The 57,381-nt window shown below is 63.9% G+C and carries 54 protein-coding genes (1 of these 54 only partly in view); 30 read left to right on the forward strand and 24 right to left on the reverse strand.

All coding sequences use genetic code 11. The features are described from left to right. The first annotated feature begins 59 nt into the window (after positions 1–59). On the forward strand, positions 60–1,208 hold the full coding sequence (locus DPM33_RS07375; protein WP_112096772.1) for an acyl-CoA dehydrogenase family protein: 1,149 nt from the start codon (positions 60–62) through the stop codon (positions 1,206–1,208). Positions 1,209–1,249: 41 nt separating this feature from the next. Beyond that, positions 1,250–1,645 carry a RidA family protein gene (locus DPM33_RS07380; RefSeq protein ID WP_112096773.1) on the forward strand — a complete coding sequence of 132 codons (396 nt, stop codon included), beginning with the start codon at positions 1,250–1,252 and terminating at the stop codon, positions 1,643–1,645. Here DPM33_RS07380 and DPM33_RS07385 read toward each other — a convergent pair whose 3' ends face one another. Then, a complete protein-coding gene (locus DPM33_RS07385) occupies positions 1,646–2,737 on the reverse strand; it encodes an LLM class flavin-dependent oxidoreductase (protein ID WP_112096774.1) in 1,092 nt (363 codons plus the stop codon). Between the two features lie 124 nt (positions 2,738–2,861). Here DPM33_RS07385 and DPM33_RS07390 point away from each other — a divergent pair, with 124 nt between their 5' ends. The 5 genes from DPM33_RS07390 (at position 2,862) to DPM33_RS07410 (ending at position 8,105) form a co-directional block, all read left to right on the forward strand. Beyond that, entirely contained in the window at positions 2,862–3,623 is a 762-nt protein-coding gene (locus tag DPM33_RS07390; RefSeq protein ID WP_112097256.1) for an HpcH/HpaI aldolase family protein, read from the forward strand. A gap of 182 nt (positions 3,624–3,805) precedes the next feature. Continuing rightward, positions 3,806–4,996, forward strand: a complete 1,191-nt coding sequence (locus tag DPM33_RS07395) for a pyridoxal phosphate-dependent aminotransferase (protein WP_425373480.1) — start codon at positions 3,806–3,808, stop codon at positions 4,994–4,996. Between the two features lie 75 nt (positions 4,997–5,071). Beyond that, positions 5,072–5,869, forward strand: coding sequence for an ABC transporter substrate-binding protein (locus tag DPM33_RS07400; protein ID WP_112096776.1), 798 nt, complete (start codon positions 5,072–5,074; stop codon positions 5,867–5,869). Positions 5,870–6,091: 222 nt separating this feature from the next. Next, complete coding sequence (locus DPM33_RS07405) at positions 6,092–6,766, forward strand: amino acid ABC transporter permease (RefSeq protein WP_112096777.1); 675 nt, start codon at positions 6,092–6,094, stop codon at positions 6,764–6,766. 49 nt (positions 6,767–6,815) lie between these two features. Beyond that, on the forward strand, positions 6,816–8,105 hold the full coding sequence (locus tag DPM33_RS07410; protein WP_112096778.1) for a cysteine desulfurase-like protein: 1,290 nt from the start codon (positions 6,816–6,818) through the stop codon (positions 8,103–8,105). 88 nt (positions 8,106–8,193) lie between these two features. On the opposite strand, the gene DPM33_RS07415 is transcribed toward DPM33_RS07410, so the two are convergent. After that, the gene (locus DPM33_RS07415) at positions 8,194–9,156 is read right to left on the reverse strand and encodes an AraC family transcriptional regulator (RefSeq protein ID WP_112096779.1); all 963 of its coding nucleotides are present in this window, start codon (positions 9,154–9,156) and stop codon (positions 8,194–8,196) included. 216 nt (positions 9,157–9,372) lie between these two features. Between DPM33_RS07415 and DPM33_RS07420 the strand changes: the two genes are divergently transcribed. Then, a complete protein-coding gene (locus DPM33_RS07420) occupies positions 9,373–10,143 on the forward strand; it encodes an alpha/beta hydrolase (protein ID WP_112096780.1) in 771 nt (256 codons plus the stop codon). Between the two features lie 144 nt (positions 10,144–10,287). After that, the gene (locus DPM33_RS07425) at positions 10,288–11,148 is read left to right on the forward strand and encodes an alpha/beta fold hydrolase (RefSeq protein ID WP_112096781.1); all 861 of its coding nucleotides are present in this window, start codon (positions 10,288–10,290) and stop codon (positions 11,146–11,148) included. Between the two features lie 87 nt (positions 11,149–11,235). Here the strand turns inward: DPM33_RS07425 and DPM33_RS07430 are convergent, their stop codons facing one another. From DPM33_RS07430 to DPM33_RS36850, 6 genes are all read right to left on the reverse strand, one after another. Beyond that, positions 11,236–12,060, reverse strand: a complete 825-nt coding sequence (locus DPM33_RS07430; RefSeq protein WP_112096782.1) for a dipeptide ABC transporter ATP-binding protein — start codon at positions 12,058–12,060, stop codon at positions 11,236–11,238. After that, positions 12,057–12,908, reverse strand: coding sequence for an ABC transporter ATP-binding protein (locus DPM33_RS07435; RefSeq protein WP_112096783.1), 852 nt, complete (start codon positions 12,906–12,908; stop codon positions 12,057–12,059). The genes DPM33_RS07430 and DPM33_RS07435 overlap by 4 nt, the downstream gene beginning before the upstream one ends. Beyond that, positions 12,908–13,816, reverse strand: coding sequence for an ABC transporter permease subunit (locus tag DPM33_RS07440; protein WP_112096784.1), 909 nt, complete (start codon positions 13,814–13,816; stop codon positions 12,908–12,910). Before DPM33_RS07440 ends, DPM33_RS07435 begins: the two co-directional genes overlap by 1 nt. Continuing rightward, a complete protein-coding gene (locus tag DPM33_RS07445; protein WP_112096785.1) occupies positions 13,817–14,824 on the reverse strand; it encodes an ABC transporter permease subunit in 1,008 nt (335 codons plus the stop codon). Between the two features lie 50 nt (positions 14,825–14,874). After that, positions 14,875–16,473 carry an ABC transporter substrate-binding protein gene (locus tag DPM33_RS07450; protein ID WP_112096786.1) on the reverse strand — a complete coding sequence of 533 codons (1,599 nt, stop codon included), beginning with the start codon at positions 16,471–16,473 and terminating at the stop codon, positions 14,875–14,877. A gap of 245 nt (positions 16,474–16,718) precedes the next feature. Then, positions 16,719–17,111, reverse strand: a complete 393-nt coding sequence (locus tag DPM33_RS36850) for a hypothetical protein (protein WP_245442038.1) — start codon at positions 17,109–17,111, stop codon at positions 16,719–16,721. Between DPM33_RS36850 and DPM33_RS07455 the strand changes: the two genes are divergently transcribed. The 4 genes from DPM33_RS07455 to DPM33_RS07470 all read left to right on the forward strand — a co-directional run bounded on the left by DPM33_RS07455 (position 17,095) and on the right by DPM33_RS07470 (position 20,881). Further along, entirely contained in the window at positions 17,095–18,915 is a 1,821-nt protein-coding gene (locus tag DPM33_RS07455) for a long-chain fatty acid--CoA ligase (protein ID WP_425373476.1), read from the forward strand. The genes DPM33_RS36850 and DPM33_RS07455 overlap by 17 nt on opposite strands. Beyond that, positions 18,912–19,616, forward strand: coding sequence for a class I SAM-dependent methyltransferase (locus tag DPM33_RS07460; protein ID WP_425373477.1), 705 nt, complete (start codon positions 18,912–18,914; stop codon positions 19,614–19,616). Before DPM33_RS07455 ends, DPM33_RS07460 begins: the two co-directional genes overlap by 4 nt. A gap of 261 nt (positions 19,617–19,877) precedes the next feature. Beyond that, positions 19,878–20,672, forward strand: coding sequence for a hypothetical protein (locus tag DPM33_RS07465; RefSeq protein ID WP_167448985.1), 795 nt, complete (start codon positions 19,878–19,880; stop codon positions 20,670–20,672). Then, positions 20,669–20,881 carry a hypothetical protein gene (locus DPM33_RS07470; protein ID WP_112096788.1) on the forward strand — a complete coding sequence of 71 codons (213 nt, stop codon included), beginning with the start codon at positions 20,669–20,671 and terminating at the stop codon, positions 20,879–20,881. Before DPM33_RS07465 ends, DPM33_RS07470 begins: the two co-directional genes overlap by 4 nt. 30 nt (positions 20,882–20,911) lie before the next feature. On the opposite strand, the gene DPM33_RS07475 is transcribed toward DPM33_RS07470, so the two are convergent. Further along, positions 20,912–21,634: an HAD family hydrolase gene (locus DPM33_RS07475; protein ID WP_112096789.1), complete on the reverse strand. Its 723-nt coding sequence runs from the start codon at positions 21,632–21,634 to the stop codon at positions 20,912–20,914. A gap of 5 nt (positions 21,635–21,639) precedes the next feature. Continuing rightward, a complete protein-coding gene (gene pgi, locus DPM33_RS07480) occupies positions 21,640–23,283 on the reverse strand; it encodes a glucose-6-phosphate isomerase (protein WP_112096790.1) in 1,644 nt (547 codons plus the stop codon). 491 nt (positions 23,284–23,774) lie between these two features. Between pgi and pdxR the strand changes: the two genes are divergently transcribed. Both pdxR and DPM33_RS07490 read left to right on the forward strand, forming a co-directional pair. Then, a complete protein-coding gene (gene pdxR / locus DPM33_RS07485; protein ID WP_040986066.1) occupies positions 23,775–25,268 on the forward strand; it encodes a MocR-like pyridoxine biosynthesis transcription factor PdxR in 1,494 nt (497 codons plus the stop codon). 212 nt (positions 25,269–25,480) lie between these two features. Continuing rightward, positions 25,481–27,070, forward strand: a complete 1,590-nt coding sequence (locus DPM33_RS07490; protein ID WP_112096791.1) for a trimethylamine methyltransferase family protein — start codon at positions 25,481–25,483, stop codon at positions 27,068–27,070. A 15-nt stretch (positions 27,071–27,085) separates the two neighbouring features. Here the strand turns inward: DPM33_RS07490 and DPM33_RS07495 are convergent, their stop codons facing one another. Continuing rightward, positions 27,086–27,484 (reverse strand): hypothetical protein, encoded by a 399-nt coding sequence (locus DPM33_RS07495; protein WP_112097259.1) that lies wholly within the window; start codon positions 27,482–27,484, stop codon positions 27,086–27,088. 131 nt (positions 27,485–27,615) lie between these two features. After that, positions 27,616–29,421: an IlvD/Edd family dehydratase gene (locus DPM33_RS07500; RefSeq protein WP_112096792.1), complete on the reverse strand. Its 1,806-nt coding sequence runs from the start codon at positions 29,419–29,421 to the stop codon at positions 27,616–27,618. Positions 29,422–29,570: 149 nt separating this feature from the next. On the opposite strand from DPM33_RS07500, the gene DPM33_RS07505 reads away from it, so the two are divergent. Next, entirely contained in the window at positions 29,571–30,020 is a 450-nt protein-coding gene (locus DPM33_RS07505; protein ID WP_112096793.1) for an SRPBCC family protein, read from the forward strand. Between the two features lie 16 nt (positions 30,021–30,036). Here the strand turns inward: DPM33_RS07505 and DPM33_RS07510 are convergent, their stop codons facing one another. Further along, positions 30,037–31,212, reverse strand: coding sequence for an Mrp/NBP35 family ATP-binding protein (locus DPM33_RS07510; RefSeq protein WP_281004792.1), 1,176 nt, complete (start codon positions 31,210–31,212; stop codon positions 30,037–30,039). Between the two features lie 195 nt (positions 31,213–31,407). On the opposite strand from DPM33_RS07510, the gene DPM33_RS07515 reads away from it, so the two are divergent. The 11 genes from DPM33_RS07515 to DPM33_RS07565 all read left to right on the forward strand — a co-directional run bounded on the left by DPM33_RS07515 (position 31,408) and on the right by DPM33_RS07565 (position 42,091). After that, positions 31,408–31,785, forward strand: coding sequence for a VOC family protein (locus tag DPM33_RS07515; RefSeq protein ID WP_112096795.1), 378 nt, complete (start codon positions 31,408–31,410; stop codon positions 31,783–31,785). Between the two features lie 80 nt (positions 31,786–31,865). Next, positions 31,866–32,765: a LysR family transcriptional regulator gene (locus DPM33_RS07520; protein ID WP_112096796.1), complete on the forward strand. Its 900-nt coding sequence runs from the start codon at positions 31,866–31,868 to the stop codon at positions 32,763–32,765. Between the two features lie 193 nt (positions 32,766–32,958). After that, on the forward strand, positions 32,959–33,438 hold the full coding sequence (locus tag DPM33_RS07525; RefSeq protein WP_112096797.1) for a formate dehydrogenase subunit gamma: 480 nt from the start codon (positions 32,959–32,961) through the stop codon (positions 33,436–33,438). Continuing rightward, positions 33,435–34,991: a formate dehydrogenase beta subunit gene (locus tag DPM33_RS07530; RefSeq protein ID WP_112096798.1), complete on the forward strand. Its 1,557-nt coding sequence runs from the start codon at positions 33,435–33,437 to the stop codon at positions 34,989–34,991. The genes DPM33_RS07525 and DPM33_RS07530 overlap by 4 nt, the downstream gene beginning before the upstream one ends. A gap of 10 nt (positions 34,992–35,001) precedes the next feature. Then, complete coding sequence (gene fdhF / locus DPM33_RS07535) at positions 35,002–37,914, forward strand: formate dehydrogenase subunit alpha (protein WP_112096799.1); 2,913 nt, start codon at positions 35,002–35,004, stop codon at positions 37,912–37,914. 2 nt (positions 37,915–37,916) lie between these two features. Next, on the forward strand, positions 37,917–38,747 hold the full coding sequence (gene fdhD, locus DPM33_RS07540) for a formate dehydrogenase accessory sulfurtransferase FdhD (protein ID WP_112096800.1): 831 nt from the start codon (positions 37,917–37,919) through the stop codon (positions 38,745–38,747). After that, positions 38,737–39,024 carry a formate dehydrogenase subunit delta gene (locus DPM33_RS07545; RefSeq protein WP_112096801.1) on the forward strand — a complete coding sequence of 96 codons (288 nt, stop codon included), beginning with the start codon at positions 38,737–38,739 and terminating at the stop codon, positions 39,022–39,024. Before fdhD ends, DPM33_RS07545 begins: the two co-directional genes overlap by 11 nt. 132 nt (positions 39,025–39,156) lie before the next feature. Beyond that, the gene (locus DPM33_RS07550) at positions 39,157–40,710 is read left to right on the forward strand and encodes an alpha/beta fold hydrolase (RefSeq protein ID WP_112096802.1); all 1,554 of its coding nucleotides are present in this window, start codon (positions 39,157–39,159) and stop codon (positions 40,708–40,710) included. Between the two features lie 108 nt (positions 40,711–40,818). Next, a complete protein-coding gene (locus tag DPM33_RS07555; protein ID WP_112096803.1) occupies positions 40,819–41,292 on the forward strand; it encodes a carboxymuconolactone decarboxylase family protein in 474 nt (157 codons plus the stop codon). Positions 41,293–41,374: 82 nt separating this feature from the next. Beyond that, positions 41,375–41,737, forward strand: a complete 363-nt coding sequence (locus tag DPM33_RS07560) for a nuclear transport factor 2 family protein (RefSeq protein WP_112097260.1) — start codon at positions 41,375–41,377, stop codon at positions 41,735–41,737. 39 nt (positions 41,738–41,776) lie between these two features. Then, entirely contained in the window at positions 41,777–42,091 is a 315-nt protein-coding gene (locus DPM33_RS07565) for a hypothetical protein (protein ID WP_112096804.1), read from the forward strand. 28 nt (positions 42,092–42,119) lie between these two features. On the opposite strand, the gene DPM33_RS07570 is transcribed toward DPM33_RS07565, so the two are convergent. Together DPM33_RS07570 and DPM33_RS07575 are read right to left on the reverse strand one after the other, a co-directional pair. Next, complete coding sequence (locus DPM33_RS07570; protein WP_112096805.1) at positions 42,120–42,788, reverse strand: hypothetical protein; 669 nt, start codon at positions 42,786–42,788, stop codon at positions 42,120–42,122. A 224-nt stretch (positions 42,789–43,012) separates the two neighbouring features. Then, positions 43,013–44,251 carry a rhamnan synthesis F family protein gene (locus tag DPM33_RS07575; RefSeq protein WP_112096806.1) on the reverse strand — a complete coding sequence of 413 codons (1,239 nt, stop codon included), beginning with the start codon at positions 44,249–44,251 and terminating at the stop codon, positions 43,013–43,015. Between the two features lie 85 nt (positions 44,252–44,336). On the opposite strand from DPM33_RS07575, the gene DPM33_RS07580 reads away from it, so the two are divergent. Continuing rightward, a complete protein-coding gene (locus tag DPM33_RS07580) occupies positions 44,337–45,941 on the forward strand; it encodes a class I SAM-dependent methyltransferase (protein ID WP_112096807.1) in 1,605 nt (534 codons plus the stop codon). 37 nt (positions 45,942–45,978) lie between these two features. On the opposite strand, the gene DPM33_RS07585 is transcribed toward DPM33_RS07580, so the two are convergent. The 9 genes from DPM33_RS07585 to DPM33_RS07625 all read right to left on the reverse strand — a co-directional run bounded on the left by DPM33_RS07585 (position 45,979) and on the right by DPM33_RS07625 (position 55,390). Next, on the reverse strand, positions 45,979–46,953 hold the full coding sequence (locus tag DPM33_RS07585) for a class I SAM-dependent methyltransferase (protein WP_112096808.1): 975 nt from the start codon (positions 46,951–46,953) through the stop codon (positions 45,979–45,981). A gap of 73 nt (positions 46,954–47,026) precedes the next feature. Next, on the reverse strand, positions 47,027–48,454 hold the full coding sequence (locus tag DPM33_RS07590; RefSeq protein ID WP_112097261.1) for a gamma-aminobutyraldehyde dehydrogenase: 1,428 nt from the start codon (positions 48,452–48,454) through the stop codon (positions 47,027–47,029). A 25-nt stretch (positions 48,455–48,479) separates the two neighbouring features. Beyond that, positions 48,480–49,295: an ABC transporter permease gene (locus DPM33_RS07595; protein WP_040986084.1), complete on the reverse strand. Its 816-nt coding sequence runs from the start codon at positions 49,293–49,295 to the stop codon at positions 48,480–48,482. After that, a complete protein-coding gene (locus DPM33_RS07600; RefSeq protein ID WP_208648377.1) occupies positions 49,285–50,190 on the reverse strand; it encodes an ABC transporter permease in 906 nt (301 codons plus the stop codon). The genes DPM33_RS07595 and DPM33_RS07600 overlap by 11 nt, the downstream gene beginning before the upstream one ends. Positions 50,191–50,249: 59 nt before the next feature. Further along, entirely contained in the window at positions 50,250–51,248 is a 999-nt protein-coding gene (locus tag DPM33_RS07605; protein ID WP_112096810.1) for an ABC transporter ATP-binding protein, read from the reverse strand. Between the two features lie 176 nt (positions 51,249–51,424). After that, positions 51,425–52,579 (reverse strand): ABC transporter substrate-binding protein, encoded by a 1,155-nt coding sequence (locus DPM33_RS07610; RefSeq protein ID WP_112096811.1) that lies wholly within the window; start codon positions 52,577–52,579, stop codon positions 51,425–51,427. 137 nt (positions 52,580–52,716) lie between these two features. Further along, positions 52,717–53,562, reverse strand: coding sequence for a class I SAM-dependent methyltransferase (locus tag DPM33_RS07615; RefSeq protein WP_112096812.1), 846 nt, complete (start codon positions 53,560–53,562; stop codon positions 52,717–52,719). A gap of 89 nt (positions 53,563–53,651) precedes the next feature. Next, positions 53,652–54,557: a LysR family transcriptional regulator gene (locus DPM33_RS07620; RefSeq protein WP_112096813.1), complete on the reverse strand. Its 906-nt coding sequence runs from the start codon at positions 54,555–54,557 to the stop codon at positions 53,652–53,654. Positions 54,558–54,625: 68 nt separating this feature from the next. Beyond that, the gene (locus tag DPM33_RS07625; protein WP_112096814.1) at positions 54,626–55,390 is read right to left on the reverse strand and encodes a DeoR/GlpR family DNA-binding transcription regulator; all 765 of its coding nucleotides are present in this window, start codon (positions 55,388–55,390) and stop codon (positions 54,626–54,628) included. A gap of 388 nt (positions 55,391–55,778) precedes the next feature. Between DPM33_RS07625 and DPM33_RS07630 the strand changes: the two genes are divergently transcribed. Together DPM33_RS07630 and DPM33_RS07635 are read left to right on the forward strand one after the other, a co-directional pair. After that, positions 55,779–56,663 (forward strand): phosphotransferase family protein, encoded by an 885-nt coding sequence (locus DPM33_RS07630; protein ID WP_112096815.1) that lies wholly within the window; start codon positions 55,779–55,781, stop codon positions 56,661–56,663. After that, positions 56,660–57,381, forward strand: the start of a protein-coding gene (locus DPM33_RS07635; protein WP_112096816.1) for a GcvT family protein. The gene runs 1,720 nt beyond the window's last position; only the first 722 of its 2,442 coding nucleotides appear in the window; the start codon lies at positions 56,660–56,662; its stop codon lies beyond the right edge, outside the window. The genes DPM33_RS07630 and DPM33_RS07635 overlap by 4 nt, the downstream gene beginning before the upstream one ends.

A 57,381-nucleotide genomic window follows, 5' to 3' on the forward strand; every position in this document is an offset into this window, starting at 1 on the left:
CCGGCAGGACAGAGGGGGGCGCCGTAGAGTGCAACCCTCGAAGCACAGCGGAGGCGCAAATGCCTGACCGTTCCTTCCTCAACTGGCCCTTCTTCGAAGACCGGCACCGCGAGTTCGCCGAACGCCTCGACGGCTGGTGCGCCACAAACCTCCCCGTCGATCACCACGACGTCGACGCGGCCTGCCGCGAGCTCGTGGCTAAACTCGGCCGCGACGGCTGGCTGAAGCCGACGGCGCTCGATCCGGCCAACCCCGGACCGCTCGATGTGCGCACGCTGTGCATCACGCGTGAGACACTGGCACGCCATGACGGGCTCGCCGACTTCGCCTTCGCCATGCAGGGGCTGGGCACAGGCGCGATCACGTTCTTCGGCACGCCGGACCAGCAGCGCTGGCTGGAAAAGACGCGGGCAGGCCAGGCGATTTCCGCCTTTGCCCTTTCGGAGCCGCGTTCCGGCTCGGACGTCGCCAACATGGAAATGACGGCCACGCGCCACGGCGATGACTACGTGCTTTCCGGCGAAAAGACCTGGATCTCCAATGGCGGCATCGCCGACCTCTATGTCGTGTTCGCCCGCACCGGCGAGGCGCTCGGCGCGAAGGGGATTTCCGCTTTCATCGTTCCGGCCGACACCAAGGGTCTCAGCATTGCCGAGAGACTCGAGGTCATCGCCCCTCACCCGCTGGCGCGGCTCTCCTTCGACGATGTTCGCGTCCCGGCTTCCGCCCTGATCGGCAAGTCGGGCGACGGGTTCCGCATCGCCATGTCGGTGCTCGACGTGTTCCGCTCGACCGTGGGCGCGGCAGCGCTTGGCTTCGGGCGGCGCGCTCTCGACGAGAGCGTCAAGCGCGCCGCCGAGCGCAAGCTGTTCGGCGCGCCTATGGCCGAGTTGCAGATGGTGCAGGGCCACATCGCCGACATGGCGCTGGATGTCGACGCCGCCGCCCTGCTCATCTATCGCGCCGCCTGGACCAAGGATATGGGCGCCGCCCGCGTCACCCGCGAGGCGGCGATGGCGAAGCTCTTCGCCACCGACCGCGCGCAAGAGGTGATCGACAAGGCCGTGCAACTGCATGGCGGCGACGGTGTCCGCAAGGGCCACATCGTCGAGAGCCTCTATCGCGAGATCCGGGCGCTGCGCATCTATGAGGGCGCTTCCGACGTGCAGAAGGTGGTGATCGCCAGACAGGTCATGGGCGCGGCGTGAGATCCTTGCCAACCGCATCCGAAATTGGAGGAAGCTAGACCATGCACACCATCCTGCAGCCGGAGGGCTGGGCCAAACCGATCGGCTATGCCAATGGCGTGGCGGCGCGTGGCCGGCTGGTGTTCGTCGGCGGCCAGGTCGGCTGGAACGCCGAGTGCCGCTTCGAGACCGATGACTTCGTGGGCCAGGTGCGCCAGACGCTCGCCAACATCGTCGCGGTGCTGGCCGAGGCCGGCGGCGAGCCGCAGCACATCACCTCGATGACCTGGTATTTCACCGACAAGGCCGAGTATGTCGGCAACCTCAAAGGCATCGGCGAGGCCTACCGCGCCGTCATCGGCCGGCATTTTCCTGCGATGGCCGCCATGCAGGTAGTGGCGCTGGTCGAAGACCGGGCCAAGATCGAGATCCAGGCGACGGCGGTGATACCAGAGTAGCTACTGGCGAAGCCCCGCCTGCCGCAGCAGCGGCAGCACATGGTCGCAGAAATAGGGCAGTTCCTGCGTGTAGTTGACGAAGGACAAGGCAATGCCCTGGTAGCCATGCGCGGCGATGGCAGCCATATCGGCTGCAATCGTCTCGGGCGTTCCGATCAAGGGATAGGTGCCGGCGCCACCGGCGAAACGCTGGCGGTAGCGGTCATAGGCATGCGGGTCGTGCGACTGCGAGAATTCCTTCTTGCCGGCCATGTGGGCATCGACCGCGTCGTGGTCGGCCATGGTGACGGCATAGCGCGTGTAATAGGCCTGCGCCTCCTCCATGGTCGGGCGGCAGACGACATGCGCCACCGTGTAGACGCCGACGTCACGGCCCACCTTGTCGGCCCGCTCGCCAATATCGGCGACATGCTTGCCGGCATCGCTCATCTCGGAGAAGGTCGTGAACAGATAGTCGCATCGGGCGGCGGCGAAATCGCGGCCCGGGCCGCCGAAAGCGGCGTTCATCGTCACCGGGCGCGGCACCTGCAGGCTGGCCGGACGGCTGACCGCCTCCTTCAGATGATAGTAGGCGCCGTCGTAGTCGAGCGGCTCGTTTGAAGCATAAAGCCGCTCCAGGAGCTCGATCCATTCGGCGGCCTGGTCATAACCCTTCTCGACCAGCGGCGTGCCGAACATGCCGAATTCCTTCGGGTTCCAGCCACAGACGATGTTCAAACCCGCGCGGCCTTGGCTGATGTGGTCGACCGTCCCCAGCGCCTTGGCGGCGTAGAGCGGGTGCACCAGCGGCACGTGCACGGTCATGAACAGGCCGATCTGCTCGGTCGCCGCGGCAAGGGCGGCGGCCCAGGTGAAGGTCTCGAACGAGAATTCGCGCACCTTGTTGCGGCCGCCAAAGCCGCGCCAGCGCGCGATCGGCAGCATGAACTCAAGCCCGGCGCGGTCGGCGATCTGGGCTGCCGTCAGATTGTCCTGCCAGCTTGCCGTCCAGCGCTCCGGCACATCGGTGATGGCAAGGCCGCCATCCGCGTTGGTCGAGAAGACGCCAAGCTTCAGTCTGTTGGAGCCATGCAGGGGATGCGTTTTGATCATGTCTGGAACTCTCGGACCGGAGGCCACACGCTAGGCTTGGCTAAAAATATTTCAAGCCTGAAATAGCTTCGTATGACCGCCATTTGCGGATATAGATTTGCTACGCGACCAACAGGGGATGGGCATGAGCGACTTCCGCCAGAAATGCATCGGCAAGGCCAACCTAATCGGCTCCTTCGCCGCCATTCCGCACGCCGTGGCTGTCGAGGTGATGGCGCAGTCCGGCCTCGATTTCCTCTGCATCGACTGGGAGCACGCGCAGATTTCGCGCGACATGATCGAGGCCATGGTGCGGGCAGCCGACGTGCATCGCGTGCCGGCGATGGTGCGCGTTCCCGGCCATGCGCCGGAGGCGATCCAGTCGGCGCTGGACAGCGGCGCGCAGGGCGTGCTCGTGCCGCGTGTCTCGACCGCCGAGCAGGCCGAGATGGCGGTGAAGGCCTCACGCTATCCGCCGCTCGGCGGGCGCGGCGTCGGTCCCGGACGGGCCGCCGGCTACGGCTATCGCATCCCCGAATATCTTGCCGCCGCCAATGAGCGGATCGTCGTCGCGGTCCAGGTCGAAACAGCGGAAGGCCTTGCCAACATCGAAGCGATCGCGGCCGTCGACGGCGTCGACCTGGTGTTCGTCGGCCCTGGCGATCTCTCGGTGTCGATCGACGCGATCGGCCCGGCAGGTGTGGACAAGCTCTCCGAAGCGATCGGGACAATCATCCGCGCGGCAATCGCACATGGCAGGACCGCCGGCATATTCTGCGCCAGCCCGCAGACCGTCGGCCGATGGGCGGCCCTCGGCGCGAGTTTCTTCGTGCTGGCCAGCGACACGATGTTTCTCGGCGCCGGTGCCGCGGCCAATTGCACCGCCGCGCGCGCCGAACTGGCCTAAGATGGGCTGAATCAGGCGTATCGGCGGAGCAACCGGTCTGCCAATCTTTTTAAGCTTAAAACTTTTTCCTTGAAAAGCGCAGCGCTTTGGATAGCATCCCAGATGGTGACTGCCGTGGCGGAGGGGCCTTTCCGGTCAGTCGATCATGGTACCCGGTGGAGGGGTTTCAGTCCTTGTCGTTTGTGTTGCCCCAGTCGTCGTCCAGCGCGCGCTATGCTTTCGATGGCGTGCGCGCCCAGATTCGCGATCTGCATACGGAAAACATCGCCAACCTGGCCATGCGCGCGCGGGAATTGGGCGATGTGATCGCGCTCTGGTACGGCGAAGGCGACATGGTGACGCCCGCCTTCATCCGCGACGCGGCCAAGGCCGCCTTCGATGAAGGCCTGACCTTCTACGTTCCCAATATGCGCGGGCATGGCCCGCTGAATGAAGCTCTGTCGGAGTACCAGACGCGCATCCACTGCCGCCCGATCCCGATCGCGCGCACCACAGTGACGCCGGGCGGCATGCAGGCGCTGTATCTTGCCCTGGAGCTGCTGGTCGATACCGGCACCAACGTCGTCTATGTCGCGCCGCAATGGCCCAACATCCACAACGCCATCCACCTGATCGGCGGCGAGCCGAGGCCGTTCCCGCTCGACTTCAAGGATGACTGGCGGCTCGACCTCGACCGGCTGTTTTCGACCTGCGACGCACGCACCCGCGCCATCTTCCTGTCGACGCCGTCCAACCCGACCGGCTGGACAGCGTCGCGCGAGGAGATGCAGGCGCTGCTCGACTTCAGCCGGCGCACCGGCATCTGGATCATTTCCGACGAGGTCTATGGCCGGCTCTATTTCGACGGCGACGTCGCGCCCTCGATCCTGCAGATCGCCGAGGACGGCGATCGGGTGCTGTCGGTCAACAGTTTTTCCAAAGCCTGGGCGATGACCGGCTGGCGCATCGGCTGGCTGACGCATCCGTCAGGCGTTGCCGACCAGCTCGGCGCGATGACGCAATATATCAACAGCGGCACCGCTGCCCCGATCCAGGCCGGCGCCGTTGCCGCCATCCGCCAGGGCGAGCCGCTGGTCGGAGAAATCAGGCAGCGGATCAGAACCGGCCTCGACCTCGCCTATGACCGGCTGGCCCGGATCCCAGGCGTGATCCTGCCGACCAAGCCGCGCGGCGGCATGTATGCATTCTTCGCCCTGGAAGGCGAGAATGACGCGCGCCGCGCCTGCGCCCGCATCCTGGAGACGGCGCGAGTCGGGCTTGCGCCCGGTCACCTGTTTGGGAATTCCGCGGCAGCATTCCTGCGCATGTGCGTGTGCCGCGACAGCGGTCAGATAGAAACGGCGCTCGAGCGCATGACCGCCGCAATGAATTGACGCCCTGCCGGAAGCGGGGCGTCAAAAAGCCGTGCGGGGGACAACCCGCCCGTTCAACAAACAGAGGGAACAGAAATGAGCTTTACTCGTCGCAACCTGCTTCTCATGGCTGCCGCCATCGGCATCGCCGCCGGCCCCGCCACCGCTTATGCCGCTGACGTGCTCAATGTCGGCGCCTACCCGACCAATCCGCCGTTCGAATACAAGAACGAGAGCGGCACCTTCGAGGGCTTCGAGGTCGATATCGTCAACGAGGCGGCCAAGCGCATTGGCATGACCACCGACATCGCCGATCTCGGCTTCCAGGCGCTGTTCGCGGCCACCACCTCGAAGCGCATCGACGTCGCCATTTCCTCGATCACCATCACCGCCGAGCGATTGAAGTCGCAGTCCTTCACCCAGCCCTACTATGACTCCGACATGGGCATCGCCACCAAGACCGACAGCGCGATCAGCAAGGAAGCCGACCTCAAGGGCAAGGTCGTCGGCGTGTTGTCCGGCTCGACCGGCGAGACCTGGGTCAAGGACCACCAGCAGGCCGACGGCTTCAGCGACGTGAAGGGCTACGACACGCAACAGAACCTGTTGCTCGATCTCAGCGCCGGCCGCGTCGATGCCGCCGTCAGCGACATCCCCGGCATGCAGTACTCCTTCAAGAAAATGAAGGACCTCGTCGTCAAGGAACGCATCAAGACCGGCGAGCAATACGGCCTGATGATGACCAAGGATCATCCCCTGCTCGGCAAGCTGAACGACGCCATCACCGCGATGAAGAAGGACGGCACCTTGGCCGCGATCCACAAGAAGTGGTTCGACAGCGATGCTCCGGCCGATTCCTCGACCGTCAAGGAAATGCCGCTGCCCAAGGCCTGAGCGGCACCCGGCAAACAAGCGACGTGCCGGCTCGAAAGGCCGGCACGTCCCGTTTTCACGCATGACCTTCCCGGGACAGTCGCCTGTTCGGCCAGGCCGATCACTGTGTCCTGGATCTTGCTCTAGGCGTCTATTTCTTGGTTTGACGCAATTCCTGACGGAAAACCGTTTCACACTTTTCCTGGAATTGCTCCAGACGCAACACGGTTCGGGAACGCTCCCATGTCGCTGATCGACACCTTCTTCAATCCCGATGTCATCCTTTCCAGTCTGCCGGCGCTGCTGCGCGGCTTCCTCAACACGCTGCTACTCGGGATTATGAGCATCGCCATCGGCATCGCAGCGGGGCTGGCGATCAGCCTGGTGCGGCTCTATGCGCCAAAGCCGCTGCGGTGGCTCGCCATCGGCTATACCGACATCTTCCGCGCCCTTCCCGTGCTGGTGGTGCTGATCCTGATCTACTATGCGCTGCCGTTCCTGGGCATCCGCCTGTCGTCCTGGGCGTCGGCGGTGACCGCTTTCGCCATCATCATGTCGGCCTATTCGGCCGAAGTGTTCCGCTCCGGCATCGAAAGCATTCCGAAAGGCCAGTTCGAGGCGGCGCAGGCGCTCGGCCTGCCGTTCATGCTCACTTTGCGCAAAGTGGTGCTGCCGCAGGCGATCCGCGTCGTCATCCCGCCGATGACCAGCAACTGCGTCTCGATGTTCAAGGATACCTCGCTCGCCTCCACCGTGGCGCTGCCGGAGCTCTTGAAGGAAGCGACGAATGCGCAGTCGCTCTACGCCAACCCCTCGCCGCTGATCGGCGCGGCGCTGGTCTATCTCATCTTCCTCTGGCCGATGGTCCGCCTCGTCAGCCTGCTCGAGCGCCGTTTCAAGGACGAGAAAGCGCGCTGAACGGCCATCAAATCCCCACCCCGTCCAACTCCTTGCAGGAGCCTACTCCGTGAACAAGCATCAGACCGACAACACCAATGCCGCCGCGTTTCCGGTCGACAAGATCCGCGCCATGTTTCCCGCCTTGCAGCGGGCCGGCGACTTCATCTTCATGGACAATGCCGCCGGCGCCCAGATCCCGCAAAGCGTGCTCGACGCGGTGACCAACCATCTGGTGGCGCATAACGTGCAGCGCGGCGGCCGCTATGGCCGCAGCGTCACCGTCGACCAGTCGGTGGCCGAAGCGCGCGAGAGCGTGGCGCTGCTGATCAATGCCTACAGCCCGTCCGAAATCTGCTTCGGCATGAACGCCACTTCGTTCATCCGCCTGGTCAGCCTCGGCATCAGTCAAATGCTCGCCAAGGACATGGACGGGGGGCGCGACGAGATCATCATCACCGACATGGACCACGACGCCAACATCGCCACCTGGCTGGCGCTGGAGCCGGCCGGCGCCAAATTCAAATGGTGGCGCATGCGCGAGGACGGCAACCTGCATGTCGATGACCTCAAGCCGCTGGTGTCGGCGCGCACGCGCCTCGTCGCCTGCACGGTGACGGCGCATTCGATCGGCTCGATCGTCGACGTCGCCGCGGTGGCCAGGATCGCGCATGCCGCCGGCGCCGAAGTGTTCCTCGATAGCGTGCATTACGGACCGCACGGGCTGATGGATGTGCAGGCCTGGGACTGCGACTACCTCGTCTGCTCCGGCTACAAGAATTTCTCGCCGCATATGGGCTTTCTCTGGGGCCGCTTCGACACGCTGAAGCGGCTGCCGACCTTCCGCGAGGACTTCATTCCGGACGAGCCGCCCTACAAAGTCGAGGCCGGAACCTTCATCTACGAGAACGTGTCGGGCATGGATGCCGCAGTACGCTATCTGGAATCGATCGGCCGCAATTTCCTGCCCGAAAACAACCGCTCGCGCCGCGACAACATCGTCGCCGGCATGAATGCCATCCGCGACTATGAGTTGATGCTGGCGCGCGAGATGATGAAGGTGCTGAAGGACTGCGGCGCGACCATCTACGGCGTCGCCGACGAGACGCGCATCAGCGAGCGCGTGCCGACCTTCTGCTTCAACATCGGCAAGCTGTCGCCGCAGCGGATCGTCGAGGAAATGGCGGCCCTGCAGATCGGCATCCGCGACGGCCACATGTATGCGCCGCGGCTGATGAAGCGGCTCCACCTTTCCATGGACAGCGGTGCCATCCGCGCATCGCTGGTGCATTACAACACGGTGGCGGAAGTGCACAAATTCGGCGAAGCGCTGCGGGCGATCATTGCCAAGCTGTCGTGATCTGGATCTCGCCTAGTCTAGTCCAGGCACCATGCCGGAGCCGCCCGTCGGCCGTCGTCAGACGTTGCAGAAGTCAGCTTGGTCGAGGTCAATCGGCGACCTCTGCTTCCACAACGCCCTCTGACCCTCGGCCACCGTCAGACCGGCGAACCGCTCGATAACGGCCAGGCGATAGGCCATGATGTCGTTGGAATAGCTTCGAAAACGCGGCCGTGGTCTCGTAGCCTACACGGGTCGCAATCCGTGCAATTCCCTCGTCGCTTGCTTCGAGCAGGAACGCCGCCTCAGCCATGCGCCGTGCGATCAGATAACGGTACATGGACTGGCCAACGAGCTTAGTGAAGCGAGCCGAAAACGCCGAGCGACCGAGCCCCACGCTGAGCCCAAGGTCGCCAAGGGTCCAGGGCCGATCCGGTCGTTCGTGAATCAACTGAAGCGCCGGTCCTATGTGCGGGTCCGCCATTGCCCCCAGCCAACCGCCTTCTCCGGAATTGAGAGACTTGATCCAGCTTCGCAACACCTCGACGAAGAGCACTTCTGTCAGTCGTGAGAGTGCGACGTCTTGGCCGGGACGCGCAAACGCCGACTCGCTCACCATGCGCTGCAGAATCGCCTCGAGCCATTCGCCATCTTCCGCCGGTTTCAGGAGAAGCAGTGGCGGAAGCAATTCCAGCACGCTGCCGCGCGAGGGCCGCTCGACAGTGAAATTGCCACAGATCATCGTCGAGAGCGGCTGCGCGTTGCCTCCATGACGAACGACGCCAAGACGTCCGGGCAGTCGACCGAGATCGGGAATCGGCAACGGCACCGTCCGGCGATCCGAATAAATGAGGTGGGGCTCGCCGCGTGTGATGACGACAAAGTCGCCCGCAGTCATGTGGAGTTCCTGTCCTTGATCCAGGGCGAGGGTAGCTGAGCCTCGGCTCAGATAATGGAACAAGGCGTAGGGGCGCGCTGGCAATGCCAGATTCCATGGATGCCCCAGCTCGAAGTGGAAGAGCAGAGTTCCGCCGAGGCGAACGCGATCGAGCACTTGGGCGAGAATGTCCATTCTTTCAGATGTTAATACGACGGACGATCCCACACAATATTCGGACGATTGAGGCCTAACGTCCGAATGCTCCCCGTATTAGGTGGTCTCCAGTCGAGCCAACCGGTCGTACGGCAAACCATTACGCAAACGGCGGATGGGAGAACCGCGACCCTTTGCCGACACGCCTGCCCCACACCCCGGCCCGTCGTCCGGTCATCTCAACAGGAGCAATCAATGCGAAGTCTTCTACTCTCCGTCGCCACCGTCCTTATGGCCGGAGCAACCGTTGCCGAGCCGGCCCAATCGGCTCAACTGCCCAAGGGGGCGGCTCACAATATCGTGCTCGTCCATGGCGCTTTCGTCGACCAGACGAGCTGGAAGCCGGTTGCCGATATCCTCACGAAGAAGGGCTACAATGTAACCCTCGTTGAAAATCCGCTCACCTCCCTGGCAGCGGACGTCGATGCCACCCAGCAGGCGCTCGCGAAACAGAACGGCAGGACCGTTCTCGTTGGCCACTCATGGGGCGGCGTGGTCATCACGCAGGCAGGTGACGATCCGAAGGTGTCGGCGCTCGTATATGTTTCCGCATTCGCTCCCGACGTAGGGCAATCACTGGCGATCCTGGCAAAGAGCGGTCCGGCAACCGAAGGCAGCGCGGCGATTCATCCCGACGAAAAGGGCAACCTCTACATCGATCCCAAAGTGTTTCCTTCGGCAGTCGCGGCTGACCTTCCTTCCGAGATCGCCGAATCCTTGGCAAGCCATCAGCTCCCGTTGAACCACACGGCGTTCGAGGCTCCCGTCGATAAGGCAGCTTGGCACGACAAGCCGACGTTCTATGTGATCAGCACGAAGGATAAGGTCATCGCGCCCGAAGTTCAGGAAATATTCGCCAACGAGATGAAGGCCCGGACGACGAAGGTGGCGGGCAGCCATGCCTCTCTCGTCGTCCACGCGGAGCAAGTCGCCGCCGTGATTGAAAAGGCCGCACTCGTGAAGTGACGATCCCGCTCCCGGCACTTTCGTGCCGGGAGCGCCACGCGTGCTAGGCCGACTGCGAAACGCCTCGCGCCGCGCGTGGCTCAGACCTAGCCAACGCCCCGGCAACCCCCACTCGAATGTTTTGCCAAGCATCCGGAGGATGACATGACTAAGTTCGAAACCGCGATCCAGGACGGCGCCACTCTAGAAACAGCGCCAACCCGTTACATCGAGGGCGGCGGAATCCGCTTCGCCTATCGCCGCCTCGGTCCATCGACCGGAACTCCGCTGGTTCTCCTGCAGCATTTCTCGGGCAACATCGACGCCTGGGACTCCGCCGTCGTGAATACCTTGACCGTCGATCGACCGGTAATCGCTTTCAATAACGCCGGGGTCGGCCGCTCGACAGGTCAAACGCCGGACAATATCGCGGCGATGGCCCGGGACGCGGTCGCTTTTATCGAACTGCTCGGCCTCTCCGAAGTCGACCTTCTGGGCTTTTCCCTCGGCGGCTGCGTCGCCCAGCAGATCGCTGCCGAGCACGGACGGCTGGTCCGCAAGCTCATCCTCGTCGGGACGGCACCGAAAGGCGGAGAGGAACATCTGTTGACGGTCCTCCAGGACGCGTTTTCCCAGACCGACGCGCCGGACCCCCGCCTGCCGCTGTTCTTCACGAAGTCGTCCGCCAGCCAGTCGGCCGGCCTGGCGTTTCTCAAACGGGCGAAGATGCGTCAGGAAGATCGAGACACCGACAACGGAGGCGCGGTGACGGATCCGCAGGCGAAGGCGCTTATCACCTGGTGCGCCACACCTGATCCCGACCACGCCACTCTGCGTGCCATCCGCCAACCCGCACTTGTCGTCAGCGGCAGCCACGACAGCATGCTGCCGGCGGACAACGCCTACGCAATGTTCAAGGCTCTAAGCAGTGCCCAGATGATCCTCTATCCCGATTCCGGCCACGGCGCCCTGTTTCAGCACCACGAACTGTTCGTCAGCCACGTCCGGACCTTCCTGGACGCGTGATCGGCGGGATGCATCAGGCGCAAAGCCGCCGCCTTGGCAGACGTAAGTCGCCTTTGGCAAAACTCGGCCTTTCAGAATAGTTGGGTTCTAAGCCGCCTTCTTGGCCAGCCTGGCCTTGATGCTCGCCACGTCGGCACGCGGCGTCGCGGCGAACAGGGTCTTGGTGTAGGCGTGCTTGGGGTCGGAGAAGACCTCGTCGCGCGGGCCGTATTCGACGGCTTCGCCGAAATACATGACCATCACGTCGTCGGCGATGTAGCGCACCACCGACAGGTCATGGCTGATGAAGACATAGGTCAGCTGGAACTCGTCCTGCAGGTCGGCAAGCAGGTTGAGCACCTGCGCCTGCACGGAGAGGTCGAGCGCCGAGACCGGCTCGTCCAGCACAAGCAGGCTCGGGTTCAGCATCAGCGCGCGGGCAATGGCGATGCGCTGGCGCTGGCCGCCCGAGAACATATGGGGATAGCGATTGTAGTGCTCGGGTCCGAGGCCGACCTTCTTCAGCATCTTCATCGCCAGGTCACGGCGCTCCTCGGCCGGCTTGTCGGTGTTGATGAGCAGCGGCTCGCCGAGCACGTCGCCGATCTTCTGACGTGGGTTGAGCGAGCCATAAGGGTTCTGGAAGACGATCTGCACCTTGCGGCGCATTTCCTTCGACAGCCCGTCCCTGGCGATGTCGACCTTGTTGCCGTCGATGAACAGCTCGCCGGAGGTCGCCGGATCGATCAGCGTGATGATGCGGGCGAGCGTGGACTTACCGCAGCCGGACTCGCCGACGATCGCCAGCGTCTTGCCCTTCTCGACGCTGAAGGAAACGCCCTTCACCGCATGCACGGTGCGCGCACCGCGGAACAGGCCACCGCCGACATGGTAGTCGCGCTTGATGTTCTTGCCTTCGACGACCTTGGTCATGCGCCGGCTCCGGAGGGCGCAGCCTCGAACAGCATGTCCGTGACGGTCGGCAGCCGATCGCCGACGGCGTTGTCCGGCAATGCCGAGAGCAGGGCGCGCGTGTAGTTGCTCTTCGGCGACTCAAACAGCGACAGCACGTCGGCCTCTTCCATCTTGCGGCCCTTGTACTGGACGATGACGCGGTCGGCGGTCGCGGCCACCACGCCCATATTGTGGGTGATCATGATCAGGCCCATGCCGTATTTGGCCTGCAGCGAGACCAGCAGATCGAGGATCTGCTTCTGGATGGTGACGTCGAGCGCGGTGGTCGGCTCGTCGGCGATCAAGAGCTTCGGATTGCAGGCGATCGCCATCGCGATCATGACGCGCTGGCACTGGCCGCCCGACATCTGGTGCGGGAAGGAATTCAGCCGGTCGGCCGGGTCGGGAATGCCGACCTGCTTGAAAAGCTCGATGGCGCGCGCCCGGCGCTGGGCCTTGTCCATGCCCATATGGAAGCGCAGCACTTCCTCGATCTGGAAGCCGACGGTGAAGCAGGGATTTAGGCTGGCGATCGGCTCCTGGAAGATCATGGCGACGTCCTTGCCGATGATCTTGCGGCGATCGGCCGGGCTGATCTTCAACAGGTCGCGACCGTTGAAATTCATGCGGTCGGCGGTGACGGTCGCCGTCCACGGCAGCAAGCCCATCACGGCCAGCATCGACACCGACTTGCCGGAGCCGGATTCGCCGACGATGGCGAGCACCTCGCGCTCGTCGACATGAAGCGAGACGCCGTCGACGGCGCGGAATGGACCGGACGCGGTCTGGAATTCGACGACGAGGTTCTGGATATCGAGCAGCGCCATCACGACCTCCTGAGCTTGGGATCGAGCGCGTCGCGCAGGCCGTCGCCGACGAGGTTGATGGCGAGCACGGTGATGAGGATGGCGAGACCCGGGAAGGTTACCACCCACCAGGCGCGCAGGATGAATTCGCGCGCCGTGGCGAGCATGGTGCCCCATTCCGGCGTCGGCGGCTGGGCGCCGAGGCCGAGGAAGCCGAGCGCGGCGGCCTCCAGGATGGCGTTGGAGAAGGACAGCGTGCCCTGGACGATCAGCGGCGCCAGGCAGTTGGGCAGGATGGTGGCAAGCATCAGCCTGAGATGGCCGGCGCCGGCGACCTTTGCCGCAACGACATATTCGCGGCTCTTTTCGGCCATTACGGCGGCACGCACCAGGCGGGCGAAATGCGGCTGCAGCACAAGGGCGATCGCCAGCATGGCGTTGAACAGGCCTGGGCCGAGGATGGTGACCAGCACCAGCGCCAAAAGCAGCGACGGGAAGGCCAGGATCAGGTCCATGACGCGCATGATCGCGACGTCGACCCAGCCGCGGAAATAGCCGGCGAGCAGGCCGAGCGTGATGCCGCCGGTCAGCGCCAGCGTGACCACGACCGCGCCGATCAGCAGCGAGAAGCGCGCGCCATAGAGCAGGCGCGAGAGGATGTCGCGGCCGACCGGATCGGTGCCGAGCAGATATTGCGCCGAGCCGCCGTCCTGCCAGGCCGGCGGCCTGAGGAACGCGGTCTTGTCCTGCACATCCGGCGCATAGGGCGCGAGCAACGGCGCGAAGAGCGCGGCCAGCACCAAAAGGATGAAGACGAACAGGCCGATGACGGCGCCGCGGTTCACCGAGAAATAGTGCCAGAAGGTCTTGAGGCCGGTGAGACGATCCGGGTTGCCGGCGGCCATCGGGGCGATTTCTGTCTGGCTCATTTATGCCGCCCTGATGCGTGGGTTGATGACGGCATAGAGCACATCGACGATGAGGTTCACCGCCATGACGATGAGCGCGATCAAAAGCAGGCCTGACTGCACGACGACATAGTCGCGCTTGGATATGGATTCGACCATCCATCTGCCGATGCCTGGCCACGAGAAGATGGTTTCGGTAAGGATGGCGCCGGCGAGCAGCGTACTAACCTGCAGACCGATGGTGGTGACCACCGGGATGAGTGCATTGCGCAGCGCATGCACACCGATAACCCGGGCCGACGAGAGGCCCTTGGCGCGGGCAGTCCGCACATAGTCCTCGCTCAGCACCTCGAGCATGGCGGAGCGCGTCTGGCGCGCTATCACAGCCAGCGGAATGGTGCCGAGCACAATTGTCGGCAGCACCAGATGGCGCAATACCGACCGAAATGCAGCCCACTTGCCGTAGATCAGGGTGTCGATGGTCATGAAGCCGGTGATCGGCTTGAAGAAGTACTGCAGGTCGATGCGGCCGTTAACCGGTGTCCAGCCAAGATAACCGGAGAAAAAGATGATCAGCAGCAGGCCCCACCAGAAGATCGGCATGGAATAGCCGACAAGGGCGGTGCCCATCAGCGATTGATCGAACCACGAGCCGCGCTTGACGGCGGCGAAGATGCCAGCCGGAATGCCGAGCATCATGGCGAAGACCATGGCGAAGAAGGACAGTTCCAGCGTCGCCGGGAAGAGCGTCTTGAACTCCTCGATCACCGGGCGCTTGGACGAAATGGAGACGCCGAAATCGCCGGTGGCGACCTCGCCGACATAGCGCGCATACTGCTCCCAGATCGGCAGATCGAAGCCGAACTGTTGCTTGAGCTCTTCGTAGCGGGCGGGGGCGACGCCGTGCTCGCCGGCCATGGCCAGGATCGGGTCGCCCGGCAGCAGCCGGACGAAGGCGAAGGCGCAGATGGTGATGCCGACCAGGGTCGGGATCAGGAGGGCGATTTTGTTGAGAAGATATCGGAGCATCGTCGAATTGAATGGGGCGGCGCTAAAGTTGCGCCGCCCCGTTCGCAATATTATTCGGCCTTGTCAACGCCGTCGAAGCGGTGAATGCCGAGCGGGTCCATCATGAAGCCGCTGACATTCTTGCGCACGACCGCATAGACTTGGCTGTGAGCCAGCAGGAAGGCAGGCGCCTGCTTGGCGAAGATCACCTGCGCCTGCTCATAGAGCTTGGTGCGCTCGGCCTGGTCGCTGGTCTTCTTGGCCTTCTGGATCAGGTCCTCGAAGTCCTTGTCGCACCAGCTGGAGTAGTTCGAGACGCCGATGGCCGAGCAGGCGAACAGGGTGGCGAAGAAATTGTCCGGATCGCCATTGTCGCCGGTCCAGCCGATCTGGAAGGCGCCGGGACGGTCCTTCTTCTTGCCTTCCGAGCGATACTTGGTCCACTCGTAGTTGACGATTTCAGCCTTGACGCCGACCTTGGCCCAGTCGGCCTGGATCAGCTCCGCGGCGCGCTGGAAGTTCGGGTTGTAGGGACGAACGCGGTCGGAAGCCCAGAGCTGGATTTCCTTGAGACCGGCATCGGCCAGCACCTTCTTGGCCGCATCCGGATTGTAGGCGTCGGCCTTCACGTCCTTGTCCCACGACCACATGGTCGGCGGGATCAGGTTCTCGGCAGGAGTGGCGCCTGCATCCTGGAACAGCGACTTGATCAGAGCTTCCCGGTCGATCGCCTGGTTGAGCGCATGGCGCACTTCCGGCTTGTCGAGCGGCGGGATGGTGGTGTTGTAGCTCATATAGCCGATGTTCAGGCCGGCCTGATCCATCAGGGTCACGTCCTTGTTGGCCTTGATGGTGCCGATGTCGGCCGGGTTCGGATACGGCGCGATATCGCATTCGCCGGCCAGCACCTTCTGGATGCGGGCGGTGGCGTCAGGCGTGATGGCGAAGACGAGATCGTCGATCTTTTCCTTGCCCTTGAAGTAGTCGGGGTTGGCCGCGTAGCGGATGACCGAATCCAGCTGGTAGTCGACGAACTGGAACGGGCCGGTGCCGATCGGCTTGGTCGAGAAGTCGGCCATCTTGCCGTCCTTCTGGAGCTGGTCGGCATATTCCTTCGACACGATCGAGGCGAAGTCCATGCCGAGATTGGCCAGCATCGGCGCGTTGGGCTCGGTCAGCGTCAGCTTGACGGTGAGGTCGTCGACCTTCTCCCACTTGGCGACATATTTCGGCATGTCCATGCCGGTGTAATAGTCCCAAGTGAGGTTCGGCAGATACTTGTCGCCGTTCCAGGGATTTTCCTTGTTGAACTGGCGATCGAAGGAGAAGACGACGTCATCGGCGTTGAGGTCGCGCGTCGGCTTGAAATAGTCGGTGGTCTGGAACTTCACGCCCGGATGCAGATGGAAAGTATAGACCAGGCCATCGTCGGAAATTTCCCACTTATCGGCAAGACCCGGCTCGACTTCGGTGCCGCCGTGCTTGAACTCGACCAGTCGCGAATAGACCGTACGCGACGAAGCGTCGAAGTCGTTGCCGCCGGTCGTGGTACCGGGATCGAAATTGGCCGGCGACGCTTCCGAGCAATAAACGAGCGTCTTAGCACTGGCCATGCCGCTGAGGACGCTTGCAGCCAGCAACGCGGCTGCAAAAGTCATTGTCTTTTTCATTGAGCACTCCCTGATGTTCTCCCAAGCCCCTCTATCAGGCTCGCGAAGGGCGCATATAAGCACCGTTTCTTCGCCTTTGGAACACCCCGTTTGCGTACCCCACGGGAAGCAGGAAAAGAATCTAGATTTTGCTTGAAAGGCAGAAAAGTGAGTAGTTTTTTCTGCTCACGACATTATTAACGACGAGATTTTTTTATTGATCGGCCGCCTTTCGAAATAGGCTCGCCAGGCGGGATCGGGCCAGGTCAGCCGCTCGCGCAGGCACGATGCGGAAGGCCATCGAGGCATGCGATATCGAGGGCAAATCTTTCCCCGGCTTGCCGCTGGGGCAAGGCTTGCACGGCCGCCGATAGAGGCAATACATAGATGATTGGCGGAATTTCCCGGAAATCCGTGACCGGCGTGGAGGACGCTTCCTTGAAGCGAGCGCCCCAGATCGAAGGCGACAGGGAGAGACAGGTGGCAAAAGCAGCCAAGACGACAGCCCCGGCGAAAGCAAAGGCCAAGGCCGCCGCCGCAAGCGAGGCGCCCAAGGCTGCCAAAGCCGCCGCGCCGAGGGCCAAAACGACCGCAAAGGCGGCACCCGCACAGTCAGCCCCGAAGCCGGCCGCTGCCAAGCCCGTGACGACAAAGGCCAAGGCGACAACCGCAAAAGCGAACAAGTCGGCACCAGGAAAGGCTGCCGCGAAGACGGCGCCTTCGGCCGATGCCGCCAGGCCTGCCGCGAAGAGCCTGCCGAAGGCGATCACCGAGCTCACCGTCGGTCTGCCGGAAAAGCCTTGGCTGAAAAGCTATCCGAAGAACATGCCGGCCGAGATCGCAGCCCTGCCCTACAAGTCCATCGGCGAGTTCCTGGTCGGCGCCTGCAAGCAATTCGCCGTGCGGCCTGCCTTCGTGTGCATGGGCAAGTCGATCACCTATGCCGAGCTCGAGCGGCTCTCCGCCGCCTTCGGCGCCTATCTGCAGGCGAGAGGCCTGGAGAAAGGCGCGCGTGTGGCGCTGATGATGCCGAACGTGCTGCAGTATCCGGTGGCGATGATGGCGGTGCTTCGCGCCGGCTACACGGTGGTGAACATCAACCCGCTATACACGCCGCGCGAACTGGAACACCAGCTGAAGGATTCCGGCGCGCAGGCGATCGTCATCCTCGAAAACTTCGCCGGCTCGCTGCAGGCGGTGATCGCCAGGACGCAGGTGAAGCATGTCATCGTCGCCGCGATGGGCGACATGCTTGGCGGCCTCAAGGGCGCCATCGTCAACCTCGTCGTGCGGCGGGTGAAGAAGATGGTTCCGGCATGGACGCTGCCAGGCCATGTCAAGTTCAATGCGGTGCTGAAGACCGGCGCGTCGATCGCCTTCAAGCCGCCGGCGGTGTCCGGCGACGACGTCGCATTCCTGCAATATACGGGCGGCACCACCGGCATCTCGAAGGGCGCGACGCTGCTGCACCGCAACGTGCTCTCGAACGTCGCCCAGAATTCGCTCTGGGTGGAGGACGCCTATACGGTGAAGCCGAAGCCTGCGCATATCAACTTCATCTGCGCGCTGCCGCTCTATCACATCTTCGCGCTGACGGTGAACGCGCTGATGGGCATGCAGCAGGGCGCGCAGAACGTGCTGATCCCCAACCCGCGCGACATTCCGGGCTTCGTCAAGGAACTGGCGAAATACCCGATGCACATCTTCCCCGGCCTCAACACGCTATTCAACGCGCTGCTCAACAACGAGGAGTTCCGCAAGCTGGACTTCAAGCCGCTGATCCTGACGCTGGGCGGCGGCATGGCGGTGCAGAAGGGAGTGGCCGAGCGCTGGAAGGCGCTGACCGGCTGCCCGGTGAGCGAAGGCTACGGGCTGTCGGAAACCTCGCCGGTGGCGACCGCCAACAAGTTCAGCTCCAGCGACTTCACCGGCACGATCGGCCTGCCGCTGCCTTCGACCGAGATCGCCATCCGTGACGACGACGGCAACAACGTGCCGCTCGGCGAGGTCGGCGAGATCTGCATCCGCGGCCCGCAGGTGATGGCCGGCTACTGGAACCGCCCGGACGAGACCGCCAAGGTGATGACCAAGGACGGCTTCTTCAAATCCGGCGACATGGGCTTCATGGACGAGCGCGGTTACACCAAGATCGTCGACCGCAAGAAGGACATGATCCTGGTCTCCGGCTTCAACGTCTATCCGAACGAGCTGGAAGAAGTGGTGGCGCACCATCCGGGCGTGCTGGAAGTGGCGGCGATCGGCGTGCCGGACGAGCACTCCGGCGAAGTGCCTAAATTGTTCGTGGTGAGGAAGGATCCGGCGCTCACCATCGAGACCCTGATGGCCTATTGCCGCGAGAACCTGACCGGCTACAAGCGGCCGAGATTCATCGAGTTCCGCACCGAACTGCCGAAGACGCCGGTCGGCAAGATCCTGCGACGAGCGCTGCGGGACCAGGCTTGAACGAACCTTCGCTGGCAACGCGGAAGCGAACGCGGCTCGATCCGGCGGACTTCATCCGGGCAAACATGCGGCTGACGCCGGTGCCATCGCTGCCGGAGATCAGGCTCTATTTGGCGCATCCCGGCAGCGGGCTGCGGCGGCTGCTCGAACCGGACGACGATGGCGACGAAAGCGGCGCCGAACCGCAGCCGCCCTACTGGGCCTATGCCTGGGCCGGCGGCGCGGTGCTGGCGCGCTATATTTTCGACCGTCCGTCGATCGTTGCCAGCAAACGGGTGCTCGATCTCGGCGCCGGCTCGGGGCTGGTCGGCATCGCCGCGCTGAAAGCCGGCGCGCGCGAAGTGATCGCCGCGGAGGTCGACCGCAACGGCGTCGCGGCGCTCCGCCTCAACGCGGAGGCCAACGGCGTCGCCATCAAGATATGCGACGAGGACGTCACCGCCGGTCCGCCGCCGGCGGTCGACCTGGTGCTCGCCGGCGACGTCTTCTACGCGCAGGACGTGGGGCAGCGGATGGTGCCGTTTCTCGACCGCTGCCTGGCCGCAGGCATCGGCGTGCTGGTCGGCGATCCCGGCCGCGCCTGGCTGCCGAGGGCACGGCTTTGCCTGCTCGGCGAACATCAGGTGCCGGATGTCGGCGGAAACGGCGGCGGCGAGCCGAAGCCGAGCGCGGTGTTCGCTTTTGTGCCCGACAATCGCTGACACAAATCTCAAGAACCGATCGCTGGCCGATTTTCGACCCTTTGCAGACGGTGCTGCCGGAGCTATTGTCCGGCGGCGGGATCAAAGGCCGTAAAGCGTCCGGATAAACGGCGCATCGCCTTGCCGCACAAATCTCCAACCTCGTGCCAATTGACATAGCAGCTTCGCGAGCTGCGCTTGAGCTTGATCAACACCCCTGCAGACCCAGAACTGTTTTCGAAATTTCGTTCGCCCCGTCGAGGTTCCGGCAATCCAGAGCCTATGACCAACCCAGTTTGGACGTGGGCAGTTGAGCACCGCCTCACCGCCTACGGTCTGAACAAAGCGTTCGGCGGTCCACATTCCAAGGATGCAGGGCCGTGCTGGAGCTTCGGCCGGTACGGGCGTACCGAAACGCTGTTGCCGGACGGTCGCCTGATCCGGATCGGCGGGGAATATGAAGATTGGTACGATCCGGACTTCTACATCTACAATAATGTGATCGTGACCGACGCGGCGGGGCGCACCGAGATTTTTGGCTACTCGGATAGAGTTTTCCCACCCACCGATTTCCACACGGCAAATCTCGTGGACGACCGTATCATCATGATCGGCAATCTATCCTATTGGTTCGCCCGCGCGGAGAAGGTGCAAATGCTGATGCTCGATACGACGAGCTATGGCATCAGCCGCTTCGACACGAGCGGCGAGGCACCGCCGTGGGTTTTCAAGCATTCTTCGGAACTCGTGGAGAACGGCCGCGCGATCCTGGTTCGCGGCGGGCTCATCTGCGGGCCGCAGTGGCCCGTAACGGTCGAGAACATTGATGATTGGCGCCTGGACCTCGATACGGGTCGCTGGGAACGACTTACCAGGCGACCCTGGCGGCGATTCGCATTCGTTCGCGCCGATGGCATGCCCAACCATCTCCATTGGCTTGGCAGGCTCCTAAAGGATCGCGCCAGGGCAGAAGCGAGGACAAGAGCGGTTTTCGAGCCGAGCGCCTTCGCGATCTCGGTGCCAACCCGCGACTGGATCTGCTCGAAACGTTGTACACGCCCGACATACCTCACATGAAGATGCCGGAAATTGTCGACGAGCATCGCGTCCATCGCGTTTGCGTCGAGGGCGTCACCGTGCGCTATGTCGAGGGAAGAGGCGACATAAAGCTCACGGTGGAAGGCGTCCTTCCGAGTCAGACTGTCGAGACGATCCGTTTGGACCTGCTGGCCAAACTGCAGGCGGTCGAGAATGCGCCGATCGACTGTATCAGAGTGACGGTGTGATGGCCGCGAGCCGTCCGGTGCCTTCGGTCCTCAGATGGTCTCCTTGACCCGCGCGGCGAGAAAATCCGGCAGGTCGGCGACCGACTCCAGGATGATGTCCGCCATCGGAGCGAGCGAGTCGCGCGTGCCTGTTCCGGACAACACGCCGACCGCCAGGCCGCAGCCGCCGGCGCGCGCCATTTCGAGGTCGTGGCGGTTGTCGCCGACCATGGCGATCTCGCCTGGTCTCAGCCCGGTCAGATCGCAGAAGGCGACGACCGTGTCGGGCGCGGGCTTCGGATTGGCCACCGCGTCATAGCCGAAAGCGGCATCGAAGAGCTGCGCGACACCGAGCGTGGCGAGCGTCTTCTCTGCGCCGCTGGTGGAATCATTGGTGGCGACGCCCATGCGGTAGGCGCGCTTGTGCAGCGCGCGCAGCGAATCGAGGACGCCGGGAAGCGCTACCGCCATCGAGGAGCCCTGCACCGAGGTGATTTCGTTGAAGCGCGAAACCGCCAGCAACTGATCCTCGTTGGACAGGCGCGGGAACCAAAGCTCGACGACATCCATGTTCGAGCCGGACGCGAAGATCGAATCGGGCTTGAAGCGCTTGGTGGCGAAGTCGAAGCCGGCGGCCGCAAGCAGCCTGTCGGCCTTCCAGCGGTCACCCTCGGCGGCGTCCATGGCCATGAAGTCGGCGATGCCGAGCCAGGTTGCATTGAAATCGACAAGCGTCCCGTCCTTGTCGAAGAGAATTCCCTTGATGTCTGCCAATCCTTTTACTCCGAACCGCGCAAGTGCTGGATGTGTCCCACCAGACCGGCAGTCGAGGCGTCGCGTTTTGCGGCAGTCTCCTTGCCCTCAACGACAGGCAGCAGGCCTGTCGCCAATTCCTTACCCAACTCAACACCCCATTGGTCGAAGGAATTGATGTTGAACAGCGTGCCCTCGACGAAGACGCGATGTTCGTAAAGCGCGATAAGCCGACCCAGCGTGCGCGGATCGAGCTTGCGGTAGAGGATGGTCAGCGAGGGGCGGTTGCCCGAGAAGACGCGGTGCGGCGCGATACGATCGACCTCGGCCGGGTTCATGCCCTTGGCCAGCATCTGCGCACGCGCCTCTTCCAGCGTGCGGCCCTTCATGAAGGCCTCCGACTGTGCCAGGCAGTTGGCGAGCAGAAGGTCGTGCTGGTGCTTCAGTTCGGACTCGTGGCCGACCGCGGCGGCGAGGAACTCGACCGGGATGAAGTCGGTGCCCTGGTGCAGGAGCTGGAAGAAGGCATGCTGGCCGTTGGTGCCGGGCTCGCCCCAGACCAGCGGGCCGGTGGGCGTGGCGACCGCTGTGCCGTCCAGCATGATACTCTTGCCGTTCGATTCCATGTCGAGCTGCTGCAGATAGGCCGGCAGGCGCGACAGGCGCTGGTCGTAGGGGATGACCGCGCGGGCCGGATACTTGCAGACGACGCGGTGCCACCAGCCGATCAGCCCCAACAGCACCGGCAGGTTCTTTTGCAGCGGTGCCGAGCGGAAATGCTCGTCCATCTCATGCGCGCCGTCGAGGAAGGCGCGGAAGTTGCGCGGGCCGACGGAAATCATCACCGGCAGGCCGATGGCGCTCCACACCGAGTAGCGGCCGCCGACCCAGTCCCAGAAACCGAAGACGCGGTCCTGTTCGATGCCGAACTTCGCCACGAGGTCAAGCGCGGTCGAGACGGCGGCGAAGTGCTTGCCGACAGCGTCCTTGCCGAGCGCCTTCTGCACCCAGTCGCGCGCCGTCTGCGCATTGGTCATCGTTTCGACCGTGGTGAAGGTCTTGGAGGCGATGATGAACAGCGTCGTTTCCGCGGACAGGCCCTTCAGCGTGTCATGGATATGGGCGCCGTCGACATTGGAGACGTAATGCGCACGCGGCCCGTCATGGTAGGGCGCCAGCGCCAGCGTCACCATCGCCGGGCCGAGGTCCGAGCCGCCGATGCCGATGTTGACGATGTCGGTGATCTTCTTGCCGGTGGCGCCGGCGGCCTTGCCGGAGCGGATGGCGTCGGCGAAGGCGCCCATGGCGTCGAGCACGGCAATCACATCGGCCTTGGTATCCTGGCCGTCGACGATGACGCTCTTGCCGGTCAGGTTGCGCAGCGCGGTGTGCAGCACGGCGCGGTTTTCGGTGATGTTGATCTTCTTGCCTTCGAACATCGCGGCGCGACGGCCTTCGAGGTCGGCGGCGCCCGCGAGCTTTTCCAGCATCGCCATCGTGTTCGCGTCGACCGCGCATTTCGACCAGTCGAGCAGAAGGTCGCCGTCGGTGGCGGAGAATGTCTCGAAGCGCTTGGGATCGGCGGCGAAGGCCTCGCGCATCGAGCCCTTGGCCGCCGCGCGTTGATCACGCAACGCGGCAAGTTGCTTGTCGAAGGAAGACTGGTCCACTGGCGGGCTCCTGGCGGGTTTTTAGACCATTTTAACAGGCCGGATGTTTCCGGCGCGTGTCGCGCAACACTCTATCTAGCCGAATTCCATTTCATTCAAGCGCGGCTTTGCCGCATTGCATCACGCTTTGCTGAGGGGTGGTGTTGGACGGTGAGGACGCGGGAATTTCGCTGCGAGGGTGTGCCGTGCGGTATGGGCGACGACGCTGCGCGTCGCGCCTAGGGATGGTGCCGCGACGATGCTTCGCATCGCGCTTAGACGCGGGGCGACGCTGCTCCAGCATCGCGCCTTGAGGCGGTGCCGCGACGATGCTTCGCATCGCGCTTAGATGCTGCGTGGCGCGGGCGACGATCCTGGCGCATCGCGCCTGATAGATCACTGGCATAAATCCCAGCGATCAGAAAAATTGATTGGCGCAACCCCTTATGCCACCCATACACTCCACTGGTCCAGCCAAGTGAAAACAGCTGGCCATCCGAGGATGATTTCCCATGCCACAGCGCAATGACACGGCCATATGGTCCGGCCTGTTCCGGATTTCGGCTGAATCCGGCCAAACCCTCCAGGCACAGATCCGCCAGGCGATCGTCGCGGCCATTCTCGACCGACAAATCGCCGCTTCGATGCCGCTGCCGTCGTGCCGGATTCTCGCGGAAAAACTCGGGGTTGCCCGCGGTACCGTGGTGCTTGCATTCCAGCAACTGGTCGACCAGGGTTTTCTCGTAGCCCGCGAGCGGCGCGGCCATTTCGTCAACCCCGACGTGCTGGCCACTCCCGCCAAGCCGCACCAGAAGGCGCCGGACCAGCAGAACGAGATCGACTGGAAGGCGCGCCGGCAGATCGCCGCCAGCGACATGCCGCCGCCGGCCAAGCACGACAACTGGATCAAGTCCTCCTACCCGTTCGTCTACGGCCAGTTCGATCCGGCGCTGTTTCCGACCGCTGAATGGCGCGAGTGCAACCGCATGGCGCTTGCAGTGCTCGAAATCCGCAACTGGGCGTCCGACATGGTCGACCGCGACGATCCGCTGCTGATCGAGCAGATCCAGGCCAGGCTTCTGCCGCGCCGCGGCATCTTCGCCAATCCGGACGAGATCATCGTGACACTCGGCGCGCAGAACGCGCTTTACATGCTTGCCTCGCTGCTGATGACCAAGGGTTCGAAGGTGGCTATGGAAGACCCGGGCTATCCCGATGCCCGCTCGATCTTCCGGCTCGCCGGCGCCGATATCCAGCCGGTTCCGGTCGATCAGTCGGGCATAGTAACGTCTTCTATTCCCAGCGATTCCGGCTTCGTCTTCGTCACGCCCAGCCACCACTGCCCGACCATGGTGCCGCTGTCGGCCGAGCGGCGGCAGGACCTTTTGGCGCGCGCCAACCGCAACAACCAGATCATCATCGAGGACGGCTATGACAGCCAGTTGCTCGACGAGGCGCCGCAGCAGGCGCTGAAGAGTCTCGATCGCTCGGGCCGCGTCATCTATGTCGGCTCGATGTCGAAGACGCTGGCTCCGGGTCTGAGGCTTGGCTACATCGTCGCCTCGGCCGGGCTGATCGCCGAGCTTCGGGCGCTGCGCCGCTTCATGCTCAGGCACCCGCCGGCGAACAATCAGCGCGCCGTGGCGCTGTTCCTGTCGTTGGGTCACCACGAGGCGCTGGTGCGCAGGCTTTCCGCGGCCTTCGACGAGCGGCGCAAGCGTCTGGTCCATGCGATTTCCGCTTTCCTGCCAGAGTGGCGCTCGACCGACTCGGCGGGCGGCACATCGCTTTGGCTGGAAGGGCCACGCGGCACCGATTCACGCGGTCTGGCCGAGGCGGCTGCTTCGCGCAGCGTCATCATCGAACCCGGCGACCGGTTCTTCGACCGCAGCGAAAAGCCCTCTCGTTTCATGCGCTTGGGCATTTCCTCGATCTCGCTGCAGCATATCGAGCCGGGCATCCGCGAACTCGCCACCGCCGCCGGTCGCAGGCCCGCGGCCGCCTGACCGCCACAAAAAGAGCCGGCTCTGCGCCGGCTCTTTTCGTTTTGGCGCGGCTCTCACCGCTTTAGCATTGTGGCATATTCGACGGGATTGGCTGGCCCATAGGCTGTACCAATGCCGGCGGCATAGTCGGGGCCAGAAGGGGACGAAGCAGGCCGATGGTGGACCAACCGCCGCGTCCGCCTCGCAGATAAAGACAAAGGTGGAGTGCTTCCATGTCAGTGGCTCTTGAGAAGCAGGAAGCGTCGGCGGACCAGCGTTCGCGGCGTTCCGGCGGGCGCGAAGCGCGCCGTGCGATGCGGGCGGCGCCCTTGGCCGACGACATCCGTCCGGTGCGGGCGGGGCTCGAAGGCGGCAGCTATGGGCCATTGAGCCAGAACGACAAGGAACGCATCCATGAAGCGGTGCTGACGCTGCTGGAGACGGTCGGCTTCGCCAATGCCATCCCGTCCTGCGTCGAAGCGCTGGTCCGGGTCGGCGGCACCTATGGCGACGACGGCCGTATCCGGCTGCCGCGCGCGCTCGTGCTCGACACGATCAGACAAGCAGCCCGCAATTTCACCCTCTACGGCCAGGATCCGAAGCACGACATGCTGATCCAGGGCAAACGAGTGCACTACGGCACGGCGGGTGCGGCGGTGCATCTGGTCGACGTCGAGAAGCGCGAATATCGCGAATCGCTGTTGCAGGATCTTTATGACGCCGCCCGCCTCGTCGACGGGCTCGACAACATCCATTTCTTCCAGCGCACCATGGTGCCGCGCGACATCCCCGATCCGCTCGATATGGATTTCAACACGCTCTATGCCTGCGTGATGGGGACGTCCAAGCATGTCGGCACCTCCTTCACGGTGCGCGAGAACGTCAAGCCGGCGCTTGAGATGCTCTATGCGATAGCCGGCGGCGAGGAGAATTTCAGGGCGCGTCCCTTCGTCTCCAACTCCAACTGCTTCGTCGTGCCGCCGATGAAATTCGCCGAGGACGCCTGCGGCGTGCTCGAAGCCTGCGTCGAAGGCGGCATTCCGATCCTGCTTCTGTCGGCCGGCCAGGCAGGCGCCACGGCACCCGCCGCGATCGCCGGCGCCGTCGTGCAGGCGGTGGCGGAAGTGCTGATGGGCCTGGTCTATGTCAATGCCATCAAGCCCGGGCATCCGGCGATCTTCGGCACCTGGCCGTTCGTTTCCGACCTCAGGACCGGCGCGATGTCCGGCGGCTCGGCCGAGCAGGCGGTGTTGACGGCGGCCTGCGCGCAGATGGCGCAATATTACGACCTGCCGGGTGGTTCGGCCGCCGGCATGACGGATTCGAAACTACCCGACATCCAGTCCGGCTATGAAAAGGGCATCACTGACGTGATGGCTGGTCTTGCCGGCCTCAATCTCGTCTATGAATCGGCCGGCATGCATGCCTCGCTGCTCGGCTTCTGCCTCGAAAGCCTGATCATCGACAACGATATGCTCGGTCACTGCCTGCGCTGCGTGCGCGGCATCGAGGTGACCGACGAGGCGCTGTCGATCGACACCATTGCCGATGTCTGCATGAAGGGTCCCGGACACTATCTCGGCAACGACCAGACGCTGAGGCTGATGCAGACCGAGTATTTCTATCCCGCCGTCGGCGACCGTTTCTCGCCCAAGGAATGGAACGAAAAGGGCCGGCCCGACATCCTGTCGCGGGCAATCGCGGAGAAGAAGCGCGTGCTCGCCGAGCGCTTCCCGCGGCATGTGTCGCGCATTCTCGACGACAAATTGCGCGCCCGCTTCGGCGAGATGATCAAGTTGCCGCGCAGCGGCATGGGCGGCTAGGCCCTATCCGACAGTTCACTCCGCCGTCAGCCCATGGCGCTCGACGACTTCGGCGTTGATCAGCTTGGCGTGCAGCGTCATCAGCACGATCTGCGCGTCGAAACTGTCGCCGGCCTCCAGCGCCGCCTCGATGCGGCGCTCGACCTGCAATGTCGGCTCGCGGCCGTTGGCCTGCTCGAATACCTCCGGTCCGGCGACGCAATAGCCGCAGAGCTGCGCGACGGACGTATAGGCGTCCGCCGGCGGTTCGTTGGGCCAGCGATCGTTCATCAGATTGACGATGGTGAGTTTCACCCCTTCCGGCACCAGGGCCGGATGCAGATCGGCCTTGCGCATGGCGTCATCGAGCTGGCGCAGGTCTCCGGAGCGGCCGAACATGCCAAGGAAGCCAAGGGAAGAACGCCGTTTCGCCACGATAATCTCTCCCTTCGCAAGGCCGCCGAGGTCGAGCTTATCTGTGGGTTCCATGAAGCTGAAACAAGGGCATGAGAAAAAGGGCGGCCCGCTGTTCGCAAGCCGCCGCTTTTGATTTAGCCGACTACAGTTCAGTGATTGTCGCGCGGCATGCCCCTGGTGTGCGCCACATCCTGGTATTTCACCGCCGGCTTCAGCACCATTCCCTGGTCGAACTGGTCGACCATGCCGCGCTGGATCTCCTGCCACGGCGTCTGGTGCTTGGGATAGTGATAGCCGCCATTGCCCTCTATCGCCGCGCGGCGGCTGGCGATCTCCGCGTCGCTGACCAGGATATTGGCCGTGCCCTTCTTCAGGTCGATGCGCACGCGATCGCCGGTCTTGAGCAGCGCCAGGCCGCCGCCGATGGCGGCTTCCGGCGAGGCGTTGAGGATCGACGGCGAGCCTGACGTGCCAGACTGACGGCCGTCGCCGATGCAGGCCAGCGAATGGATGCCCTTCTTGATCAGGTAGGCCGGCGGCTGCATGTTGACCACCTCGGCGCCGCCCGGATAGCCGACCGGGCCGGCGCCGCGCATGAACAGGATGGTGTGCTCGTCGATGCCTTGCGCCGGATCGTCGATGCGGGCGTGATAATCCTCCGGCCCGTCGAAAACGATGGCGTTGCCTTCGAAAGCCTCGGGATCCTTCGGGTTGGAGAGGTAGCGCTGACGGAATTCGGGCGAGATGCCGCTGGTCTTCATGATGGCGGAATCGAACAGATTGCCCTTGAGGTTGATGAAGCCGGCATTGGCCTTGAGCGGCTTGTCGGCGCCGCGGATGACGTCGTGGTTCTCGTTGACGGCATCCCGGCAATTGTCGCCCATCGACTTGCCGTTGGCGGTGATCGCGTCGGGATGGGGCAGCAGGCCGCCCTTCATCAGTTCCGCGACGACCGCCGGCACGCCACCGGCGTGGTGATAGTCCTCGCCAAGGTATTCGCCGGTCGGCTGCAGGTTGACGAGCAGCGGCACGTTGAGGCCGATCTTCTGCCAGTCGTCATTGTCGAGCGGCACGCCGAGATGGCGGGCAATGGCGTTGAGATGGATCGGCGCATTGGTGGAGCCGCCGATCGCCGAATTGACGACGATGGCGTTCTCGAAGGCCTGGCGCGTCATGATGTCGGACGGCTTCAGGTCCTCATGCACCATGTCGACGATGCGCTTGCCGGTCTCGTAGGCGACCTGGCCGCGCTCGCGATAGGGCGCGGGGATGGCGGCCGAGCCCGGCAGCTGCATGCCGAGCGCCTCGGCCAGCGAGTTCATCGTCGTGGCAGTGCCCATGGTGTTGCAATAGCCGGTCGACGGAGCCGAGGAGGCGACGATGTCCATGAACTCGTCATAGTCGATCTCGCCGGCCGAGAGCCTTTGCCGGGATTCCCAGACGATGGTGCCGGAGCCGGTGCGCTTGCCCTTGTGCCAGCCGTTGAGCATCGGGCCGACCGACAGCGCGATCGCCGGAATGTTGACGGTAGCCGCCGCCATCAGCAAGGCGGGCGTGGTCTTGTCGCAGCCGATGGTGAGCACCACGCCGTCGAGCGGATACCCATAGAGCACCTCGACGAGGCCGAGATAGGCAAGGTTGCGGTCGAGCGACGCGGTCGGGCGCTTGCCGGTCTCCTGGATCGGGTGGCACGGGAACTCGAACGGGATGCCGCCCATCGAGACGATGCCTTCGCGCACGCGCTTGGCGAGCTCGAGGTGATGCCGGTTGCAGGGCGACAGGTCGGATCCGGTCTGCGCGATGCCGATCAGCGGCTTGCCCGACATCAGTTCGGCGCGGGTCAGCCCGTAATTCAGATAGCGCTCGAGATAGAGCGCCGTCATGCCCGGATTGTCGGGATTGTCGAACCACTCCTGCGAGCGAAATTTCTTCTTCCTGGTGGGGGCGCCTGCCATGGTGGTCTCCGTATTTGTATGACAAATCGATATGACAATGCGTCCATGCAAGCAAGAGGCAGGCGCGCCTCGACCCGGACTTTGGTGCGATAGACTTGTTCGGAGCCGCGCGCTACGACCACTCGACGACAGCAATCCGGGAGGTCTTGATGGCTTTGGTGATCGAAGGCGAGGAACACATTGCCGCACCCGTCGAGAAAGTGTGGCAAGCCCTCAACGACCCGGAAATCCTGAAAGAGTCCATTCCCGGCTGCCAGAGCCTGGCAATGAACTCGGCCACCGAGATGGCGGCGACCGTGGTGCTCAAGATCGGGCCGATCAAGGCGACCTTCAACGGCGAGGTCACGCTGAAGAACCTCAAGCCGCCGCATTCCTACACCATCCAGGGCGAAGGCAAGGGCGGCATTGCCGGCTTCGCCAAGGGCGGCGCCGACGTGACGCTGACCGCCGACGGGCCGAATGCCACGGTGCTCAAATACGCCGCCAAGGCCGAAGTCGGCGGCAAGATCGCGCAGCTCGGCAGTCGGCTGATCCAGTCGACCTCGAAGAAGCTGGCCGGGCAGTTCTTCTCGACGTTCGGCGAGAAGGTCGGCGCCTGAGCGTCCCCTTCTAGGATTATTCGAACACGATGCTGGGCACGGCGGCCTCGGCCGCGCCGCGCTCTTCCTGGATCCGGTCCCAGACTTTGCTTGCGATGTCGCGATAGATCTTCGCCTCGGCCCCGTCCGGCTTCGAGACGACGACCGGCGCGCCGGCGTCCGAGCTTTCGCGAATGCCCATTTCCAGCGGAACCTCGCCGAGGAAGGTGACGCCAAGGCGTTCGGCCTCGCGGCGCGCGCCGCCATGGCCGAAAATGTCATAGCGCTTGCCGGTATCGGGCGCGAGGAAGTAGCTCATGTTCTCGACGATGCCGAGCAGCGGCACATCGACCTTCTTGAACATGTTGAGGCCCTTGCGGGCGTCGATCAACGCGAGGTCCTGCGGCGTCGACACGATGACGGCGCCGGCGAGCGGCACCTGCTGGGCCATGGTGAGTTGGGCGTCGCCGGTGCCGGGCGGCATGTCGACCACCAGCACGTCGAGCGGACCCCATTCGACCTCGCGCAGCATCTGGGTCAGCGCCGACATCACCATCGGGCCGCGCCAGATCATCGGCGTCTCCTCATCGACCAGGAAGCCCATCGACATCACCTTCAGGCCGTAATTCTGCATCGGCCTCAGGATCTTGCCGTCGACGGTCTGCGGCCGGCCATGGATGGCGAGCAGCCTGGGCATCGACGGGCCATAGATGTCGGCGTCGAGCACGCCGACCTTCAAGCCGTTGGCGGCAAGGCCGAGCGCGAGATTGACGGCGGTGGTCGACTTGCCGACGCCACCCTTGCCGGAGGCGACCGCGATGATGGCATCGATGCCGGGCACGCCGCGCCGGCCGTGGCCGTGCGAAGCGGGCGCCTGTGGGGTGGGACGCTGCGCCGGCTGCGGGGCTGCGGGCCTCGGCGCCGCCGGACGCGGTGGCACAGGCGCTTCCATGCCGCCACCCTTCTTCTCCGCCGTCAGCGCGACGACGGCGCTGGCGACCCCGGGAATGCCCTTCACCGCGCGCTCGGCGGCGGCGCGCAACGGCTCAAGTTCCTGGGCTCGGGCGGCGGGAACGGTGATCGAGAAGAACACCTTGGAATCGGCGATGAAGATTTCTGAGACCATGCCGAGGTCGACGATGTTGCCGGTGAAGTTCGGCCCGTTCACCGTCTTCAGGCGTTCGATGACGGATTCCTTGGTAACGGTCATGATCTTTCCTCGGCGTTTGGCGTTCCAGATAGTGCAGTTTCCCGCCGGAACCAAGCCGTGGCGCAATGGCTCGCCCGGCGTGCCCCGGAAAGCGACGAATGGTGTCGGATTTGCCGATCGTGTTCGAGGCCCGTCATGGCCAAACGAGCCGCCCGCGCTATCTCCTTGCCATCACGACAAGCTGTGAAGGAGATCGTCATGCTCGAAAACAGCAATGCGACAGCCAATCTCGCGGTGAAGGACCTGGAGAAGGCCAAGGCTTTCTATGAGGGAACGCTGGGCCTCAGTCAGGTGGACGACATGGGCGGCGAACTGATCGTCTATAAAAGCGGCGACACGCTGATCAACGTCTATCATTCGCAGTTCGCCGGCACCAACAAGGCGACGGCGGTGACATGGACGGTCGGCGACCAGATCGAGCCGATCGTCAAGTCGCTCAGATCGAAGGGCGTCAGCTTCGAGCACTATGACATGCCCGGACTGACGCTCGAGGGCGATATCCATGTCGGCTACGGCATGAAAGTCGCCTGGTTCAGGGATCCCGACGGCAACATCCTGAACCTGGTCGACAAATAGCCTGGGTTTGCGCCGCTCGCGATTGGTATCCTGATGCCGGCCATCTGGCGCGGGCCTCCGGCGCCCGATAGTTTGCGCCGATGATCGACAAGCTCGAATTCTTCATCGCTCTCGCCAAGGAGGAGCATTTCGGCCGCGCGGCCGAGGTGTGCGGCGTCACCCAGCCGACGCTGTCGGCCGGCATCAAGCAGCTCGAGGAACAGCTCGGCGTCATGCTGGTGCTGCGCGGCTCTCGCTTCCAGGGCCTGACGCCGGAAGGCACGCAGGTGCTTGGCTGGGCGCGGCGCATCGTCGGCGACACAAGGACGATGCGCGAGGAAATGCGGGCGGCGCGGCACGGCCTTGCCGGACGCATCCGCATCGCCGCCGTGCCGACTGCGCTTGCCATGGTGGCGCGGCTGACCACGCCGTTCCGCGAAAAGCATCCGGGCGTCACCTTCTCGGTGCTGTCGCGGACTTCGATCGAGGTGCTGACGCTGCTCGGCAATTTCGATGTCGACGCCGGCATCACCTATCTCGACAACGAACCGCTCGGGCGGGTGACCAGCGTGCCGCTCTATGACGAGCGCTACCAGCTGATCACGGCGGTCGGGAACCCGTTTTCCGACCGCGACAAAGTGACGTGGGCCGAGATCAGCCAGTTGCCGCTCTGCCTGTTGACGCCTGACATGCAGAACCGCCGCATTATCGACCAGCATCTGGCGGAAGCCGGCGTGCAGGTGCGGCCGACGCTGGAATCCAATTCGATGATCGTCCTGTTCTCGCATATCAGGACCGGCAAATGGTCGTCGATCATGCCGCTCAACCTTGCGGAAACATTCGGCTTTTCCGAGCCGATCCGGGCAATCCCGATCGTCGAGCCGGACGCCAGCCACACGGTCGGGCTGGTGGCGGCGCCGCGCGAGCCGCACACGCCTTTGGTGCAGGCGCTGCTGGACGAGGCGATGGCGCTGGCGGACGATTTCCGCGCCCATCGCTAGGCTAGACATTGCGCGTTGCCGCATTTCGATAGAAAATTTCTATCAAGCAACGGAAGCGCTTTATTGATTTCGGCGGTTTCCTCTGATTTCGTAAGGACTTAGCGATATTGCGTCCATGCATGTCGTTGCCCCAAGATCGCTACGGAGCTTGGGCGACATAGGATTGGATGCCACGACCCAGGGAGGGCGCTGCGTGACAATGCAGGCCGCAAGTACCGAGATCGCGTCGCGCACGGCGGCGATCATTGACGAGATGAAGGGCCTAGAAGGCCCGTTGCTGCCGATCCTGCACAGCATACAGGAAGAGTTCGGGCACGTTCCGAAGGACGCACTGCCGGTGATCGCCGATGGGTTGAACCTTTCGCGGGCCGAGGTGCACGGCGTCGTCAGCTTCTATCACGATTTCCGCGCCCACCCGGCCGGCCGGCATGTGCTGAAGCTCTGCCAGGCGGAAGCCTGCCAGTCGATGGGTTCGGACGCGGTGGCGGCCAAGGTCAAGCAGCTGCTCGGCATCGATTTCCACGAGACCACCCGCGACGGATCGGTTACACTGGAACCGGTCTACTGCCTCGGGCTTTGCGCCTGCTCGCCCTCGGCGATGTTGGATGGCGAAGTCATCGGCCGGCTCGATGACGAGAAGATCGAAGAGATCGTCGCGGAGGTACGTTCATGATCCCGCGCATCTATATTCCGGCCGACTCCGGCGCGCTGGCGCTCGGCGCCGAGAAGGTCGCCAAGGCGATCGAGGCGGAGCTCAAGGAGCGCGGCGTCGAAGCCAAGATCGTGCGCAACGGCTCGCGCGGCGCCTATTTCCTGGAGCCGATGGTCGAGGTGGCGACGGCCGAGGGCCGGGTCGCCTACGGACCGGTCAAGCCTTCCGACGTCAAGAGCCTGTTCGACAGCGGCTTCCTCAAGGGCGGCCACCACAAGCGCTGGCTGGGCGCGCCGGACAAGATTCCCTTCTTCGCCAAGCAAACGCGGCTGACCTTCGCGCGCTGCGGCATCAACGATCCGCTGTCGCTCGACGCCTACAAGTCGCTGGGCGGCCTGCGCGGCCTGCAGAATGCGGTCGCCATGGCGCCGGCCGATGTCGTCAAGCAGGTTACAGAGTCCGGCCTGCGCGGCCGCGGCGGCGCCGGCTTCCCGACCGGCATCAAGTGGAAGACGGTGCTCGATACGGCGGGCGAGCAGAAATACATCGTCTGCAACGCCGACGAGGGCGACAGCGCCACTTTCGCCGACCGCATGATCATGGAAGGCGATCCCTTCGTGCTGATCGAAGGCATGGCGATCGCCGGCATCGCCACCGGCGCGACCAAGGGTTTCGTCTATATCCGCTCGGAATATCCGCATGCGGTGGCGACGATGAACAAGGCCGTGGCGATCGCCCGCAAGGCGGGTGTGCTCGGCCCCAGTGTGCTGGGCTCGCCCAACGCTTTCGACATGGAAATCCGCGTCGGCGCCGGCGCCTATGTCTGCGGCGAGGAAACCTCGCTCTTGAACAGCCTCGAGGGCAAGCGCGGCGTGGTGCGCGCCAAGCCGCCGCTGCCCGCCATTCAAGGATTGTTCGGCAAGCCGACGGTGATCAACAACGTGATCAGCCTGGCCTCGGTGCCGATCATCATGGACAAGGGCGCCGCCTACTACAAGGATTTCGGCATGGGCCGCTCGCGCGGCACGATCCCGATCCAGATCGCCGGCAACGTCAAGCAGGGCGGCCTGTTCGAGACGGCTTTCGGCCTGACGCTCGGCGAAATCGTCGACGATATCGGCGGCGGCACGGCTTCTGGCCGCCCGGTCAAGGCGGTGCAGGTCGGCGGGCCGCTCGGAGCGTATTTCCCGCGCGCTCTGTTCGACACGCCGTTCGACTATGAGGAATTCGCCAAGCGCGACGGACTGATAGGCCATGCCGGCATCACCGTGTTCGATGACAGCGCCGACATGATGAAGCAGGCGCGCTTCGCCATGGAGTTCTGCGCCATCGAAAGCTGCGGCAAGTGCACGCCCTGCCGCATCGGCTCGACACGCGGCGTGGAGGTCCTCGACAAGCTTGCCGCCGGCATCGAGCCGGAAAAGAACCTCGCGCTGGTCACCGACCTCTGCAATACGATGAAGTTCGGATCGCTGTGCGCGCTGGGCGGCTTCACGCCCTACCCGGTGATGAGTTCGATCACGCATTTCCCCGACGACTTCAAGCCCGCGCCGGCGCGCGTGGCGGCTGAATAGGAGCTGGCAGATGAACATCAAGGCCGACTTCCCGACACTCATCGAAGAGATCGACTACGGAACGCCGGAGTCGACGGCGACGAGGCAGATAACGCTGACCGTCGACGGGCAAAGCATCACGGTGCCGGAAGGCACCTCGATCATGCGCGCGGCAATGGAAGGCGGGGTGGAGATCCCGAAACTCTGCGCCACCGACATGCTGGACTCCTTCGGCTCCTGCCGCGTCTGCCTGGTCGAGATCGAAGGCCGCGGCGGTACGCCGGCCTCGTGCACCACGCCGGTCGGCGAGGGCATGGTGGTGCGCACGCAGTCGGACCGGCTCGACGCCATCCGTCGCGGCGTCATGGAACTTTACGTCTCCGACCATCCGAGCGGCTGGAACGAGAAGGCCGGAACCGGCGCCAGCGAGTTCGACGTCGTGGCGAAGTCCGTCGGCCTCTCCGAGAACCGTTACGGGGTCGCAGGCCGCAACCACGTCAAGGAAGAAGGCGGCGTCGCGCCCGGCCATGGCTCTTTGGCCGTCGACTATATCGCCCGCGACGAATCCAACCCCTATTTCACCTACGACCCGGCGCAGTGCATCGTCTGCTCGCGCTGCGTGCGCGCCTGCGAGGAGGTGCAGGGCACCTTCGCGCTGACCATCGAGGGCCGCGGCTTCGAATCCCGCATGGTCGCCGGCATGCACGAGGACTTCATCGCTTCGGAATGCGTGTCCTGCGGCGCCTGCGTGCAGGCCTGCCCGACCGACGCGCTGCGCGAGAAGACCGTACTCGAAAAGGGCATGCCGGAGCGCTCGGCGGTCACCACCTGCGCCTATTGCGGCGTCGGCTGCTCGTTCAAGGCCGAAGTCAAGGATGACGAGGTCATCCGCATGATGCCCTACAAGGATGGCAAGGCGAACCACGGCCATTCCTGCGTCAAGGGCCGTTTCGCCTATGGCTACGCCACCCACAAGGACCGCATCCTGTCGCCGATGATCCGCGAGAAGATCTCCGATCCTTGGCGCGAGGTGAGCTGGGAAGAGGCGATCGCTCATACGGCGAAGGAATTCCGCCGCATCCAGTATCAGTATGGGCGTACCGCCATCGGCGGCATCACCTCGTCGCGCTGCACGAACGAGGAGACCTACCTCATCCAGAAGCTGGTGCGGCAGGGCTTCCGCAACAACAATGTCGACACCTGCGCGCGCGTCTGCCATTCGCCGACCGGCTACGGGCTCGGCCAGACCTACGGCACCTCGGCCGGCACGCAGGATTTCGATTCGGTCGAGTTCACCGACGTCGCGGTGATCATCGGCGCCAATCCGGTTTCGGCCCATCCGGTGTTCGCCTCGCGGCTGAAGAAGCGGCTGCGCCAAGGCGCCAAGCTGATCGTGCTCGATCCGCGCCGCACCGAGATGGTCAAGTCGGCGCATATCGAGGCGGACTATCACCTGCCGCTGAAGCCCGGCACCAACGTGGCGGTGCTGACGGCGCTGGCGCATGTCATCGTCACCGAAGGGCTGTTCGACGAAGCCTTCGTGCGCGAGCGCTGCGATTGGGCCGAGTTCCAGGACTGGGCATCCTTCGTCGCCCTGCCGGAGAACAGCCCCGAGGTCGTCGGCAAGCTGTCGGGCGTCGACCCCGAACTGATCCGGGGCGCCGCGCGCATGTACGCCAAGGGCGGCAACGGCGCGATCTATTACGGCCTCGGCGTCACCGAACACAGCCAGGGCTCGACCACGGTGATCGCGATCGCCAACCTCGCCATGGCCACCGGCAATATCGGCCGCCCAGGCGTCGGCGTGAACCCGCTGCGCGGCCAGAACAACGTGCAGGGCTCCTGCGACATGGGCTCGTTCCCGCACGAGCTGCCGGGCTATCGCCACATCTCCGGCGAGGCCGTGCGCGACATCTATGAGAGCCTGTGGGGCGTGAAGCTGGACGACGAGCCTGGCCTGCGCATCCCCAACATGCTGGATGCCGCGGTCGACGGCTCGTTCAAGGGCATCTACATCCAGGGCGAGGACATCCTGCAGTCCGATCCCGACACCAAGCATGTCGCCGGCGGCCTCGCCGCGATGGAATGCGTGGTCGTGCACGACCTCTTCCTCAACGAGACGGCGAACTACGCGCATGTCTTCCTGCCGGGTTCGACCTTCCTCGAGAAGGACGGCACCTTCACCAATGCCGAGCGCCGCATCAACATGGTGCGCAAGGTCATCGAACCGAAGGCGCGCTATGCCGACTGGGAAGCGACGCAGGAGCTTGCCCGCGCCATCGGGCTCGACTGGAACTACACGCATCCCTCGCAGATCATGGACGAGATTGCCAAAACGACGCCGAGCTTCGCCAACGTCTCGTTCGAGCTGCTCGACCGCGTCGGCTCGGTGCAGTGGCCCTGCAACGACAAGGCGCCGCTCGGCACCCCGATCATGCATGTCGAGGGCTTCGTGCGCGGCAAGGGCAAATTCATCCGCACCGAATATGTCGCGACGGACGAGCGGACGGGTCCGCGCTATCCGCTGCTGCTCACCACCGGCCGTATCCTGTCGCAGTACAATGTCGGCGCGCAGACCAGGCGCACCGAGAACGTCGCGTGGCACGCCGAGGACCGGCTGGAGATCCATCCGCACGACGCCGAAGTCCGCGGCGTGCGCGAAGGCGACTGGGTGCGGCTGGCGAGCCGCTCCGGCGAAACCACGCTGCGCGCGCTGATCACCGACCGCGTCTCGCCGGGCGTCGTCTACACGACCTTCCATCACCCGGACACGCAAGCCAACGTGATCACCACCGACTTCTCGGACTGGGCGACCAACTGTCCGGAATACAAGGTCACCGCCGTGCAGGTGGCGCCGTCCAATGGTCCGACCGACTGGCAGAAAGACTATAACGAACAGGCGCAACAGAGCCGTCGTATCGCACCGCTGGCGGCGGCGGAGTAGTCTTGACCGCGCGGCGCAAAGCCACGACGCAAATCTCGCGGCTGGCGCATCGTGCCAGCGGCACCGCCGCCGCGAACCGCATGGTGCCGGAGGAGACGCCGGTGGCGTTCTCTTTCGCCGGCACCACCCATGCGGTGATGATGGCGAGCCCGGCCGATTTGGAGGATTTCGCGCTCGGCTTCTCGTTGACCGAAGGCATTATCGCCGATCCAAGAGAGATCGAAGCGATCGAGGTCGAGGATCTCGGTGCCGGCATCGATATCCAGATCAGGCTGAAGGACCAGGCCAACACGCGCTTCCAGGCGCGGCGGCGCAGGCTTGCCGGGCCGGTCGGCTGCGGTCTGTGCGGCATCGAGTCGATCGAGGAAGCAATACGCTCGGTCGATGCCGTTGGTAAGTCAAAACTTACTCTCGGCGCTGACGACGTCGCGAGCGCCGTCCGGCTGCTGTCGAAAGTGCAGCCGCTGCACGCCGAGACCGGCGCGGTGCATGCCGCGGGTTTCTACGTTGCCGGCAAGGGCATCGTCATGGCGCGCGAGGATGTCGGCCGCCACAACGCGCTGGACAAGCTCGCCGGCGCGCTGGCCAAAGCCGGCATCGACGGTTCGACCGGCGCGGTCGTGGTGACCTCGCGCGTGTCGGTGGAGATGGTGCAGAAGACGGCCGCGATCGGGGCCGCGATCATCATGGCTGTGTCCGCGCCGACCGCGCTCGCCATCCGTACGGCGGAAGCCGCCGGCATGACGCTGGTGGCGCTGGTGCGCGGCGATGATTTCGATATTTTCACCCACCCGGACCGGGTGGCTTCCGGAGTTGCCAAGCATGTCGCATGACGAAGACCACATCGCCAGCACCAAGGAAAAGCTGGTGCGCATGGCGAACCAGATTGCCACTTTCTTCCATTCGAAGCCGCGCGAGGAAGGCATTGCCGGCGTGGCCGAGCATATCAACAAGTTCTGGGAGCCGCGCATGCGGCGCCAGTTCTTCGAGATGCTGGACGCCGGCACCGCGAATTTCGACGAGTTGGTGATCGCCGCTTCGGCCAAGATCAAGCGGCCGCAGACGCCCGAACAGGCCGACAAGAATCTCGGCTACGCCAGGCAGGCCTAGGCGAAGCGCCGGCAGCGCGACCGCGGGCGGCAAAAGTCTTACATTGCGACTCCCTAAAGTTTGACTGCGTAAGCGGCCTGCCTCTGCTATGCTCGACGCGAGAAAATCGTCTGGCCGGGCGGGATAGTTTGCGTGAGGCCGATCGAGACCAGATACGCCCGTAGCGGGGATGTGCGGATCGCCTATCAGGTGATTGGCCAGGGTTCGTTCGATCTGGTCTTCGCGCCGGGCTTCATCTCCAATCTCGACCTGCAATGGGAAGACGAAGGCTATAGCCGTCTCCTGAAGCGGCTTTCCACCTTCTCGCGGCTGATCCTGTTCGACAAGCGCGGCACCGGGCTTTCCGACCGCGTCGACCCCCGTCACCTGCCCAGCCTGGAGACCCGCATGGACGACGTGCGTGCGGTGATGGATGCCGCCGGCAGCGGTCGCGCGGCAATCCTGGGCGCGTCGGAAGGCGCGCCGATGGCGATGCTGTTCGCCGCCACCTATCCGGAGCGGACGCGGACGCTGGTGCTTTATGGCGGCTATGCGCATTTCCACAAATGGGTGATGCCGCCGGAGCGGCTGGAAGCCTTCATCGAGACGGCGGAAACGTCCTGGGGCACCGGGGCGACGTTACCGAATTTTGCGCCGGGCCGGGTCGACGACATGCATTTTGCGCAATGGTGGGCCCGGTTCGAGCGGCTGTCGGCCAGCCCGACCGCGGCGGCAGCGCTTGCCCGCATGAATGCGGATACCGATGTGCGCGGCATCCTCTCTGCAATCGCCGCGCCGACGCTTCTCCTGCATCGCCGCAACGATACCCGTGTCGATCCGGAAGCCAGCCGCTTCCTCGCCAGGAAGATCCACGGCGCCCGGCTGGTCGAGCTACCCGGGCGCGATCATCCGATCTGGACCGGTGACGTCGACCGCGTCGCCGACCTGATCGAGGAATTCCTGACCGGGGAACCAGCTGTCGCAGATGTGGACCGCGTGCTCGCCGCGCTGCTGGTAACCCGCATCTACGACACGGCACGGCTTGGCGACCGCTTGTGGAGCGAACGCAGCCTGCGCTTCCAGGAGAACTGGCGCATGCTGGTCGGCCGACATGGCGGGCGCATCGCCGGAACGCATGGCGAACTGATGATTTCGCGCTTCGACGGCCCGGCGCGCGCCGTGCGCTGCGCGGCGCTGCTGCGCGAGGCGGCCCAGGAGATCGGTGTGGCAAGCGCGCAAGGCGTGCATGTCGGCGAGGTCGAGGTGCGCGGACCACCGACGGGACTGACGGCGCGCGTCACCATGCAGCTCGCCGCCCGTGCCGAGCGCGGCCATATCCTCGCATCTCGGCTGGTTGCCGATCTGGCGGCGGGATCCGGGCTGCATTTCACCGACGCCGGGCGCGGCGCCCTCGACGAACTGGACGAGCCGCTGGCGCTGGTGCAGGTGACGGCCGAACAGCACCTGGAACCAGCCTGCCGCCCCAAACCCAAACCCGCCGAACCGGCAACGTTGACGGCGCGCGAGAGCGAGGTGGTGAGCCTGATCGCCGACGGCAAGAGCAATGCCGCGATCGCCGCAGAACTCGATCTCAGCGAGCATACGGTCAAGCGGCACGTCGCCAACATCCTGCTCAAGCTAGACCTGCCGTCGCGAGCGGCCGCGGCTGCTTTTTCGGCCAGGCACGCTGGCCCGGACGGGCCATGAGAGCCATGGCGCTTTCGGGGGAAGCGCCGGAGCTGCAGCAAGCGATATCAATTCTCCCCATGCAGGCCGGGCGATGTCGCCGAAGGGCACTGCGAAATGGAGGATGAAATGCTGAGACTCAATCGCAAGATCGGATTGCTGGCATTCGCCGCGGGCGTATTGCTGGCCATCACCCCGGCGCATGCCGAAGATGCTTCCGCCACCGCCGCCTATAAGGACATCCAAGCCACGCTCGGCTCGGTGCCGGACATGTTCAAGACGCTGCCCGACGTCGCGGTCGCCGGCGCCTGGGCCGAAATCAAGGGCGTCCAGCTCAACCCCAAGACCGCGCTCGACGGCAAGACTAAGGAGCTGATGGGCCTTGCGGTCGCCTCGCAGATCCCCTGCCAGTACTGCATCTATTTCCACACCGAAGCCGCCAAGCTCAACGGCGCATCGGACGAGGAGATCAAGGAGGCCATCGCGATGGCCGCCATCGTTCGGCACTGGTCGACGATGCTCAACGGCAGCCAGGTCGACCTGGCGACCTTCAAGAAACAGACGGACGACGTGTTCGCGGCCGTCAAGGCCAAGTCGCAGTGAACGAAATCCCTGCCCGGCGATCAGGCCGGGCAGCCCTTCCCCTGTCAACCGCCCGACCGAAGACGGGCATATGGAGGATGATATGCTGACGAAGACCCAAACCGTGGACGGCGCGGCGATCAAGAAGGCGATCGAGGGCCGTGACGGAAAGATGCTGGCGAGCTTTTATGCCGACGAGGCGCTGGTCAGGGTGATCGACCGCAACAACCCGCCGAGCAAGCCGCGCGAAATCCGCGGCCGCGCGGCAATCAGCACCTTCTGGGACGACATCTGCAGCCGGGCGATGATCCACAAGGTCGACACCACCATCGCCGACGGCGACAGTCTCGCCTTCACGCAGGCCTGCACCTATCCCGACGGCACCAAGGTGTTCTGCGCCGCGATGCTCGAACTGAAGAACGGCCGCATCGCCAAACAAACCGTGGTTCAAGCCTGGGACGAGTGATCAACCGCGGCCATGGCCGCAATCTGAGGGAGTACCAACATGTTCAGCGCCAGATGGCAGATCGACGCCAAGTTCGGACACAAGCAGACCGTGCTCGAACTGTTGAAAAAATGGGAACGCGAGATCGGCTCGCAGGTCGGGCTCGCCGACCTGAAATTCCAGATCATGACCGGTTCGATCGGCGCGCGCGAGGCGACGGTCGAATCGCATCACCAGGTCGAAAGCCTCGCGCAATTGGAGGCTTTCTTCGCCAAGATCGGCAAGATCGACGCGCACGCCAAGTGGGGCAAGGAGATCGAGCCTTACGTCGTGTCGGGCACCAGCCTTTGGAATATATATCGCATCATCGAGTAGCGGTGATGTGCACGAGGATTTTCGGCCGTCAGTTGCGGCGGCCGAAACTTGCCCGCCCCGAGAAGCGAGCTTCCCGGGCTTGGGTGGCAGCCGCCTGGCGACCCGCAGCCCCCTGACCGGGCAGCGCCGCCTGCTTGGTCAGTGCCGCGGCGATCATGGCGTCCTCCTTGCGGGCACGCGCCGCATTGTCTCCGGCGAGCCCAGCGGTTGTAGGTGCCGCCGATGGTGGACGACGACGCCTGAACGCGAAGAACAGACAGAGCGCGCCGATCACCGCTGCCCCGACCGTTATCATAAGCCGCGATCCGGTCCGACCGGCATCCTGGATCTGAGCCGGCCTGGCGGGATTCTGGACGACCATCAGCTTGTCACCGGCCTGCGGCTCGCGATCTCCGCTCTTGTGCAGGTCGAGCGTGGTCTCCACGGCGTCGGCGCCTGCGCCGACATGCAAGGTGCCGGTGAATTTGCGCGTCACCGTCCATTCCTTGTCCGCGTACATGGCCTTGAAAGCGTCGACCATCTCGCAAGGGATCGAGGCGCTGCTGACCGTCTTGTAGATGATCCTGTGCTGGGTCGATTCCATCAGGGATTCGGTCTTGACGGCAACCACTTCGGCCGGGACCCGAGGCCAATTGCTCTTGGTGATCATGTCCCTGGCGCAAAACACGGCGACCAGCAGGCAGAAGCCGCCGATCATGATCAGCTTGATCTTCGAAACGCTTATGCGCGAACCCCCTCGCTGCGCGGTTTTCTGCCGGCAAGTCTTCGCGTTCAGGTTGAATATTCAGTAAATCCGCGAATATCTAAACGTTGCGGCAGTTAACTACGCCTAACATTCAGAAAACAACATGCTGAACATTCTAACAACGCGGTTTGGCCGTGCTCGGCAGCGGTCTGTTTTTCCGGCGCTGAAATCCGAATTCAGACAAAACCATTATGCACCATGAATGCGCGCCAGCCGCGCAGATTCACCAGCCGTCCTCTGTTGATCAGCTCTCGCATTATCGGATCACGCTGAGAGGCCGGCATGTAATCGAGGATGCGGGCGCAATCATATTCCAGCAACACGCCTCGGATCAGCAAGTCGCGCTTGATCAAAGGGCTGTCCATGACTCTGTGAAAAAGACCGAAGCCATAGTGGATCTGGCTGCCGTTTATGATGTGACCCATGATGTGGTTGACCAACGTCTCCCGCACTACCTGGTCGGCTGTCACGGACCGGCGCTTGCTTTCGTCGATCAGGCTGGACGCTCGCGCCGCCACCCTTGCGTATTCGGTGATTGTGGGCGTGGTGGCTTTGACGGGCTTTGAATCCGCCGCGCGATGAAGCAGGCTGGCCGTTTCGGTCGCGCCGGACAGCAAGGCTTTGAGATCGTAATTTCGCAGTGCGCCGTACGGTGCGTAGCGCAATTTCTCGACCAGTTCAGGCAGGTTCATCCTGTCCAGCCGAAGCGCAAGTCTCTCGGCGGAATAAACGACGTCGGTCCTGTAGCCGCACTTCGCCAGGCACTCGGAAAGCCCTATTTCGCCTCTCTGGATCGCATGCGGCCGAAGATCATAGGGCTTGTAGTGTCTCCAGAAGCGCTGAACCCGTGGGTCGGCAAATACGTCTCCGGTCAGGCTGAAGGCGTAGGTGCCGACATGGTGAACGAATTCATGGTTCTCGAAGGTGCCGACGACGTCATAGCTGCTGTCCGCCAAGGCGCCGATCATGGCGTCCAGTCCGGGTCCATCGACGAACATGACGCTGTCGTTCAAATACAGCAGCCGGCGCGGGCGCAAGTTCTGCGCCTGCAGAAAAAGCGTGGCGGCGCGATAGGCGCCGAAATCCCTGCCGCGATTGCGGCGCACAAGGATGCGGTGCGCATCCGCCTTGAGCTTGCCCAGTTCCTCGTCGCTCAAATTGCCGTTGCAAACGACGATCGGATTGACATTGTGGCGACGCAGCGCCGCGAGCAGCTGCAAAAAATCGTCAGTGACGCCGAACAAGGCATATTTCACGACGATCGCAAACCGGTCGCCGACGGCCGGAGTTACAAGGTCGTCGGACACAAAGCGCGGGGTAAGCTCCGCCAGAACGGAGGGCGTTTGGCGAGCGCGGACCGCCGTTGAATACGCCTTTGCGGCAATCCAGTTCGCAATGCGATATGCAAGTCGCATTCATCCCCCCAGCTTTCATATGGACAAATCTACCGCCGCCTTGGCAAAGAATGAACTACGACTCAATGCGGCAAGATCGGCAGGAATGACCGTGGATTTTCGGCAGATTATCAGAATTGCGGCAGGCAAGCACAGTCGGGGCATCGAATTCGGAGCATCATACGCACCCATATTGCCGAAGTCGGATGGATATCAAACCCTGGTTATCGATCACGCCGACGCCGAGACGCTGAGGGCGAAATATCGACCGCACGGTGTCGACGTTTCGCGCATAGAGGAAGTGGATGCCATCGACGACGGCGGAGAGCTTCTTGCGTTGGACCCGACGGGGCAAGGGTTCGACTTCATCGTTGCAAGCCATGTTTTCGAGCACCTTACGGACCCAATTCACTTCCTTCAACGCTGCGAGCGGGCTCTGAGCCCGGGAGGGCGCATTTTCCTGCTGGTGCCCGACCGGCGTTTTACCTTCGACTACCTGCGACCCTGCTCCAGTCTTGGCCAGATGCTTGCGGCCTATTTTTCGGGGGATACGAGGCACAATGCAGCGTCGATGTATGACCACTACGCATCGAATGCGATGCGCGGCGGCGTGCAGGTCTGGACACAAGGCTCCACCGGAGACTTCGCCTTTGCCGGAACGCCTTCGGAAGGCTATCGGCTGGCAACCCGGCCCGGCTCCGATTATGTCGACTGCCACGCCTGGGTTTTCACGCCTTCGAGCTTTCGGCTGATCATGGCCGACTTGCGAGCAATAGGCCTGGTCGGCCTCGGCGAGGAACGCTTCTACCCAAGCATCGGCTGCGAATTCTTCGTCGAGTTGTCATCCGCCTCCGCCAATCCGGTTCAGGACAGATTGACCTTGGCGCTTGCCGCCCTGGCCGAGTCCGCCACCGAGGACAGCGGCCAGCCGATAGCGGTGCCCCACTATATCAGGACGGCACCGTCGAACCAGAACGCCGTGGACGCGCTGGCCGGGCAATGGGTCGGGGCATTTCCGGCGGAATTGGACCTGCAGGCGGGTGCGGCGCATCTGCATGGCGACCTGCGAATTCAGTGGCTGGCGGAACAACTTGGCGACCGGTTGCCGGGCCAGCATGTGCTGGAACTGGGCCCGCTCGAAGGCGCGCATACGGCTACGCTGCTGGCCGCCGGAGCGCGATCCGTGCTGGCGATCGAGGCCAATCGCGACGCCTTCCTTCGTTGCCTGATCACGAAAGAGGTGCTCGGCCTGCGCGACGCCTCCTTCCGATTGGGCGACTTCATGGTGTTTCTCGAACAGGACGCGAACGACTGGCCGCTGATCGTGGCAAGCGGGGTCCTCTATCACATGGTCGACCCGTTGCGGACGCTCGAGTTGCTCGCCAAGCGAACGGACCGCCTGTATCTGTGGACACATGTGGTGGATGAGGCGGCCATGCCCGTCGGGGACCCGCGCCGCGCGCATCTGGCCGCCCCCGAACGTCGCAATTGGCTTGGCCGCGACGTCACGCTCCACCCGCGGCCCTATGGCGACGTCAAGAGTTCCACTTTTTGCGGCGGCATGGACGCGGTGCCGCGCTGGATGGACAAGCACGACCTGCTTTGGGCCTTGGGGCAGCTGGGCTTCAATAATGTCATTGTCGCGCATGAGGCGCCCGACGATCAGCATGGCCCGGCGCTGTCGATCCTGGCGCGTCGAACTCGGGCTTGAGCGGAGCGGTCACTGCCAGGCGACGGCGGACCGACACTCACATCGGGTACAGATCGCTGGCGATGTCCCTCATCGAGACCGGCCAGTCGAGATTTGTCTCCCCAGTCTTGCGGAACAAAACCGCGGACATCAGCGCTCCAGTATGAACCTCGCCAAAAGCGGTGGCGACGTTGTGCACGCGAGCGACGATATAAGCGCGCGACCCATCGACGGCATCGATGATTTCAAAACCTGTCGCGGGATTGAGCAGCGCTTTCCAGGCATGGCTTGAAAAACGGAAGTAGTCGCATGGCTCCTCGTGCAGCGACCATGTCTGGGGGGCAAGTATGATGCCGATCGCGCCCGCGCGCAGCACGCGGTTCATCTCGATCACCGCCTTCCAAGGCATCAGCAGATGCTCGAACACCGCGAAAGACATGACCGCATCGAAAGCCTGCCGGGGCAGAAACCGACTCGCCTCGTGGGCGTCGCCGACGATGTCCACATTTTCCCCATCAAGGATGTCGAAGCCGGTATAGCGCCAGGTTTCAGGCACGGCAGTACGCCACATCGCACCGGTTCGATTCCGCGAGCCTATCTCCAGAAGCCGTCCGGATGGTCGGGAACGCACCTCCTGGAAGAACCGATCGACAAGCGGAAGCACTGTATCATTCGGATCTGCGGCGGCCAAAGGACGGGCATGACTGGAACCGTCCGCAAGAACGACCTCGACAGCCGCATTGAGCATGTCGGCGTACTCCAAGCCGACAAAAAATCGCTCCTCGAACCTGCAGGACGCGGCGGCCCGACCATGCCGGCGGGCCAAGTCAGGGCTAGGCAGGCCCATCTGCGACACGGCCAATCTTCTGCCGTCCGTCAGGGTCAGACGCATTGCGACAACTGGTGATGCCTCGCAAAAGACATAACCGGCAATATGCACCACGCCCTGGAAAGTCGAACTGCGCTCGATCACCAGGAACGGTTCGATCTTCAGCGCCGACGGCAGCAGCCGCACAGGTTCTTGTAAGTCCATGGCTCCTCGTTCATATGGCAATTGCCCGTTGCCGGAGTAGCACAGTTCTCAGCCGGCGTCCTGGAGCCTGGGCTCACCCATGCGCCACCATCACGTGGCGAACGGCGGTGTAGTCTTCCAGCGCGTAGAGCGACATGTCCTTGCCGTAGCCGGACTGCTTGAGGCCGCCATGCGGCATCTCGTTGGTCAACATGAAGTGGGTGTTGATCCAGGTGCAGCCATATTGCAGGCGCGCGGCCGTCGCCATGGCGCGCGAGACGTCCTTGGTCCACACCGACGAGGCGAGACCGTAGTCGCTGTCGTTCGCCCAGTTCACCGCTTCGTCGACATCCGAGAAACGCGTGATCGAGACGACCGGGCCGAACACCTCGCGGCGCACGATCTCATCTTCCTGCAGCGCGCCAGCGACGACCGTCGGCTGATAGTAGAAGCCAGAGCCCTCGCCCGGCTTGCCGCCGGTGGTGATCTCGATGTGCTTCAGCTCCGAGGCCCGCTCGACGAAGCTCGACACGCGGTCGCGCTGGCGGCGCGAGATCAGCGGGCCGATCTCGTTCTTGGTGTCATCAGGCTGGTTGTACTTGATGGTCGAGACCGCCGAGGAGAGGTCGGCGACGAGCTTGTCGTAGATCTTCTTGCCGGCATAGATGCGGCAGGCGGCGGTGCAGTCTTGGCCGGCATTGTAATAGCCGAAGGCGCGCAGGCCGTTGACCACGGCGCCGAGGTCGGCGTCGTCGAAGACGATGACGGGCGCCTTGCCGCCGAGCTCCAGATGCGTGCGCTTGACCGACTTGGCGGCCGCCTGCAGCACCTTCTTGCCGGTGGCGACGTCGCCGGTGATCGAGATCATGTTGACCTTGGGATGGTTGATCAGCGTGTTGCCGACGCTGTCGCCGCGGCCGAGCACGACATTGACGACACCCTCGGGCAGCACGTCGGCGAGGATCTTCGCCAGCTTCATCGCGGTCAGCGGCGTCTGCTCGGACGGCTTGAAGACGACCGTGTTGCCGCCGCCGAGCGCCGGCGCCAGCTTCCAGGCCATCATCATCAGCGGATAGTTCCAGGGCGCGATGGAAGCGACGATGCCGATCGGGTCGCGCCTGACCATCGAGGTGTGGCCGGGCAGATATTCGCCGGCCACCTGGCCGGGCATCGAACGCACCGCGCCGGCGAAGAAGCGATAGCAGTCGACGATCGCCGGGATCTCGTCATTGAGCACGGCATTGATCGGCTTGCCGCAGTTCAGCGCCTCGAGCGCGGCGAACTCCTTGGCTTCGGCCTCGATGCGGTCGGCTATCTTGAGCAGATAGCCGGAGCGCTGCGCCGGCGTCGTGCGCGACCAACTGGCGAATGCGTGTTCGGCGGCACTGACGGCAGCCTCGATCTGCGCCGGGCTCGCTTCCGGTAGGTTGAGAATGGTCGCCCCGGTCTTCGGATTGAGGATCGGCTCCTCGGTCTCGGTGCCCTTTTCGAATTTCGCGCCGATCAGCATCTGGGTGTCCATCGACATCACTCCCTTACGAAGTTGGTTATTTGCCCGAGCCGGCGATCTGGTCGCCGTCGCGGGTGAGGTAATAGGCAAACAGGATCGGCAGCAGCGTCACCAGCACGACGACCATGGCCACGACATTGGTGACCGGGCGCTGGCGCGGGCGGATCAGTTCCTCGAGCATCCAGATGGGCACCGTCTGCTGCTGGCCGGCGGTGAAGGTGGTGACGATGACCTCGTCGAAGGACAGCGCGAAGGCGAGCATGCCGCCGGCAAGCAGCGCGGTCGCGATATTGGGCAGCACGACATGGCGGAAGGTCTGGAAGCCGTCGGCGCCGAGATCCATCGAGGCTTCGATCATCGAGCCGGAGGTGCGGCGGAAGCGGGCGACGGCATTGTTGTAGACCACGACAACGCAGAAGGTGGCGTGGCCGAGCACGATCGTCCAGAACGAGAATGGAATGTCGGCGAGCGCGAAGGCCGAGCGCAGCGCGATGCCGGTGATGATGCCGGGCAGCGCGATCGGCAGGATGACCAGCAGCGAGATGGCCTCGCGGCCGAAGAAGCGCGTCTGCGAGACAGCGGCGGCGCAGAGCGTGCCGAGCACCAGCGCGATCGCCGTCGAGATGGCGGCGACGCGGACCGAGAGCGACAGCGCATCCCAGACGTCCGGTCGGTTCCAGGTGACGGCGAACCACTGCGTGGTGAGCCCCGGAGGCGGCCAGACGAAACTCTTCTCTTCCGTCGTGAAGGCGTAGACAAAGATCAAAAGGATCGGCAGGTGCAGGAAGAGCAGGCCGCAGGCGGCGGCGATCTTCAGGCCGAGCGGAGCACGTTGACCACGGTCAGAGCGCATCGAAAGCCCCCATGCGCTTGGCGCCCCAGAGGTAAAAGCCCATGATGACGATGGGCACCACGGTGAAGGCGGCGGCTAAAGGGATGTTGCCGGCGGTGCCCTGCTGCGAATAGACGGCCTGGCCGATGAACAGCCGCGAAGTGCCTATGATCTGCGGGATGATGTAGTCACCGAGCGTCAGCGAGAAGGTGAAGATCGAACCGGCGACGATGCCGGGCAGGGCCAGCGGGAAAAGCACGTTGCGGAAGGTCTGGCCGGGCGAGGCGCCGAGATCCGACGAGGCCTCGACCAGATTGCCGGGCACGCGTTCGAGCGCGGCCTGAACGGGGAGGATCATGAAGGGCAGCCAGACATAGACGAAGACGATGAAGGTGCCGGTGAAGGAGACCGAGAGCGAGTTGCCGCCGACGATCGGCAGCGACAGCCAGCCATCGAGCAGCCAGAGCAGGTTCAGGTTGGCGAGCAGCCAGGTGAGGATGCCTTCCTTGGCGAGGATCAGCTTCCAGGCGTAAATCTTGACCAGATAGCTCGACCAGAGCGGCAGCATCACGCCGAGATAGAACAACGCCTTCCAGCGGCCGCGCGCATAGCGCGCCGCGTAGTAGGCGATGGGGAAGGCAATGATGGCCGAGGCAAGCGTGACGAGCGCCGCCATCGTCACCGTTCGCAGGATGATGTCGAGATTGGCGGCCTGGAACAGGTCGCCATAGGTCTTCAGCGTGAACTCGCGGTTGATGAGGCCGGAGAACTCGTCGATCGAGAAGAAACTCTGGGCGAGCAGCGCGAAGAGCGAGCCGATGTAGACGATGCCGAGCCACAGAACCGGCGGCAGGAGCATCAGGGCGAGCAGGAATTTCGGGCGGCGCCAGAACAGGTCGGAGAGCGCGCCGCGCATGCCGCCGCTGCCGGGCAGGATGGCAGGGGCTGGCGCACGCGGGATGGCGGCGTCGATCGTCATGCCGGCTCGTCCATCAGATGCAGGCTGTCGCGGTTGAAGGTGAGCATCACCGCTTCGCCTTCCGCCGGCAGCGCGGTGCCGGCCGGCACCACCGCGTGCAGCCTCAGCCCATCGGCATCGAGCGCCAGCCTTGTCGTGGCGCCGAGATAATTGGTCCCGACTAGGCGCGCGGCAACGCCGTCGCCGCTGGTTGCGCCCGAAACGCGGATGGATTCGGGCCGCAGGCTTCCCCAGCGATGCTGGCCGGAATAGCGCTGCACGAAATCCGGCGGCAGCACGTTCGACGAGCCTACGAAATCGGCGACGAAGCGCGTATTCGGCCGCTGGTAGATGTCTTCCGGCGTGCCGACCTGCATGATCTTGCCGTCGTTGAAAACGGCGACGCGATCGGCCATCGACAACGCCTCGCCCTGGTCGTGGGTGACGAAGACGAAGGTGATGCCGAGCACCTTCTGCAGCGATTTCAATTCCTCCTGCATGTTCTCGCGCAGCTTGAGGTCGAGCGCGCCGAGCGGCTCGTCGAGCAGCAGCACCTTGGGCTGGTTGACCAGCGCGCGGGCGAGCGCGACGCGCTGGCGCTGGCCGCCGGAGAGCTGGCCCGGGCGGCGCGTGCCGTAGCCCGGAAGTCTAACGAGGGAAAGCGCCTCTTCCGCAGCCTTCAGCCGTTCGGTCTTGCCGACGCCCTTGACCATCAGGCCGTAGGCGACGTTGTCGAGCACGTTCAGATGCGGGAACAGCGCGTAGTCCTGGAAGACGGTGTTGACGTTGCGGCGATAGGGCGGAACGCCTTCCGCGCGCTCGCCGAAGATCGAGATCGAGCCGGCCGTCGGCTGCTCGAAACCCGCTATCAGCCGCAGGCAGGTCGTCTTGCCCGAGCCTGAAGGCCCGAGCATGGCGAAGAATTCGCCAGGCGCTATGTCGAGATCGACCGCGTCGACGGCACGCACGCTGCCGAAATGGCGCGAGACTTTTTTGAAGGAAACGGCGGAAGTCATGGGCTGCCAGTCTGTTGGCTGGTTGATGTACTGAAGTCGCGCGGCGCCCTACCTCCCCCTCGATGGGGGAGGTCGCGGCGAAGCCGCGGGTGGGGGTGACAGCGCGAACCTATCAGACAGCCCCCACCCCGACGCTCAAGCGTCAACCCTCCCCACAAAGGGGGAGGGTAATGGCGTTACCGCCCGCCGATGACGCCGATATAGTCCGACACCCAGCGATAGTACGGCACGCACTGGTTGTTCTGGCTGGCGCACTTGGTCACCGGCGTCTTCCAGAACCTGATCTTATCGAAATTGTCGTAGCCGTTGGTCTTGCAGCCTTCGTCGGTCAGAAGCTCATTGCCCTTGCAGGCGGCGGGCACGACGGGCAGCGAGCCGAACCAGGCCGAGACGTCGCCCTGGACCTTCGGCGAGAGCGAATGCTCGAGCCACATGTAAGCGCAGTTCGGATGGGCGGCGTCCGCTTCCATCATGGTGGTGTCGGCCCAGCCGGTGACGCCCTCTTCCGGAACGGTCGAGGCGACGGGCTTCTTGGCGGCGACCAGAGTGTTGACCTGGTAAGGCCAGGAGCCGGAGGCGACCACGCCCTCGTTCTGGAAGTCGTCGACCTGGATCGCGGCATCGTGCCAGTAACGGCCGACCAGCGTGCGCTGGGTGCGCAGCAACTCGAGCGCCGCCTTGTACTGATCTTCGTTGAGCTCGTAAGGATCCTTGATGCCGAGTTCCGGCTTGTGGAACATCAGGTAATTGGCGGCGTCGGCGATGTGGATCGGGCCGTCATAGGCCTGGACGCGGCCCTTGTTCGACTTGCCGTCGGGCAGCTTCATTTCCTCGAAGACGACGTTCCAGCTCTTGGGCGCTTCCTTGAAGACGTCGGTGTTGTACATCAGGATGTTCGGGCCCCACTGATAGGGAACGCCGTAGTGCACCTTGTCGACGGTGAACCAGGGGGCGTCCTTCAGGCGGTCGTCGACCGTCTTCCAGCTCTTGATGAGATCGGTGTTGATCGGCTGCACGCGCTTGCCGGCGACGAGGCGCAGCGATGCATCGCCCGAAGCGGTGACCAGGTCGAAGCCACCCTCGTTCATCAGCGAGACCATCTCGTCCGACGTGTTGGCGGTCTTGACGTTGACCTTGCAGCCGCTTTCCTTCTCGAAAGCCGTCACCCAGTCATAGCCCTTGTCGGTCTCGCCGCGCTCAATGTAGCCCGGCCAGGCGACGATGTTGACCTCGCCCTCGCCCTTGCCGACTTCCTTGACCTGGGCGATGGCCTGACCGGAAAAAGTCAGCGCGACAGTCAGCGCCGTGCACGACTTCAGGAATGCATTCATCGTCGATCTCCCATTGCTAGGGGCAGCGCTCTCAGGGCGCGGCTTTGTTCCCTGAGCAAAAGGTGCTTTGAAAAATCCGGTTTCGCAAATTCATTTATCAGAAAGCCGATATCGGTTTTTCCGATATCAAAATACCCTCAAGCCAGTGCCGTGACCAGCCAGCAGGCGGCAATGAAACGAGCCTTACCGTCCGTCACGAAAGACGCGAATGCAGCAGGCAAGGCCGCGGAGATTTTTTCAGCCGTCGCTCGGTCAACCTCGCGCAGGGCGGCGCCGACCGGCCCCAAGCGAGTCGCATATGTCATCAGATCGCCCTCGGCGATCTGACACGGGACGTCCGCCCGTTCGACTTCGATCGACGACCAGCCGCTCGCTTCAAGAATCCGCCTCACCCTGGCACCGTCGGCAAAGGCAAACTGCCCCGGCGCTTCGGGATCCGGCGCGGGCGCGGGCGGGAGGAAAGGCGCAGCCGTTCTCGCGGCGGCCGTCATGAAATCATTCTCGGTCGGACTTCGCCAAGCGACAAAGGCGAGTTTGCCGCCAGGCCTTGCGGCCTGTCTTATGTTGCTGAATGCCGCCACAGGATCATCGAAGAACATGACGCCAAAGCGCGAGACAACGGCATCGAAGATTCCGGATTCGAACCCATATGCCTGGGCATCGCCGACCCCAAAACTTGCGTTTGCCACCTCTCCCGCCCGCGCGCGCTCAGTCGCCAGGGCGACAAGCGGCCGCGAGATGTCGAGGCCGACACATCGACCGGCGTTGCCGACGCGGCGCGCCATCGCCAGAGTCGTGGCGCCTGCGCCGCAGCCTATGTCCAGAACCGTGCGCCCTTCTCCGGGATAACCGGCATCCACCACCAGGCTCTCGAACGGCGCCAGCACGCCATCGAGGATCGGCTGCATCTCGACCCAGGCCTTTCCGCTGGCATCGTTCCAGAGAGCGGCTTGCTGCGTGTTTGGCTGCGCGGATTGCGGCATGGCGGACCTCGTTTTCAGTTACCCTCATCGATCGCTGCCGGCACTCTACGAGTTCAAGCCGACTGTTTCACACTTTTGCTGGAATTACTTCAGCGACGCACCATGCGCTGCGACTGCGCGAGGCCGATGAAATCGCGCGCGGCCTGCGGCAGGCCGGAGCCGCGGCGCCAGACCGTCCCGACCTGGACCACGGGCAGCGAGCCGGAAATGTCGCGCGATTCGATGCGGTCGCCTTCCAGCGACCAGGGCCGGTAGACGAGGTCGGGCAGCAGCGCCACGCCGGCGCCCGTGGCGACAAGGCTGCGCACTGCTTCCACCGAACGCGTGCGGAAGGCGACATGCGGCCTCGCGCCGATCGCCGACAGCAGCTTGCCGGTGTTCTCCTCGATCTCGTCGACGGTGAGCATGATCAGCGGCTCGGAAGCGATGTCGCCGATCGAGATGATGTCGGCGCTGGCAAGCCTGTGGCTGAGCGGGACCCACAACCGGTAGGCCGAGACTTCGAGGATTTCCGACTGCAGCGCGGTACGGTCGCGCAAATTGGACGTGACCATGACGGCGATGTCGAGCTTGCCGCCGACCAGAAGGTGCTCGAGATAGTCGCCATTGTCCTCGATGGCCGAAACCTCGACACCCGGATAGGCGCGGCGGTAACGGGCGAGCAGGTCCGACAGCACATAGCCGGCGACCAGCGAGGTGACGCCGAGCTGCAGGCGGCCACCGGCCACGGCCTGCTCGCTGGAGAAAGAACGGCGCGCGTCGGAGACATCGGCCAGGATTTTTGTCGCGTGGCGCAGGAACTGGTGACCCTTGTGGGTGATGTTGAGGCCGCGCGGATGGCGCTCGAAGAGTTCGACACCGAGGTCGCTCTCCAGCTCCTTGATCGATTCCGTGACCGAGGATTGCGAAATCGAGAGGTTCTGCGCGGCGCCCGAGACGGTGCCCTGCTCGGCGACGGCGACGAAGAACTGCAGTTGGCGGATGGTGAAGGCCATGGCCGGACTAAACACCGGCACGACCGCGGAGGGAAGTATCCGCCAACCGAGTGAAATCGGATTTCGCTTCAGGCCGTCGCGATGGTCAGACGCGCGCCGGCCTGGCTCAGCGCGGCGGCGATGTCGCGCGGCGGCGGCTGGTCGGTGGCAAGCTCGGAAAAGCCGTCGAAGCCGCACACCCGGACCAGGCCCTGGCGGCCGAACTTGGTGTGGTCGGTGATGACTAGCGAGCGCTGGCCGCGCGACAGCACCATGCGGGCGAACTCCGCCTCGTCCAGGGCGTAGTCGGTCAGGCCGGCGACCGCGTCGACCGCGCCGATCGAAATCACCGCATGGTCGACCGAAAAACGGCTGACGAATTCGATCGCCGAGATGCCGAATGCGGCGCCTGAATCGCTGCGCAGCTCGCCGCCCGCCATATAGACCTTGTTGCCGTTCACCGTCGCCAGTGTGCGGGCAATGTCGGAGGAGTTGGTGACCACCGTCAGCCGGCGATGCCCCAGCAGCTCGCGCGCCAGGAACGACGTGGTCGTGCCGGTGTCGAGCATAACCGCCTCGCCATCGCGGATGGTGGCCGCGATCATTCTGGCGATCAGGCGCTTGGCTTCGGCATTCTCGCGCATGCGCCGCTCGAACGGCGCCTCACCCACCATCGAAGCAAGGCCCACCGCGCCGTGCATCTTCAGCACCGAGCCGTCATCGGCGAGCGGCTTGACGTCGCGCCGCACCGTTTCGAGCGACACGCCGAGACGTTCGGCAAGGCTAGCTACGCTGACTGTGCCCTCCTCGTGGAGGATGCGCAGGATTTCGCCATGCCGTTTCGAATGGATCATGCGGATATCCGGGATTTTGACCGAATTTAAGGCTTTGACAACGCTTTGAAAGGAGTTGCTTATATTTTCGGGCAAAACACCCAAAAAAGGTCACAGCTTTTGATTGACAGTTCCGCCACCACGGCATGAGAGTGGTTGCAAGTGACAAGGCTCGGAACTGCTACGGGAGGGTGATGGCAGAGCCGCAACCTAGTGACCAGATCGTCTGGAAACGGCCAGGCGCGGGCTTTTATCGAATCCGCGGGGGCGGATGCCGGGATACCAAACCTGGCCAAGGGGCTCGTCGGTGCGGTGCGGGATACCGATCCTGGCGTCTCGCACCGACGAGGCTTTTTTGTTTTCTCCCGTCCTTGTTTTCCGGAGGACCGGCTTTGGCCGGAGCAGAACCGTGAGCGCCGAAGACCGCATCCGCGCCTTGCCGTGCTGGAACGGCGGCATCGAGATCGCGCCGCTGCCAGGCGGCCTCAGTAATGCCAACTATATCGTCACGGACGCAGCCGGGCGCCATGTCGTGCGCTTCGGCCAGGATTTCCCGTTCCACCATGTCTTCCGAGAGCGCGAGGTGATGACGGCGCGCGCCGCGCATGCGGCAGGGTTCGCGCCGGCCGTGCACTATTCCGAGCCCGGCATTCTGGTGACGGCGTTTCTCGGAGCGAAGACCTTTCTCGGCGAGGACGTGCGCGCCAATCTCGGCCGCGTGGCGGCGCTGCTGCGCGGCTTCCATCGCGAGATGCCGAACCATGTCTCCGGCGCCGGCTTCATGTTCTGGGTGTTCCACGTCATCCGCGACTATGCGCGCACGCTGGACGAAGGCGGCAGCCGCAAGAAGGACCAGTTGCCGCGCTACCTGACGTTGGCGGACGAGCTCGAACGGGCGCAGAAGCTGTTGCCGATCGTCTTCGGCCACAACGATCTTTTGCCGGCCAACATCCTCGACGACGGCAGCCGGCTGTGGCTGATCGATTTCGAATATGCCGGTTTCAACACGGCGATGTTCGACCTCGCCGGCGTCGCGTCGAATGCAGGGATGAGCAACGACGAATCCTTCGCCTTCATGACCGCCTATTTCATGAAAGAACCGGACACCGAAATCCGCCGCTCGCACGCCGCAATGCAATGCGCCTCCCTGCTGCGCGAAGCGATGTGGAGCATGGTCTCGGAACTCTATCTCGACGCGCCCGGCATCGACTACGTCGCTTATACCGAGGAGAACCTCGCGCGGCTCGATGCGGCGCTCGAGAATTACCGGACGAAATACGGACCAAAGTCATGACTCTGCCCAGCCATGCCGGGATCGTCGTCATCGGCGGCGGCATCATCGGCTGTTCCACCGCCTATCACCTGGCGCGCGACCACAAGGCCGATGTCGTGCTGCTCGAGCAGGGCAAGCTGACCTCGGGCTCGACCTGGCACGCCGCCGGGCTGGTCGGGCAATTGCGCTCGTCGGCCTCGATCACGCGCGTGCTCAAATATTCGGTCGAGCTCTACAAGGGACTCGAGGCCGAGACGGGCTTGGCGACCGGCTGGAAGATGACCGGGTGCCTTAGGCTGGCCACGAACGCCGACCGCTGGACCGAGTTCAAGCGGCTGGCGACGACGGCGAAGAGCTTCGGCATGGACATGCAGCTGCTGTCGCCGGCCGAAGTGAAGCGCATGTGGCCGCTGATGGAGACCGGCGACCTGGTCGGCGCCTCGTGGCTGCCGACCGACGGGCAGGCAAGCCCCTCCGATATCGCCCAATCGCTCGCCAAGGGCGCGCGCATGCATGGCGCGAAACTGTTCGAGGAGGTGCGCGTCACCGGTTTCGAGATGAAGGACGGCCGCATCACCGCGGTTAAGACCGAAAAAGGCGACATCGCCTGCGACAAGGTGGTGAACTGCGCCGGACAATGGGCGCGGCAGGTCGGCGCGATGGCCGGCATCAACGTGCCGCTGCAGCCGGTCAAGCACCAGTACATCATCACCGAGAAGATCGACGGGCTCGCCACCGA

This window comes from Mesorhizobium hawassense (assembly GCF_003289945.1).
Lineage (GTDB): Bacteria > Pseudomonadota > Alphaproteobacteria > Rhizobiales > Rhizobiaceae > Mesorhizobium > Mesorhizobium hawassense.

Bases quoted from the DNA above. Each gene is read 5' to 3' on its own strand.
- DPM33_RS07375 (WP_112096772.1), top strand. From the start codon at position 60: ATGCCTGACCGTTCCTTCCTCAACTGGCCCTTCTTCGAAGACCGGCAC.
- DPM33_RS07380 (WP_112096773.1), top strand. From the start codon at position 1,250: ATGCACACCATCCTGCAGCCGGAGGGCTGGGCCAAACCGATCGGCTAT.
- DPM33_RS07385 (WP_112096774.1), bottom strand. From the start codon at position 2,737: ATGATCAAAACGCATCCCCTGCATGGCTCCAACAGACTGAAGCTTGGC.
- DPM33_RS07390 (WP_112097256.1), top strand. From the start codon at position 2,862: ATGAGCGACTTCCGCCAGAAATGCATCGGCAAGGCCAACCTAATCGGC.
- DPM33_RS07400 (WP_112096776.1), top strand. From the start codon at position 5,072: ATGAGCTTTACTCGTCGCAACCTGCTTCTCATGGCTGCCGCCATCGGC.
- DPM33_RS07405 (WP_112096777.1), top strand. From the start codon at position 6,092: ATGTCGCTGATCGACACCTTCTTCAATCCCGATGTCATCCTTTCCAGT.
- DPM33_RS07415 (WP_112096779.1), bottom strand. From the start codon at position 9,156: ATGGACATTCTCGCCCAAGTGCTCGATCGCGTTCGCCTCGGCGGAACT.
- DPM33_RS07420 (WP_112096780.1), top strand. From the start codon at position 9,373: ATGCGAAGTCTTCTACTCTCCGTCGCCACCGTCCTTATGGCCGGAGCA.
- DPM33_RS07425 (WP_112096781.1), top strand. From the start codon at position 10,288: ATGACTAAGTTCGAAACCGCGATCCAGGACGGCGCCACTCTAGAAACA.
- DPM33_RS07430 (WP_112096782.1), bottom strand. From the start codon at position 12,060: ATGACCAAGGTCGTCGAAGGCAAGAACATCAAGCGCGACTACCATGTC.
- DPM33_RS07435 (WP_112096783.1), bottom strand. From the start codon at position 12,908: ATGGCGCTGCTCGATATCCAGAACCTCGTCGTCGAATTCCAGACCGCG.
- DPM33_RS07440 (WP_112096784.1), bottom strand. From the start codon at position 13,816: ATGAGCCAGACAGAAATCGCCCCGATGGCCGCCGGCAACCCGGATCGT.
- DPM33_RS07445 (WP_112096785.1), bottom strand. From the start codon at position 14,824: ATGCTCCGATATCTTCTCAACAAAATCGCCCTCCTGATCCCGACCCTG.
- DPM33_RS07450 (WP_112096786.1), bottom strand. From the start codon at position 16,473: ATGAAAAAGACAATGACTTTTGCAGCCGCGTTGCTGGCTGCAAGCGTC.
- DPM33_RS07465 (WP_167448985.1), top strand. From the start codon at position 19,878: ATGACCAACCCAGTTTGGACGTGGGCAGTTGAGCACCGCCTCACCGCC.
- DPM33_RS07470 (WP_112096788.1), top strand. From the start codon at position 20,669: ATGAAGATGCCGGAAATTGTCGACGAGCATCGCGTCCATCGCGTTTGC.
- pdxR (WP_040986066.1), top strand. From the start codon at position 23,775: ATGCCACAGCGCAATGACACGGCCATATGGTCCGGCCTGTTCCGGATT.
- DPM33_RS07490 (WP_112096791.1), top strand. From the start codon at position 25,481: ATGTCAGTGGCTCTTGAGAAGCAGGAAGCGTCGGCGGACCAGCGTTCG.
- DPM33_RS07500 (WP_112096792.1), bottom strand. From the start codon at position 29,421: ATGGCAGGCGCCCCCACCAGGAAGAAGAAATTTCGCTCGCAGGAGTGG.
- DPM33_RS07505 (WP_112096793.1), top strand. From the start codon at position 29,571: ATGGCTTTGGTGATCGAAGGCGAGGAACACATTGCCGCACCCGTCGAG.
- DPM33_RS07515 (WP_112096795.1), top strand. From the start codon at position 31,408: ATGCTCGAAAACAGCAATGCGACAGCCAATCTCGCGGTGAAGGACCTG.
- DPM33_RS07520 (WP_112096796.1), top strand. From the start codon at position 31,866: ATGATCGACAAGCTCGAATTCTTCATCGCTCTCGCCAAGGAGGAGCAT.
- DPM33_RS07530 (WP_112096798.1), top strand. From the start codon at position 33,435: ATGATCCCGCGCATCTATATTCCGGCCGACTCCGGCGCGCTGGCGCTC.
- fdhF (WP_112096799.1), top strand. From the start codon at position 35,002: ATGAACATCAAGGCCGACTTCCCGACACTCATCGAAGAGATCGACTAC.
- DPM33_RS07545 (WP_112096801.1), top strand. From the start codon at position 38,737: ATGTCGCATGACGAAGACCACATCGCCAGCACCAAGGAAAAGCTGGTG.
- DPM33_RS07555 (WP_112096803.1), top strand. From the start codon at position 40,819: ATGCTGAGACTCAATCGCAAGATCGGATTGCTGGCATTCGCCGCGGGC.
- DPM33_RS07560 (WP_112097260.1), top strand. From the start codon at position 41,375: ATGCTGACGAAGACCCAAACCGTGGACGGCGCGGCGATCAAGAAGGCG.
- DPM33_RS07565 (WP_112096804.1), top strand. From the start codon at position 41,777: ATGTTCAGCGCCAGATGGCAGATCGACGCCAAGTTCGGACACAAGCAG.
- DPM33_RS07570 (WP_112096805.1), bottom strand. From the start codon at position 42,788: ATGATCGGCGGCTTCTGCCTGCTGGTCGCCGTGTTTTGCGCCAGGGAC.
- DPM33_RS07575 (WP_112096806.1), bottom strand. From the start codon at position 44,251: ATGCGACTTGCATATCGCATTGCGAACTGGATTGCCGCAAAGGCGTAT.
- DPM33_RS07580 (WP_112096807.1), top strand. From the start codon at position 44,337: ATGACCGTGGATTTTCGGCAGATTATCAGAATTGCGGCAGGCAAGCAC.
- DPM33_RS07585 (WP_112096808.1), bottom strand. From the start codon at position 46,953: ATGGACTTACAAGAACCTGTGCGGCTGCTGCCGTCGGCGCTGAAGATC.
- DPM33_RS07590 (WP_112097261.1), bottom strand. From the start codon at position 48,454: ATGGACACCCAGATGCTGATCGGCGCGAAATTCGAAAAGGGCACCGAG.
- DPM33_RS07595 (WP_040986084.1), bottom strand. From the start codon at position 49,295: ATGCGCTCTGACCGTGGTCAACGTGCTCCGCTCGGCCTGAAGATCGCC.
- DPM33_RS07600 (WP_208648377.1), bottom strand. From the start codon at position 50,190: ATGCGCGGCGCGCTCTCCGACCTGTTCTGGCGCCGCCCGAAATTCCTG.
- DPM33_RS07605 (WP_112096810.1), bottom strand. From the start codon at position 51,248: ATGACTTCCGCCGTTTCCTTCAAAAAAGTCTCGCGCCATTTCGGCAGC.
- DPM33_RS07610 (WP_112096811.1), bottom strand. From the start codon at position 52,579: ATGAATGCATTCCTGAAGTCGTGCACGGCGCTGACTGTCGCGCTGACT.
- DPM33_RS07615 (WP_112096812.1), bottom strand. From the start codon at position 53,562: ATGCCGCAATCCGCGCAGCCAAACACGCAGCAAGCCGCTCTCTGGAAC.
- DPM33_RS07620 (WP_112096813.1), bottom strand. From the start codon at position 54,557: ATGGCCTTCACCATCCGCCAACTGCAGTTCTTCGTCGCCGTCGCCGAG.
- DPM33_RS07625 (WP_112096814.1), bottom strand. From the start codon at position 55,390: ATGATCCATTCGAAACGGCATGGCGAAATCCTGCGCATCCTCCACGAG.